The following is a 57,671-nucleotide window of genomic DNA, read 5'->3' as shown; positions in this document are numbered from 1 at the left end:
TTACCTATCGCGTTCTTGGCGTTCTTGGCGGTTTATTAAAAAAAATTAGTCATTCTTCAAGCCAGAAGAGAAAAATACAGTATCTTCTTCTCTTTACATTTATGCTAGGGATGGCAGGGTGTAATTTTTTTGGTATCAACTCAGGTAAAGAACAACTCCCAACAGTATCAGCACTCACCCCGCCTAAACTACCAGACTGGATTGAACAAATTAGTCCCATTGGGGATGCAAAATCTCTTAACCAAATCCGCATCCGTTTTAAAGAAGCTTTAATTCCAGTTGAAAGCCTAGACAGTCCAGAACAGCAGAAAATATTAGAAAAATTTGCACTTTGGCCGCCTTTACCTGGTCAATTTCGCTTTTTGACACCACGCATGGTGGGTTTTCAAGCCGAGAAAGCATTGCCAATAGCGACAAGATTTCAAGTTACCCTCAAAACAGGTTTAGCCGATTTAAAAAATCATCGCTTAGACAAAGATTTACCTTGGACATTCAATACCGAATCTATCAAACTGACTAATTTACCCGGTGTTAATCCCATTGAGAAAGCTGATATTGAACCAATTGATTTACAACAGAAATTACAGTTTACTTCAAATGTTGAATTGGATTTAGCTTCTGTACAAGAACATTTACAGTTAACTCCAGAAGGAAAAAACAAGGGTGTAGGCTTTAAAGTCGAATTAAATAAAGAAGAAAAACCATTAAAAAGTGAAGAACCTTTAGAAAAATTTGACCCTTCAGCACGCAATTGGATTTATAACCTCGTCCCCCAGCAAAATCTCGAAAAAGCAACCCCTTATCGCCTAGTATTTTCTCCCGGAATCCGCCCTGCTTATGGTAATCTACCTACAGAGAAAGAATTTGCCACTAAGCTAGCAACTTATTCGCCTTTAGCATTTCAAAAAATTAACTTTTACGGACAGCCAGATGCAGGTGGAACTTTTGGAAGATTTATTAAAGGCAGTCCACAGCTAGAATTTAATAACATCTTATTGCCAGATTCAGCTAAAGAAAATATTACTATTAATCCAGCGCCAAAAGAAATTTCGAGAATCATCCAAATAAACGATGAAGATAAAGTTGTCGGTATTAATCCTTATGCGCTAGAACCTGCCAAGACTTATACAATTACTATCGGCGGAAACCTCAAAGATAAGTTTGAGCAGACTTTGGGTAAACCTGTCACACTAAAATATGATACTGGAGATTTAGCTGGGGATATTTGGGTACCATCAGATTTGAATATTTTCCCCACAGGTAAAGATTTACAGCTAAATATTAGTACGGGAAATCTGCCAGAATCTAAGTACAAAGCAGCTTATCAAGTAGTTAAACCGACAGATTTAGTTTATTTTAATAATAGTAATGATTTATTACCACAACCTTCTGATTGGCAAAGCTTTAAGGTATCAGGTAAAAAAAATCAATCAGTTGATATTGCTGTTCCTCTGCGGGAAAAAATAAGTGCAGCTACGGGAATGCTAGCTTATGGAGTGCAAGCCCGTACTAATAAATATCAGGAGAATGGTAAGGAACTGTGGCGTGAACCTACGACTTATGGCATGGTTGAATTGACGAATTTGGGCGTATTTACTCAGTGGTTTCCTGAGTCAGGCTTAATTCGCGTCAATCATCTTACAGATGGTTCGCCAGTTCAAGCGGCTGCTGTGGAAATTTATCAATCAAAATTACAGGCTAAATCTCGCCCTGAACCTGTACCTTGTGCAACGGGTAAAACTGATGAAAATGGAACTTTGGCAATTACTCGTAAAGGATTGCAGCAATGTTATTCGGGAAATGAAAGTTATAGTAAATCACCACAATTATTAGTAATTACCCGTGAAAATCAAGATTGGGCATTCGCCAGAGTTGAAGAATATAGCGGCGTTTATGGATATGGTATTGATGCAGGCTGGCAAGTTGGGAAACCTGAATCACGCGGGGTAATTTTTTCGGATAGACAGTTGTATCAACCAGGAGAAAAAGCTTGGTTGACTGGTTTTGCTGACTTCTTGCAAAATGGTGCAATCCAGCAAGATAAAAATGCTGCTTACCAATTAACTTTGGTTAATCCTGATGGGCAAAAGGCTAATTTAGGTACGCAAACTACAAATGAATTTGGTACATTTTCTCTAGAACTCCCCATCAAGGCTACTCAGCGCTTAGGCTACTATACAATCCAGGCTAAGGGTAAGAATGGGCAAGAAATTTCTGGAGAATTTCGGGTAGCTGAGTTTAAGCCACCCAATTTTAAAGTCGAACTCAATTTAGATAAAGAATTTGCTCTCATTGATGAGAAAGTTGATATTAATGCCACAAGCAATTATTTGTTTGGTGCGCCTGTAGAAGGTGGCGAAGCAAAATACTTTATCACTCGCCAACAGGCTAACTTTCTCCCTAAAGGTTGGGAGGAATTTACTTTTGGTAGACAATGGTTGTGGCCAGAGGAAACCCCTACTATATCTAGTGATGTCTTACAAACTAATGCCCAGCTAGATGCTAATGGTAAAAGTAGTCAAACTGTGAATGTGGCTAATGATTTACCATATCCGATGACTTACCGGGTGGATGTGCAAGTTGCAGATGTTTCTAATCTATCTGTAGCGAATTTCAAAACTTTTACAGCCTTACCGAGTAATCGCCTCATCGGGTTAAAAAGTAATTTCGTCGCTGATGCTGGTAAGGCTTTTCCCATTGAAGTGATTGTTACTGACCCTACAGGAAAAGTGATTACAGGGCAACGGGTACGCTTAGAATTACAACAGATTAAATATAGCAGCGTCACGCAATTGGTAGAAGGTAGCCGAACTCCAAAAAATCAAGTTGAATATAAAACAGTCGGACAAGCAGAAATTACATCTGCTAGTAATCCGCAATCGGTGAATTTGACAGCACCGGAATCTGGTTCATACCGGATTAGAGTTAATTTTAGTGATGCCAAAGGCGAATCAAGTGCCACAGATTTACAAATTTGGGCAACTGGGGGAAATCCAGTATTTTGGGGTTCTAAAGAAAAAGATGTCTTAGAAATTCAGCTAGATAAAAAAGAGTTTAAACCTGGTGAAACCGCTACTGTACTAATTCAATCTCCCTATCCAGATGCAGAATTGTACTTTGCTGTGATTAAAGACAAACCCCTTTATCAGCAAATTACCAAAACTCAGGGAAGCGCACCACAAATTCAGTTTAAAGTCACGCCAGAAATGCTACCAAATGCAGCTATTGAAGCTGTCTTAGTCAGACAAGGCAAACCGATAAACCAAGTCGAAGCGGGAAGTTTAGATAATTTGGTGAAGATTGGTTTTACACCTTTTAAAGTTAACTTAGAAGATAAGTATTTAAAACTGCAAGTTAAGCCAGTACAAGCATCATTAGAACCTGGTGCGGAGGAAACGGTACAACTAGAACTGAAGGATAATCAAGGAAATCCCACCAAAGGACAGTTTACAGTCATGGTGGTAAATGAAGCAGTGTTACAACTTTCTGGTTATCGTCCCCCAGACTTAGTAGATACAGTTTATGCAGAACAGCCGATATCTACCCGCTTTACCGATAATCGTCCAGATGTCATATTACAACCACAAGATGTAGCTAAACCCAAAGGTTGGGGTTATGGCGGTGGTTTTTCAACTGGTGCAGCCAATACTCGCACTCGCACAGATTTTCAAGCCTTAGCTTACTACAACGGTTCTGTTCTCACCGATGCTAACGGTAATGCACAGATAGCCTTTAAACTCCCGGATGACTTAACTACATGGCGGGTGATGGCTGTGGCCACTGATGGAAATCTGCGTTTCGGGAATGGAGACGCGACGTTTATCAGCACAAAGCCACTGCTAACTAATGCCATCTTGCCACAATTTGCCCGTCCAGGCGATCGCATCCTTGCTGGTTTATCTGTAACTAACAACACTGGGAATACAGGAAATCTCTCAATTAATGGCGAACTTAGCGGTAATGTAAAGTTTGCTGAGAAAAACCCCACAGCGACTACTTTGCAAACCAAAGCTGAATCCGCGACTCACGCTTATCGTTTTCCAATGGTGGCGGATAGTGTGGGAGTTGGGAAAGTTCGCTTTACCACTCAGCTAAATGGTACAGCCGCAGATGCTTTTGAAGTTCCTTTGGAAATTAAGCCAATTGAAATTACAGAAAAAGTTGTTGAAACTGGTGTAACTGAAAAACAGGTGAAGATTCCCCTGAATGTTGATAAAAATACCTTCCCTGATGCGGGAGGTTTAAATATTCAGTTGGCGAGTACCTTAATTCCAGAGATTCAAGCACCAGCAAAGCAGGTTTTAGAAGATGATGATTTGCCGTTTACAGAACCTGCTGCAAGTCAGTTAATGATTGCGACTAATCTGCAAAATCTTACACAAAAATATGGTCAGACATTTTCAGAATTTAATCCTAGCCAACAGGCAAAACAAGCAATTGAACAATTACAAAAACTCCAAATAGCAGATGGTGGTTTTGCTGCTTTCCCTAAACAAGAAAAATCTGACCCTTGGGTTTCTTCTTATGCAGGTGAATCTTTGGTTAAAGCTAGTCAGGTGTTTCCTAACTTAGTCGATTCTGCAATGCTGTCCCGCCTCAAAGCTTATTTGCAAAAAGTTTTAGCGAATCCTGGAGAATACGAGTTTTGCAAACAGCAACTATGTAAAAGGCAACTGCAACTTAATGCTTTAATTGCTTTATCAGAATTGGGTGAAAAACGCAATACTTTTCTTGCAGATATTTATGAACAGCGTAATAATTTTGATGTAGTAACTCAAATTAAACTGGCGCGATATTTATCTCAATTCCCAGAATGGCAAGATGAATCTCAACAATTAGTAAACAAGCTGCAACAAAGTATATATGAAACTGGTCGCACAGCAGTTGTGAGTTTACCCAGCAGTTGGGGATGGATGAGTTCATCTACCACGACGCAAGCGCAAGCTTTACGCTTGTTTATTGCCAAACAAAGTAAACCCGAAGTTATAGATAAATTATTCCAAAGTCTTCTGGCACTGCGGCGGTATGGCACATGGCAAACTAACTATAATAATGCCCAAGCCTTAACAGCTTTGGTAGAATATAGTCAACTGCAACCCACACCACCTAATTTTGTTGCCACAGTACAATTAGCTGGTAATAAGTTAGGAGAAAATCGGTTTGAAGGTTACACAAATCCTAGCTTACAACTAATTGTGCCGATGAATCTATTACCTCGTGGGCGTAATGATTTAACGCTGCAAAAATCAGGTAATGGCACTTTACACTATCTGGTTGCTTATAATTATCGCTTGCAGGGAAATCAACCAGGCAGATTTAATGGTTTACGCATAACACGAGAAATTGGTCAAGTAAATAAAGATAAAGTTTTACAAAAAACAGGTCTTTACGCTTTCGATAAACCCTTGACTTTAGCCTCAGGACAGGTGTTTGATATTGGTTTAGAAATCATTGCCGATCATCCTGTGGATCATGTGGTGATTAAAGATCCGTTACCATCAGGTTTTGAGGCGGTGGATGCAAGTTTTCAAACTACCACAGCTGCATTACAAGCAAAAGCCGATAGCTGGGAACTTGGTTTTAAGAATGTGTACCGCGATCGCATTATCGCCTACGCCGGCCACCTGGAACCAGGGGTTTATAGTCTGCATTACTTAGTCCGTTCTGTTACTCCTGGTACATTTTCTTGGCCTGGTGCCCAAGTTCATCTGCAATACGCACCAGAAGAATTTGGGCATACTGCTGAGTCTACATTAATACTGGAGGATGGAAAGTAATAATTGTAGTTTATTGCATTTCTGCAACTGGAATAAAGTACAATCAAACTAATCACGGTAAGATTCACTCTGTTTAGCTTGGACAAACCCCAAGAGTTAGTATTAACTAAATTAGGAGAAGGACTACCCGCTATAACTCCATCTTTTGGAGCAGCAAAAGCCAGAAGCTTGTGCGGTGTGTTTGGAGGATCAAGGTCATTTACAGGGTGTAGAACTCACAGTTAATGGAGACTTTCGTACCACCTTCAGACTATATTGGCAACCTGTTACACAGCAAATGCTTCGCTGCTGGAATGATGAAGAGTTCACCACAGAACAAGCAGCCTATGCTATTGCCTTTATGCTCATCAGACAATTGACTCAGTTTACAGTGATTGAGCGATCGCGCAAAGGTACTGGATTTGATTATTGGTTAGGTAGCGAAGATGAAGTAGGTGAACTTCCGTTTCAAAATAAAGTAAGGCTGGAAGTTTCAGGTATACGTAAAGCAGATGATCGCAGGGTTAGAGCTAGAGTCAAACAAAAAATAGAGCAAACTAATCCTTCAGATGGCAAATTTCCCGCTTACATTATTATTGTTGAATTTAGCAAGCCCTTATCTTTTATTGTGGAAAAATGAGTCAGATTCAGGAGTTGCATAAACAGGCGATGGATTTAGCCGAAGCAGCTTTTACTGCTAAACTCAGAGGAGACTCTAAGCAAGTCAAGTCTAGCTATCGACAAGCTTTTGAGAAAGAATCTCAAGCTGCTGCACTGATTGCCAATCAACTTGATGCCGAACCGACTCGCTCAGTATTACATCGCAGTGCTGCAACTCTTGCAATAGACTGTGGTGAATTACGAGCAGCAGAACGTTTGATTGCGATCGCCTTATCAGGAAATCCACCCCAAGAAATTGCCCAAGAGCTAAAAGATTTATTCATTAAAATAAATTTACGCCCATATTTAGAACGTCATGGGCTTAGTTTTGATGAAGAAAAGTTGAGAAATTTAATACTAGATAAACAGGGTACTTGAAACACAGGCGAACGCACTCTTCTAAGAGTAATTATAAATAGCGATCGCATTATCGCGTTTCTTAAACAACTTCAGGATTTTTCTTGTGGTTCCTCACCAATTAACAATGCTTTTTTACTACGTTTCAACTGTTTCCAAAGTGCTTTAATCTGTTTGTAAGCGTCTTCTGGGTCAAGCTTTCCAGATGTTTCTAAACTGGTAATGTAGCCAACTTTTTGAGTAAATTCTTGAAGGTTAGCATTAAATACTAAATTCTCTGGCTTAACTTGACCGTAATAGCGACTACGAGGGTAAAGAAATTTGTTTTTGTCGTTAAGATTATGCTCGTCCATTACTTCATCCCCAATAAGTGACTTTTTGCCGACGATAATTACAACACAAATCGCTCAATAAAGAAATTGCCGCGATTGTTGCAAACTGTGAGCGAGTCTAAAAGGGAACACAAACCTAATTATACAGCAATTAACCGCTTACTAGCTGTAATGGCAGTAAGGTTTTTCAATTGTGAACATTAAGTGTGAACTATACCAGCTTCTGGTAATAGCGTTGCAATCATAAATAATAGAAATTTAAATTTGAAATTAAGTTCCCTTAGCTTATGAATCATCTTGTTATTTGACAACTACCCATTGCGTCACACCCGCCATTCCTCGCCAGCCCAAAAATTTACCAATAGGTTCAGCTCGTTGAATGGCAATACGAGTTAAATCACCACCGACTCGTTCATGCCATTGAAACAAAGTTTGCTCACCCTCTACTGTCACTACATTTGCCACCAAACGTCCACCCGGCCGCAGTGCTTCCCAGCAAACATCAAAAAGTCCCGTTGCTGTCACCCCACCACCAATAAAAATGGCATCTGGTGTAGGCAAGTCTTTCAAGGCTTGGGGCGCTTTACCTTCAATAATTTGCAGATTGGGAGTACCGAGAGTCGCGGCATTATCGGCAATATATAGTAGTCTAGAAGCATTTTGTTCGATCGCGATCGCTCGACACCGAGCATTACTCCGCATCCATTCGATAGAAATTGAGCCACAACCCGCGCCAACATCCCACAATAGTTCTCCCGGTGTCGGTGCTAAACCTGCTAGGGTGATTGCCCGAACTTCACGCTTCGTTAACTGTCCATCGTGGTGATAGGCATTATCTGGTAATCCTGGTAATCTTGATAAAGGGATAACTCCAGCATCAGCAATACAATCAACTGCGATCGCATTCAAAGCAGCAACTTCAGTTTCACTCCAGAATGCAGCCGTACCTTCCACAATTCTTTCATGAGCGCCGCCCATACGCTCCAATAGGGTGATTTTACTGCCACCATAGCCGCGATTTGTCAAAATTTCTGCAACAATGGCGGGTGTGCCCTTCCCCTCACTCAAAATCAACAGCCGCGCTTTTGGGTAAATGTAAGACTGGAGTAGGGAGGATGGACGACCATTCAAACTCAAGGTTTCCACCTCAGTTAAAGACCATCCCACCCTGGCACAGGCGAGGCTGAAGGCTGAAGGTGCGGGGATAATCGTCATTTCAGATATGGGAATTCGCCGCATCAAGGTAACACCAATGCCGTAACACATCGGATCGCCACTTGCAAGTATGCAAATTGACTCACCCCGACGCTTGCTGATTTCCTCAACTGAAGTGCTAATGGGAGATGTCCAGACTAGTTTCTCACGTTGGTCATCTGTAGGGAGCATTGCTAAATGGCGATCGCCTCCTACAATTACTTTAGCTTGATCCACTAGAGAACGAGCGATCGCGCTTAACCCCTGTAATCCATCTTCTCCAATACCGACGATAGAAAGCCATTTCTCTGTCATGCTAATTCATGATTAAATTAATAATTATTACTTCATAACTAAGACTTGACACTAATTCTAATTCTGAATTATTCCGTTAATTTTGGTAGGATATATTTTATAGTGCTGGATTGAGGATAACAGGATGAACTCACTCCCAGAAATAGAAGCCGCTATTATGCAACTGTCTGAAGGTGAAATGCGGGATTTATCAAACTGGCTCCAAGAATATCTTAACGATGCTTGGGACAAGCAAATTGAAGCAGATGCAAAATCGGGTCGATTGGATCAGTTAATCCAGCGTGCAAAAGCAGATATTGAAGCTAATCGGGTGAAACCGTTAGATGAAATCCTTAACAACCCCTGATTTTTGGCGCTCTTATGCTGCACTTTCACCTGAAGTTAAAGAGCAAGCTAGAAAGGCGTATCGTCTTTGGATTAATAATCAATTTCATCCGTCTTTGCATTTCAAAAAAAGTAGGAAATGATTTGTGGTCAGTCAGGATTAGTGGTGGATATCGCGCACTAGCACTAAAGAACGGCGAGGATTATTACTGGATCTGGATTGGTTCACATGATGAGTATGAGGCGCTGATTGGATAAGAATATTGCTGCTTCATTCTTTAACTGATTTTGCAACTTTCTCGGCAATTGCAAATGGAGATGGGGAGACGAGGAGATGGGGAAAATAATAACTTCTCAGTCAACAGTCAGCACTCCCAATACCCAGTCCCCAGTCCCCAGTCCCTTTTAAACCAGCGCTGCTGTTGCTTTCATTGCAAAAATCTTCTCAATCACATCTTCTACTACCTTATCTGGCGTGGAAGCACCAGAAGTAATTCCCACAACAATTTCTCCATCTGGCAACCAATTTTCTGTAGTTATTAACTGCCCATTTAATTGCCGATGTTCTATGGAATCTCCTGATTTGAGGCGTTCAACAGTATCAATATGATAAGAAGGAATTCCCCGCTCAAAAGCAATTTGTTGCAATTGAGTAGTATTCGATGAATTAAACCCACCAATTACTATCATTAAATTTAAATTTTGTTCCACTAACTCCAACATGGCATCTTGGCGTTCTTGAGTTGCATCACAAATAGTATTGAAGCTTTGGAAATGCTGATTTAACTCGGTGGGACCATACTTTTGCAACATAGTCCGCTCAAAAAGCTTGCCGATTTGCTCAGTTTCGTCTTTTAGCATCGTAGTTTGGTTAGCAATACCAACTCTTGCTAAATCTTGATCAGGGTCAAATCCTGCTGAACAAGCTTTAGCAAATTTTGTCATAAATTCTTCACGGTTCCCACCATTCATAATATAGTCAGCAACATATTGCGCTTCTTGCAAATTCAACACAATTAAATACTTGCCAGCAAAGGAACTAGTCGCAACTGTTTCTTCGTGTTTATATTTACCGTGAATTATTGATGTATAATCGATTTTTTTGTGCTTTTCTACTGTATTCCAAACTTTAGATACCCAAGGACAAGTTGTATCAACAATTTTGCAGCCTTTATCGTGAAGTATCTGCATTTCTTGAACGCTAGCCCCAAAGGCGGGTAATATCACTACATCACCAGTTCCAACAACAGAAAAGTCTTTATTCTTTCCTTCAATGGGGATGAATTCTACTTCCATCTCCTGCATTCGCTGATTTACAGAGGGGTTGTGGATAATCTCGTTAGTAATCCAGATGTGTTCTGTAGGGAAGTGCTGGCGAGTTTCGTAAGCCATTGCCACAGCGCGTTCTACACCCCAGCAAAAGCCAAAAGCTTGTGCTAGTCGGATTGTCACATCACCCCGTTGTAGAGTGTAATTGCGATCGCGAATTTCTTGAATCAAATTACTCTGATACTCAGATTGCAACTGGGTGGCAACTTCTGCTTGATGACCAAACCCTTTGCGATTGTAATTTTCGGAATGTTGCAGGCTGCGCTTAAAAGCTTTTGTATCCATTAGATTTGTCTACTTAAACCACTATTTCTTATTTTCTCGCGCCCAGACGCGATTTATACAAAGTTGTATTCAAAGATATTACTTCTTTTTGTCTTTTATCCTTTTTCCAGTGAAAGATGAAAGATGTTAACGCTGGGGTTTTAATTCGATCTCGCTATAAATCTGCAATGCAGAACGCCAAACTATATAGCCTTCAGGACTTAAATGTAAGCCATCAGTAGTAAATTCGCGGCGGAGATTACCTTGTTTGTTGGTAAACAGGGGGTATAAATCGAGATATTTGACACCTTTTTTGTTACAAATACTTTGCAATTGCTCATTTAACTCACGAATGCGACTATTGGCAACAGCCAGAAGTTTCTCTCGTCCTTTCCAGGTTGCTTCTTCTGCCCCATGTGGCAAAATCGATTGGACAACAATTTGCGTTGTGGGATGCGTCTTTCGTAGGTAATTGATAATTTGACGCTGATTATTTAAAATTACCCTGTCGCTCACCCCCTGAATTAGGTCATTAATGCCAATCATCACAAAAATCACCTCTGGCTGGGTGCGGTCAAATATCTCCAATCTTTTCAAAAGCCCATTACTGGTTTCGCCAGAAATTCCTTGATTGAGCCAATTTTTACCTTCTGGTAATAACTCAGGCGGAAACCACAAACTCAAAGAATCTCCCACCAGGATCGTTAAGTGCGAAGGACGTTGGTCTGCGGCTACCTTAGCTTCTTGCATGAGGATGTCTACCCACTGCTGGTAAGAGAGTTGGTGACGACGACCTAAATCAGGTGTAGCAATTTCGGGTGAGTTGTTCAGGCTGATTGGCTCTGGGGATGTTATTGTCCCAAAAAAAGCGGACAATCTCTGCTGTTGCCAAATTAGCAGGATGACCGCCAACATTAGGATGCCGTTGGTTAACAGCGAGAAAAATGCCCAGATAGGAAAGGTTTTTGCAGATGTAGACACGACTAGCGAAATTTACCAATTATTTGAATCAAATTTTAACGCTAGCGATCGCAAATCAGCCCAATTTTGGATTTTGAATTTTGGATTTTCGATTGAAAGAAAAATCTAAAATCTAAAATCCAAAATTGAAGGACTTAGCACTCTTTACTAAGTGGGACGATCGCCAAACTCGGAATTGTAACCTTCTTCGCCGTGTTCGTTGATATCTAAACCTTGCAATTCAGCTTCCTCTTTGACTCGCAGCCCCACTGTAGCATCGATAACCTTGAGAATAACCCACGTACCAACACCTCCGATCACATAAGCAATGGCAATTGCTACTAGTTCAACTCCCAATTCACCAAAATTACCACGTAACACTCCGTCTTTACCTCCGCTGTTGACTTGAGTCGTGGCAAAGATGGCCGTTAAAATTGCCCCCACTGTCCCACCAACGCCATGCACAGGAAAGGTATCTAAAGCATCGTCAATTTCTAGCTTGTGCTTGAAACTGATCGCATAGAAGCAAACAAAGGCGGTGATGAAACCAATTAAAATCGCTGATAGCGGTGTCACAAATCCGGCTGCGGGAGTGATGCCAACTAAACCAGCAACGGCTCCTGTAGCTGCTCCCACGGCAGTTGGTTTACCCCGTAAAACAGCCTCCAAGATTAGCCACATTAAAGCCGCCGCCGCCGCCGCCGTATTAGTGGCAACAAAGGCTGTTGTTGCTAAATTTGTTGTTAAGTTACCAGAAGTTCCACTAGCAACAGATAGGGCACTCCCAGCGTTGAAGCCGAACCAACCAAACCAGAGCAAGCCAGCACCCAGCAAAATGAAAGGAACATTGTGCGGCGGACTAAGACGATCAGGATGGGTTTTCCGAGGCCCAAGGACGATCGCTGCGACCAAAGCAGAAACGCCAGAACTAATGTGAACAACTGTGCCACCTGCAAAGTCGAGGGCACCTAATCCACCAGCCAAACCTAAAAATCCACCTTTCGCCCAGACCATGTGAGCCAGGGGGGCGTAAACAAAGGTTGACCACAGCAGCACAAACAGCGAATAGGCTCGGAAACTCATCCGCTCTGCGATCGCCCCAGAAATTAGGGCTGGGGTGATAATAGCAAACATGGCTTGATAAATCATGAATGCCTGGTGGGGTATCGTTCCTGCGTAGGAGACGAGATCAGCATATTTAGGGTCTGCTGCTTTGAGGGCATCTTCATAAGGCAGATGCGGTAAGTAGCCTTGAGTTTCTAAACCAACACCGTTCAACCCTAACCATTGCAATCCACCGATAAATGGTAAACCTGGTGCAAAGGAAAGACTATAACCCCACAGAATCCAGGTAACTCCCACGATCGCCATCAACACAAAGCTCATCATCAATGTGTTTAGGATATTGCGCGATCGCACAAATCCACCATAGAAGAACGCCAATCCTGGTGTCATTAACAGCACTAGTGCTGCTGAAATCAGCATAAATGCCGTATCTCCAGTATCAGCAGCAGGCACAGCAGCTGGTGTTTGGGCAAAAGCATTGCCCATCAGCGGCCCTCCTAAAAACAGTAGGGTGATAGCCCCAATCATCACAACTTTCTTCAACACTTCTTTTTCTTCCTAAGCACCAATAATTTGTATACTTAACTACATTTGATTACTTTTAGTTACACATTTTTGTGTTCAAAGTTACTTAACCTTAATTTTCTTGAAAGGTTAGCAAAAATATAATCCTGTTTGTAGTTGCCAAGATGGGAAGAATGATGTATGTATTCAATCATTTGATTGTTGATTGCATCTTTTTTTTGAAGAATAGCATTTTATTGAAGCGCTACAAAACTCTAAATTTTTAGTTACCTACTGTTACAAATCAAGATACTTGTGATCCTTGAGAAGTATTGTAAATTATCAAAGAATTTTGCCAAAAGATGTCTCTTCATATCTCCCGTATAAAGGCGTAGATATATATCCAGATGGCTTTTTTTTACAGCTTAGTTACTAAAAAAACTTTGCAATTTTGGATGAGGTTATTATCTGTTTAAAAGAGAATACTATAAAAGTTATTGGTCAAAAATAATATAGAAAATTTACTTAATTTCTGGGTGCAAACATGATAATTAGAACACCCACTAAAGCTAAACATGCTCCGATTAAGTCGTAGCGGTCTGGAGTTACTCCGTCTACCTTCCAACCCCAGAACATTGCCATTGCAATAAACACGCCACCGTAAGCCGCATACACTCTGCCAAAATTTGCCGATTGGAGAGTTGCAATAATCCCATAGAAAGCTAAAGCAATTCCACCTAATATGCCCCACCATAAAGGCTTACCTTCGCGCAACCACAACCAGATTAGGTAGCCGCCACCGATTTCAAAAAAACCAGCCCACAAAAAATACAGTAGGGACTTAATCATTCAACAGATTCTTTAATAAGATCGAACTCAGTGAAATTACGCTAACGCTTTTAACCAAAGTGTTGTCATTAATTAAAGTAAGTTTGTCGACAAATTAGGGATTGGGGATTGGGGCTAGAGACTGGGGACTGGGTACTGGGTACTAAGGAATGGGACAAAACAAGATAAAGACTTCTTTTTTAATAATTCCGCCTAATCCGCAATCCTTAATCCTCAATCTCCAGCCCCCAAGCCCCAATCCCCAGTCCCTAATCCCCAGAATAAGGATGAAAGCACCATTACCTGATAACGAAACACAGAGAATCGAGACACTTTTGCAGTATAAGATTCTCGACACGCCATCTGAAGCCGCTTTTGATGACCTCACCCATTTAGCCTCGTATATTTGTCAGACTCCTATTGCTTTAATTAGCTTAATTGATACAAACCGTCAGTGGTTCAAGTCAAAAGTCGGAATGGAAGCCCTAGAAACACATCGAGATTTCGCATTCTGTGCCCATGCTATTCTACAGCCTGATGTTTTTATTGTGCCTGATGCAACAGATGACGAAAGGTTCGCCACCAACCCACTGGTAACATCTGGCCCAAAGATTCGGTTTTATGCTGGTGTACCTCTGACTAATCCGGAAGGATATGCGCTAGGAACTTTATGTGTAATTGACTATGTACCACGAGAACTTACACCAGAACAAGTGGAGGCATTACGAACTTTAGGCCGTCAAGTCATCAAGCAACTAGAATTACGGCGAAATTTAGCAAGTTTGGTACTTGTAACCAAGAAAAGCAAACAGGCGCAGCAGGTAAGGAAGCAATTTTTCAAAAAGATTGCAGCAGGCTTTGGTTTAGCATCGGCAATTTTAGTTCTGATTGGCGTAGTTTCTTATCAAAATACAAGAGTATCTACTAATAATCGCAGTATAGTAAAAAACACTTATAAAAAAATTGAGAGTCTAGAAAAACTACAGTACCAGGTAAAAGATGCTGAGACTGGACAAAGTGGTTACATCCTCACTGGAAAACAAACTTATCTCAAACCTTATCAAGCAGCACTTACTAACGCCGAGCAAGAAATTGCCAACCTGAGAAGTTTAACAGCAGATCAACCGAATCAACAAAAGCAAATTGCAACGCTTGAATTTCTAATAACGACTAAATTTACTGAACTAAAACAGACTATTGACTTGCGCCAAAACAAGGGATTAGAGGCGGCATTACAAGTACTAGTGAAAAATGATCAGCAAAATCTCACCGATGATATCCGCAAGGCGATCAATGAGATGGAAAACGAGGAAAGGGGACGACTCCAACAGCAGTTACAAGGAAAAAAAGCCACTACTCGCAACACAATTCTGACACTTGCGATCGCCATCTGCCTAAGTTTTATCGTTCTTGCTGTAGTCTACTACTTCATCTATCGTGAGGTCATTGAGCGCAAAAATACAGAAGAAGCCTTAAACCAAGAACGCAACTTTATCTCAGCAGTCCTGGATACAGCCAGCGCCTTAGTAGTAGTTGCCGACTCCCAAGGAAAAATTGTTCGCTTCAATCAAGCTTGTGAGCAAACAACAGGTTACTCCTTCGATGAGGTGAGGGGTAGGTATTTTTGGAACTTGTTCCTACTTCCTGAAGAGGTAGAGTCAGCCAAAGCAGTTTTTGAGCAATTGCTAAGTGGGAGAGGCTTCCTAGAACAGGAAAACTATTGGGTAATGAAAGATGGCAGCCGCCGACTGATTGCCTGGTCGAATACCTTCTTAAAAGACTATGAAGGATCGGTGGAATACATTGTTAGCACTGGCATTGACATCACCACTCGCAAACGCGCCCAACAGCATTTAACTGCACAATATGTTGCAACTCGCATTTTAGCAGAGTCCGCCACGACGGGCGTTGCTACTCGCCAAATCTTGCAAGGCATCTGCGAGAGTTTGGCATGGGATTTGGGTGAAATTTGGATGGTGGATGAGCAAGCAAATGTGCTGCGTTTTCTCGATATGTGGCATAAAGCACCCCTTGATCTGCAAGAGTTTGAAGCCCTGAATCGGCAAACCACCTTTGCACCAGGAATTGGACTACCTGGCCGGGTTTGGGCCAGTTCTGAACCTGTTTGGATCGCTGATATCGTTAAAGAACTCAGTTTCTTCCGCTTCAAAATCAGCGATGAAGTACAATTACACGCAGCTTTTGGTTTTCCGATCCGCAGTGGTCACAAAATCCTTGGTGTGATTACCTGCTTCAACCGTCAAATCCAAGCGCCTGACCAAGATTTGATCAAAACGATGAATTCTATCGGTGAGCAAGTGGGGCAATTTATCCAGCGTAAACAGGCTGAAGAAGAAGTACAACGGCAAAACTTGCGATCGCAATTATTTACCGAAATCACCCTCAAGATTCGCCAGTCTTTGCAAATCGAACAAATTCTCCAAATCACTGTGGAGGAGGTACAAAGAATTCTCCATACTGACCGAGTTTTAATCTATCAAGTTTTGCCTGATGAATCTGCACCCACCGTTATTGAAGCAGTAGTTTCTGGCTTACCAACAATCAAAGAGCAAAACATCAGCGCCCCCTACTTTCGAGCCGAATATTTACAGCAGTACTATCTACAGCAGTACCGTCAAGGACAAATTCTAGGGCTAGCTAGCTTCGATCTGCCAGAAGTCGAACAAAACCATCTGGAATTAATCCAACAGTTTGGGGTCAAAGTCAATTTGGTTGTGCCCATTCTTGTCAAAGAAGAACTATGTGGTTTGCTCATAGTTCATCAGTGTGATGATTCCCACCACTGGTCTAGCTTTGAAACTCATCTTTTGCGACAAATAGCCGACCAACTAGGTATTGCCTTAGCCCAAGCCCAACTATTAGCAGCAGAAACTCGTCAGCGACAAGAACTTGAAATTGCCCGTCGCCAAGCCGAATTAGCTTCTCAAGCTAAAAGTGCCTTTTTGGCAAATATTAGTCATGAAATTCGCACTCCGATGAACGCTGTATTGGGCATGACCAGTTTGGTATTAGATACTCCCTTAGACTCAGAACAGCGAGATTTTATTGAAATAATTCGTAGTAGTGGAGACGCGCTTTTAAGTTTAATCAACGAGATTTTGGATCTTTCTAAACTTGAGGCTGGAGAGATGGCTCTTGAAACTCTAGATTTTGACTTATCCACTTGTCTGGAAGAAGTGGTGGAATTATTGGCTCCCTCAGCCCATAATAAGGGATTAGAAATTGGCGGACTGATTGAGCATAACGTCCCCACCCACCTCAAAGGAGATACTGGTAGGCTACGGCAAATTCTCATGAACTTAATCAGCAACGCGATCAAGTTCACCAGCACTGGCGAAGTATTAGTACAAGCCGAATTGCGTTCTCTTACCTCTACTACAGCCACCATCCATTTTGCCATCACAGATACAGGTCTTGGCATCAGCCCTGAAGATCAACGCAAACTCTTTATGCCATTTACCCAAGTGGACGCTTCTACCACTCGCAAGTATGGTGGTACCGGTTTGGGATTAGCCATCTGTAAACAACTAGTAACTTTGATGGGAGGAGTAATTGGGGTAGAAAGTCAGATCGGGAAAGGATCTAAGTTTTGGTTTGAGGTGCTTTTTACAAAGCTTGTTGAGCCTGCTTTGCCAAAATGCGAACGCGGACTTTTGAACAATCGCCGCTTGTTATTGGTGGATAAAAACGCTATTAATTACAAAATTATCTACGATCAAGCTACTCGTTGGGGAATGCAGGTAGACCAAGCTGACAGTATTGCTGCTGCTCTCAAAGTTATTCAGTCAGCTTATGAGCAGGGTAAGTCTTATGATATTGCCTTGGTTGATATAAAAAATGACATGACAATAGAAGAACAAATTAAAGGGAATTCTGCAATTACTGAAATACCTTTGATTATGCTCACCTCTACTAATCAAAGAGATGAAGTGCAGCAGACGCTCAAAATTGCATTTGCTGCTTATTTAGTCAAACCGATTAAGCCATCACGACTCCTCAATGCCATTATGAATATTTTAGAAACTCAGTCAGAATCAGAACAAGGATCTAAAGGCTCTTGGCTAAAGGCTACTGAAAAAATACAGAGTCCAGATTCAGGCATTCTGACCTCCTCTTTTCCTTACCCCGCTACTAAATCGAAGTTAAGAATTCTCTTAGCTGAAGATAATTTGGTAAATCAGAAATTAGCCTTGAAACAACTTGATAGTTTGGGCTACAAAGCCGATGTCGTTGCTAATGGCAAGGAAGTTTTGCAGTTATTAGAAAAAATTCCTTACGATTTGATTCTAATGGATTGTCAAATGCCAATTCTTGACGGTTTAGAAACCACAAAAGAAATTCATCGTTGGCAAGAAGATACTTTTGCTCTCCGTCGTCGTCCTGTAGTGATTGCGATGACCGCTAATGCAATGAAAGAAGATCAAGAAAGGTGTCTCAATGCCGGAATGGATGACTATCTAACTAAGCCAGTGTTTAAAGAAAAATTGGCTGCAACCCTAGAGCATTGGACAGGTGTGATCCTTTCAAAACAAGAGGCATTTATATATGAGCAGACAGTTACTACTGATTTAGCAATTGATTGGGAACACTTGCATCGGATATCGGGAAATGACACAGAATTTGAGTTAAGTTTATTGCAAGTATGCGTTGAAGATATTAAACCCCGTTTAGAGATAATTAAAGCAGCGATCGCATCTCATGACTTTGGGCAAATTGCGCGAGAAGCTCATCACCTTAAAGGTACTAGTGCCAACATTGGAGCCACAGCTATGTATCTAGCATCGGACAAACTAGAACGATTGGCTTACCATCAAGACCTTAGAAATACTACTAACCTAATTTTAGAGTTAAAAGAATTTCTTAACTGCATTCAAGATTTTTTAATCAGAAACCAGGTAACAAATCGCACCTTGTTACCAACCAAAAACGATGGTGCATAAACCCGCGATTAAGGGACTTCCAACTAAAACAATATCCTATTGTGGTGTAGGCAGGGGGGCAGGGAGCAGGGGGAGATAGAAAAATATTATCTGAGAAATTGGTTAATTTATTTCCTGGAACTTCCTAATGCAAAAACAGCCTTAATGCACCCATGTTAGTAAAAACAAGTATAGAATATTACAAAGTTAGGCTGAACCAAAAGCTGCATCAAATCTTCCTATATCTCCAACAACTTTAGCTGATATAGTAGCTGATACCGTCGGTATTTGGCGATTTATCATTATTCAAGAGGTCTTATGAAACCCTTAATCTACATCATCCCCGTTACTGCAATTGCCTTACTGACATTAGTTGGATGCAATAGCGATCAAAAATCTACTACCCAGACTCCTGCTGCCACTGAAAGTACTGCGGGGACAGTAGTATCCAAAACAACTGTTGCTACACAGGGAGGTTTTAAGACTTTGGTCAGTGTAGTTTCAAATACCAAAACTGCGGTGCAAGGCGGAAACTATGACAAAGCTCAACAAGAATTTAATAAGTTTGAAAACTCTTGGTCTAAGGTTGAGGATGGTATCAAAACTAAATCTTCAAAAACCTATAATGTAATCGAAGATACTGCGACTCAGGTGAAGGGTGCGCTGAAGGCAAAAGATAAAGCGAAAGCTCTTAAAGGGTTACAAACACTTGACACAAATATCGCCAGTGTTTCTAAAAAGTGAGGTAAAGCTAAGATAGAGCAGAAGTTAGCCCCTTCTCTGCGTTCGCACAGCGTGTCGCAGACAGACGCTACGCGAATGGGGAAGTCAAAAGTCAATAATTTTGAATCCCATAAATGAATTTAGTTGCTCTGCATCCAAATTATTTTTTGGTCAAAAGACAAAAGATACTAAGAAAACAGTCTTTATATCTGGCTTTGAACAAATAGCAAAGTGCTATAGTTTCCCTGGAGATTTTGGATAATGCGTTCATTTCGCAAGTACCACCGGACTCTGGCAATTATTTTGGCTTTACCGCTTGCTGTAACATTGTTAACTGGAATTGCAGCTACGCTGGTAGGTGAGTGGTCAGCTAACCTGGGAGTAGGGCGTAGTCTACTGCTTTCGATTCATCGTGGTGAAATATTTGGTTTACAGGGAATCTACCCGATTTTGAACGGACTAGGACTATTGGGATTGTTGGTTACTGGATTAAGTATGACTAGTTTGTTTGGTAGAAAAAGGCCAAAATCCGAGAAGGATTAGAAAAGACATAATTTCACTTTCCGTGCGATCGCATAGCAAAAAGATTAGTACTAGCCCTTTCAAGGTGTGCTTGACCTCAGTTTGATGCTAGCAGTGGATGCATTTCCTTGTGAAGATGGTCAATTCGTCATTAATTACCAGTTCGTTGAGTGCGGGTACATACTCCATTTCAGTGAGTAAATTTCCTTTCTTGCCTGAAGATGGCGGAACTTTGTCTGGTAGCAGCTCTAGACCTGATTTTTCTTATACGCTAGAAGTCAGTGTGGCATAAGAACGTTGTTAAATTAAAGATTGTAATTTCAGGCATTTAGTCTCCACAGTTTTTCCCCTATTTAATGTCATGTCTGAGATAGGTATTCGTATTTTACCATAGTGCCTGGCTCGCTTACATCCCCACCCATTAAGGAATGGGGTTTTACGCTCGATCAATAAAGTCTCTACATAATTCTAAAGATGGCTATTAACATCATCTAAAACCGCAATTCCAGGCAATACCTTGCTTTCAAGTAACTCCAAGCTAGCGCCGCCGGTAGAGATATGGCTCATTTGGTCGGCTAAACCGACCGAATAATTATGTAATGCTTAAGTATTATTAAGTTTTACATAAATTCTAGATTCCTATATGAATTAAATAAATGAAATGCATATTAAAATGCATTTCTTTAATAGAAAATTATTTTTTGGTATAAAAAAAGATTTGCTACCAAAAAATCTGACTCGGATTGCTATAGATTACGCAAATGGCAAGTAATCTACATTGAACTAATGAATAGTTCTTTGACTGAGGCTGAACTTACATATTAGTGAGAAATTCAGGAGAAATAACATGGCATTTCTTTTCGGCAAAGCAAGTGCTGACAATCTTTTTGGGACTTCGAGAAATGACACGATAGTTGGTTGGGCTAGTGGTGGTAATGCCAATAGTACCTCCGGTAACGACACTTTAAATGGTGCAGATGGTAACGATTCCCTCGCAGGTGGGACGGCAAACGACAGTCTAATCGGTGGAAATGGCAATGACACACTTGATGGTGGCACAGGAAACGACACTCTAATAGGTGGTGCAGCCAATGACACCTTCATAGCCAGTCAGGGTAATGACAGCATTAATGGCGGAGATGGCAATGATACCGCAGACTACAGTCAACTAGATCAAGTCATTACCTTGTCAGGTGTTGGAACAATTGAAAAATCTGGGGGATTTGGACAAGACCAACTCTTTAGAGTAGAAAGGGTTATTGCTAATCCTGATGTTGCTAACAACACTATAGATACATCCCAATCTTTGCCTGGGGTATCTATCACTGTTAACCTGCAAACCCAAAGTCTGGCTGCCAACAATGTTCCTGGCTTGGGAAGATTGTCATTTACAGCAGTCAACTTTGATAATGTCATCGGCACAAATGCAAATGACAGCATTGTTGGTGACAGGCAAAATAACCGATTATCCGGTAATAATGGCGATGACACACTTGATGGGGGCTTGGGTACTGACACTTTGAATGGGGGAGCAGGCGACGACACTTACCTCGTTGACACTACTCGTGATACTATTACAGAGGCTGCGAATTCAGGCACAGATACCGTCCGGTCTTCTGTCTCGTATACACTAGGCGCCAATCTGGAAAACCTGACGCTCAGGGAAGGTGGCAACATCACCGGGACAGGTAACAATCTTAGCAACTTCATTTTTGGTAATACTTCTAACAACACTTTAAATGGTGGAGGAGGCGATGATACTCTAGATGGTAGCGATGGCAATGATATCCTCAATGGTGGCAACGGCAATGATAGCCTACAAGGCGGGCCAGGCAATGAGGTACTCAATGGCGGGGCTGGAGACGACATCCTTATTGGTGCTTTCCCTGGTAGTCCGCTTCCACCTGGAATAGGGGAAACTGATCGCTTCACAGGTGGGGCTGGGGCAGATATATTTATCCTGGGTGACGCTGCAAATGTTTTCTACGACGATAACAACATTACGAATCCTGGTTTTGGGGACTTGGCTACTATTACTGACTTCAACCCTAGTGAAGATATAATTGAACTCCAAGGAACTCCACAAGACTACCTCTTGCAATCTGTTGGAAGCAACACACGAATCTTCTTAGACAAACAAGGAGCAGAGCAAGATGAAATCATAGGTATTCTGCAAGGCGTAGTAGGTCTCACACTTGATAGTAACAACTTCACTTTTCTATAAGCGGGAAAATGCTGGAGCAAGCTACTTGTGTACGAGAGGCTACGCGAACGCCAACGCATCTACCCTCGTAATTGTTTATTGATCGAGGTAAAACCCCATCCCTTTATGGGTGGGGTGCGAAGACATGACATTTATTGACCGCAACACTAGTTGTTGAAAAATAAGAAAAAGTGGTTTGTCCGTGACGGTAGAAATAAACTTAAATCGTTATTCACTCTCGTGAAATGGATTCAAATTCTTCTCCCTACAAACAGTTCGGCTGTGCCGGGGAGACAGGGTACAGTCAATTAGCCGTATGTTTCAACCGATTATTTCGGTTAGTTACAAGCCACATCGCATTCTTTGGGTGGGGCGTTTGACAGCGTTCGATGTCAAAAAGACCTTCAGAATAGGTTAGACCATCTTAAGCGATGACTGACGACAACTCACTGCGTGTCTACACTTGTAATGTTTGTGCCTATCCCAGCCATTTAGGTTGGATATCTAATAATTTAGGGGCTTGGGGCTAGGGTATTAGGTATTGAGTATTGGAGTTAGGGGAAAGGTGACAGGTGATAGGGAATAATCTGTACCCTGAAACCTGTACCCTATTCCTTTCTTCAGTCCACAGTCACCAATCCCCAGTCCCTAGTTACGCATCATCTAAAGCCGCAATTCCAGGCAATACCTTGCCTTCAAGCAACTCCAAGCTAGCGCCGCCACCGGTGGAGATGTGGCTCATTTGGTCGGCTAAACCAACCTTTTCCACAGCCGCTACTGAGTCGCCACCGCCAATGATGGTGGTTGTGCCAGTTTTGCTAATTTCGGCGAGGGTATGAGCGATCGCTTCCGTACCTACCGCAAACTTATCAAACTCAAACACACCCATTGGCCCGTTCCAAATTACCGTTTTGGTATCTGCAAGGGCATCTTGGAAAACTTTTACTGAGTCTGGGCCAATATCTAAACCCATCCAACCATCTGGGATATTCTCAATGCTAACGGTTTGAGAATTGGCATCAGGGGCAAAGTTATCTGCCAATACCACATCTGTGGGAAGCAATAAAGCAACGCCCCGTTCTTTAGCCTTAGCTTCCAAAGACTTCGCTAGTTCTAGCTTGTCTTCTTCTACCAACGACTTACCGACATTTAAACCACGAGCTTTGTAGAAGGTGAAAATCATTCCACCGCCGATAATTAGTTTGTCGCACTTCTCCAGCAACGTTTCAATCACGCCAATTTTGCTGGAAACCTTGGAACCGCCAATAATTGCCGCCAAAGGACGCTGGGGATTTTCAATAGCATTTTGCAGATATTGCAATTCCTTCTCAACCAAATATCCAGCCACAGAAGGGCTAAGAAATTTAGTCACACCTTCAGTAGAAGCATGGGCGCGGTGTGCAGTACCAAAAGCATCATTTACATAAAAATCAGCATTAGCTGCCAACTTTTTCGCAAATTCTGGGTCGTTTTTCTCCTCTTCTGGGTAAAAACGGACATTTTCTAGTAACAGCACTTGGCCATTTTGCAATGCGCCAACTTTAGCTGCAACTTCATCACCAATGGAGTCATCAGTTTTAACGACTTCTTGCCCTAGTAACTCAGAGAGACGCTTGGCAACGGGAGTTAGGCGTAATTTGTCATCCACACCCTTGGGACGCCCAAAATGACTTGCGAGAATGACCTTAGCACCCTTCTGCGTCAAATCTTTGATGGTTGGTAGAGCTGCGCGAATGCGAGTATCGTCGGTAATGTTGCCTTGATCGTCCACAGGCACGTTAAAGTCAACCCGCACTAAGGCACGTTTCCCAGATATATCAGCCGAAGATAAACTTGCTAAACTTTTTTTGGACACACCAAACTCTCCTGATTGCCTTTTTGTTATTGTTTTGAAAGTAGAACCATCAAGATTTTACCGGAGTCAGGGGTACCCAAGTGACAGAGATATTTAAGACAGTACTATTTCCTATTGATCAAAGCCGGGAAACGCGGGAAGCTGCTGATGTAGTGACCAATGTAGTCAAAAAGTACGGCAGTCGCTTGGTGCTGCTGTCTGTAGTAGAAGAACCGCCTCCAGATGCGCCACCTCCAGATGCGCCTAGTGCAGATCCGATGGTGTCACCAGAGGTAGTTGCCAAGCTGTTGGAAAATGCCCAATCTTTATTTTCTGGGCAAGGAATTCAATCCGAAATCCTAGAAAGGCGGGGTAAACCAGCTTTTACTATCTGCGATGTTGCTGATGAAATCGGAGCCGATTTAATTATCATGGGCTGTCGGGGGTTAGGCTTGACTGAAGAGGGAGCGGATGATAGTGTTACCACTCGCGTGATTAATCTTTCCCCTTGCCCAGTGCTGATTGTGCCCTAGTAGTCATAAGTGCCCAGGAGCTAGTGTGTTGCTGAATACTAATAATATTTCTAGCGATCGCCAATAGACATCTCCAGAAATAAAATATGCGTTACCCAGAACCCTTGTAGAGACGTAGCACTACTACGTCTTTACATTCTTTTTCCCTTCTATGTCTATTGAACCTCACACGACTTGAAGTCGCGTGATTCCTGCTTCAACGATCTCTGCCTGAAAAAATCCAGGACTGACAAGTTCTCCACAGGCGTTTTTTATAACCTCCGGCGTACCGACGGCGGTTAGCAGCACACAGTACTGCTGTACTGCAAAAGTATATTTTATATACGTGAAAATAGGTGTAACGCAAGTATGTTTTTGCTAACGTGAAGACGGAAGCTCTTGCAGGCTGCGCGAAACACTGAAACGTGAAGGCGGAAGTTCTTACAGGGAAGACGGAAGCTCTTGCAGGCTGCGCGAAACACTGAAACGTGAAGGCGGAAGTTCTTACAGGGAAGACGGAAGCTCTTGCAGGCTGCGCGAAACACTGAAACGTGAAGGCGGAAGCTCTTACAGGGAAGACGGAAGCTCTTGCAGGCTGCGCGAAACACTGAAACGTGAAGGCGGAAGTTCTTACAGGGAAGACGGAAGCTCTTGCAAGTAGAGCGTAATACCAATTTGAAAAAAGAATGCGACAAATAGACCATCTGTAGAGACGCGATGAATCGCGTCTTTACCCAAGGATGTGTTTGAAATCATTAATTGAATTGGTATTACCCCCTCTGGGCGATGCGCTGCTGGAAGATCACGACCATAAGTAGAAAGCCACCGCGAAGCACGAGTTGCCACCACGGAGTAATAGTCCCTTCGAGATTCAGAAGGTTGTACATCATTCCTAAGAGAAGGACACCTATAAGCGTCGGAAACACGCTCCCCTGACCCCCTGCGAGAAACGTCCCTCCCATGACGGTCGCAGCGATCGCATCCGTTTCCCAGCCAAAGGCAGCCACAGGCTGACCCGCCCCTAGACGACCCGCGAGAACAACACCAGCAAGCCCTGAAAGCATACCGCTAAACGTGTAGACGGCAAGTTTCACTTGGTTTGGGTTTACGCCCATCAGCCGGGAGGCTTCCTCGTTGTCGCCGATAGCCAACACATGCAACCCTAATCGGCTTCTGTGCAGCATAAACCAGGCTGCAAAATATAAGAGCGCAACTATAAGCACGGGGACAGGAACGAAACCAATAAACCCTCTACCCAGCCAAACAAGTCCTGATGCTGTCGATGATACAGCAATCGACCTCTCCTCGGTGATGCTCAACGCTAGCCCCCGTGCCGCGCTTGCGGTGAATAATGTAACAACAAACGGCTGGAGCCTCGCGCGAGACACAAGAAGACCGTTTACCACACCAAGCAAGGTGGTGCTGGCAATGCCGCCAACAATTGCTATAAAGCTTCCTTGTCCAGCAAGCAATGCCGCGATGACACCGCCTAGAGCAACGAGGGAACCCACGGAGAGATCGATTCCTCCGCTCAGGATCACGACAGTCATGCCCAGCGCCACGATCGCTAGCATACTGTTCTGTCGCATGATGTTCATGAGATTAAGAGGTGTCAGGAAGGTTTCATAACGAAACGATGCGAAAACAGCCAAACTAAGGAGCATGAGCAGCACGCCCTGCGAAGTGAGGAATCTGGCGAGACGCTTCCCAGCAAGTGCAAGAGACTTTGTAGCAGCCATGATGCGTTAAACCTCCTTAGGACGCTGTAAAAAAATCGCGAAAAGAATGATTACGGATTTTAAAACTAATGACCAGGTGAAGGGAATCAGGAGCATGTTGAAACTTGTCGAGATTACCTGCATAATCAGCGCTCCGACAACAGTGCCGAGTATATTCGCGCGACCACCGGAGAAGGGCGTACCGCCAACAACAACGGCTGCGATCGCCTCGAATTCCGCGTTGACACCGACCTTGCTAGGATCGCCCAAACCAAGCCTCGCCGTCTCCACGAGTCCGGCCAGTCCCGCAAGCAGGGCGCTAATTATATAGACAATGTATTTCACGCGTTCTGCACGGATGCCCGCCAGCCTTGCGGCCTTCTCGTTGCCTCCGACTGCAACAATCTGACGCCCAAAAAGCGTAGAGCGGATACAGAAGAAGGCTCCTGCAATGACGACTGCCGCAATTACAACCTGAATTGGTATAAAACCGAGATAGCCCTTTCCGAGCGCTTCAAATGTGGGATTGGTGAAGGGAACAAGCTGACCGTCCCCGATCACCTGAGCGACCCCACGCCATAAGATCAGAGCCGCCAAGGTAGTGATCAGGGGGTCAAGTTTCAGACGTGAGATGAGAAAGCCATTGATTAGACCAACCAACAGGGCACAGCACAAGGCGAACGAAATGGCAACAGTAATTCCATACTTAATAAGTAATGCCACAACAACTGAAACTAATGCCATAGTAGAGCCGACGGTCAGATCGATGCCACGCGAGGCAATGACAAATGTCATGCCAACGGCAATAAACATTGTGGTGGATACTTGGAGCAACATGTTTAACGTGTTGCTAACTGTAGCGAAACGCGGAGTGAAAACGGCGTTCGCAACATAAAGAATTAGGAGCGCCGCCGGGGCACCGAAGTTTGGGTTCCACAGGTTTTTCCAACTCAGGTCAGGCTTCTTGCTATTCATTATCTGTGCTGCTCTGTTTCACGGCTTCCTGACGATCTGCACCTTCCGCCATTACGTGCAGAATTGCCTTTATGTTCTTCTGCTCGCCACTGAGTTCTGCAATTGACTGCCCGTCACGGAGGACGATAACACGTTGCGAACCTTCAACTAGCTCTTCCACTTCCGATGAAATCATGACAACCCCCAGCCCTTGCTCTGCTAATTCGGCGATAAGGCGCTGGATCTCGCCCTTTGCACCAACGTCAATACCGCGAGTCGGTTCGTCGAGGAGAAGAAGTTTTGTATTCTTGCACAGCCATCGCGCCAGAAGAACCTTCTGCTGATTGCCGCCTGATAGTTCGTGGATCTTCTGTTCGGCGCTAGTCGCCTTAATTCCAAGGCGCTGCATGAAACGATCGACAAGCTCATTCTGTCGTTTTCTGGAGACGATGCCCCATTGGGTAAGGTTCGGTAGTGCAGCGAGGGTGAGGTTTTCTCGCACCGAAAGCTCAGGGATGATGCCGTCCGCCTTGCGATCCTCTGAAAGAAAAGCTATCCCAGCGTCGATCGCATCATGAGGATCACGCAGGGATAGAAGATTACCTTCGAGCTTTACAGTTCCACCCTCAAGTGGTTCCGCGCCAAACAGAGTACGCACTGTTTCACTTCGACCAGAGCCGAGCAAACCCGCAAGCCCAACGATTTCCCCATGTCGCATTTCAATCGAGACACCATTGAGCCGTTTCTTATATTTGAGAGCTTCCGCCTGGAGCAGCACTGGCCGATTTACTGCATTTTGCGATCGCCCTGCAAACGCCGTGACTCCTTTGCTCACCTCTTCTGGCTCACGACCCAGCATAGAACAAACGAGTTCCAGGCGATTGAGCGTTGCTAAGGATTGCGTTATGATGTTGCACCCATCACGCAGAACTGTGACGCGATCGCACACCGCGTAGAGTTCTTCAAAACGGTGGCTGACGTAAACGATGGCTGTCCCTTCCGACTTTAGCCGCCGCATGACGTTAAAAAGAACAGAAACTTCGGTTTCTGTAAGCGAACTCGTGGGTTCATCAAGGATAAGCACCCGCGCACCAAAGGATATGGCGCGTGCGATCGCCACCATTTGGCGATGGGCAATATTGAGCGAATCAACTACTGAGCGTGGGTCGATATCCAACCCCAGGCGCTCCAATATCTCTGATGCTTCGGTATTCATGCGCCGTCTGTCAATAATCCCAAAGCGATGCGGCTCTCTGCCAAGAAAAATATTCTCAGCAACAGTTCGGAAACCCACAAGCTGAATCTCCTGGTAGACAGCTACGATGCCTACCGCCTGCGCTTCGGTCGGGTTCTGGAATGTAACCGGACTCTCGCCATAATCCATAACACCCGAATCTCGTCGATAGGCTCCCGTCATGATTTTAATGAGTGTCGATTTGCCAGCACCGTTCTCTCCGACCAGCGCATGGATCTCGCCTGCCTTTAGCTCAAAATCCACGCCCCGGAGCGCCGACACCCCGGAAAAACTTTTCTTTATGTCCCTCATGCACAAGACAGTTCGATTCGCCTGAATCATCGGCTTTACCTAGTTGTTGTCCTGATACCCCATAGTCATTTGTTTTATTCATCGTCCAGGTTCAACATATTTCCTGGCTATCTTTTCTTTAATTTATATGGCGCAATAGCTTGAAATACAATTATCCGTGACTTTTGACTTCCGCCTTGCGGTACTAGTAGTCTGCCAAGGCAACTTTGCGGGTTTTATGGTATAAAAAAAATCAAGTTCTTTTCTCCCCCTGCTCCCCCTGCTTCCCCTGCTCCCCCTGCCTGGCTTCACCCGTCATTTTTGGGTTGTACTAGTATGCTTCATCCACAAAATCTTTAGCGTTTGTCACGTCGAAGAGTCTGTCTTCAAGAATGATTCTAGGAGGAATCTTTGTGCCGACAAAATACTTTTCCATCGTAGCGAAAACAAGTGGGCCAAAACGCGGGTTTGACTCGACACTCACGCCAAGTTCACCACGGATAATCGCTTCAAGTGCGGCTTTCTGACCATCGATTGAACCGACGATCACATTCTTGCCAGGCTTCATGCCTGCGGACTTGAGAGCCTGGATCGCACCCAATGCCATTTCGTCATTGTGGGCATACACTGCGGTGATATCAGAACCCTTAGCCTGGATGATGTTTTCCATTACACGTACTGCCGCAGCCCGCGAAAAATCCGCCGTCTGGGTAGCGATGATCTTCATGTTGGGATAACTGGCGATCGCATCCCGAAACCCTTTTGCCCGATCAATTGCGACCGATGACCCTGCTGTTCCAGTGAGTTCCACAATAGACGCCTTACCATTAGTAGCCTGAGCCAGCCATTTGCCAACGCGGCGGCCTTGGACAATGAAATCCGAACCGAGAAAGCTGACGAAATGCTCGCCTGGTCTTCCCGCAGCTTCACGGTCGATGAGAAACACCGGGATTTTTGCCGCTCTCGCTGCTTCGAGAGCAGGTGTAAGACCCTCATATTCGCGTGGCGCGAGAAATATGGCATCGACTTGTCGGGCGATTAAATCTTCGATGTCGGAAAATTGCTTCGATGTCTGTCCCTGAGCATCCGTCATCAGGAAATCGTAAGTTTTCTTACGCTTGGCAGCTTCCTCTTTGATGCTGTTCGTTTCAGCGATGCGCCACGGGCCGATGTTCTCTGTTTGCGAAAATCCGACAATTTTTTTCGTTTTCTCGCGCACACAGCCAGATTGCGAGAAAGCCGCAACAATAATCACAGCGTAGGCGCTAAATACCAAAAACTTTGACATATAGACTCGGACAGGTTTCATTTTCCATAACCCCATCAGATATTCTATTTCTCGTGTCTGATCGCTAATTATACTTAGTACAGCATTTCATTAATTCGTAACGAATTAAATTTGACAATGCCAATGCATCGACTGACAATGGCAACGCATCGACTGACAATGGCAACGCATCGACTGACAATGGCAATGCATCGACTGACAATGGCAATGCATCGACTGACAATGGCAATGCATCGACTGACAATGGCAATGCATCGGCTGACAATGGCAATGCGTCCCCTTGCATTAAAAACGCTACAATTTTACGTAAAGCTGTACTTAGATCCATCTTCTGATTCATATTGTCTACCATCTGCTCATGTTAGCGTCGAACAAACAGGAGAGTATCATGGCTCCGTTTAAACCTACACGACGACGGTTTATTCAAGTAGCTGGAAAAACAAGTTTCCTGACTCTCTTGGGCTGCAATCGACGGGAGCAAGCAATGCTGACGCTATATACCTTTGGGGACTCAATTTTAGATTGCGGACGATATAACGAGTATGGGGTTCATCCAGGGCAACTCCTCGTCCAGAATGACGATCGCCTGTTTCCAGAATTTCAAGGTCAAGACCTGAAATCACGCCAACCGGCTCGTCTAGAACATCGTGCCCGTGATGGTGCAACGGTTGATGGTTTGCTAACTCAGGCGCAAGGATTGCGAGTGGAAGGAAAGGCGATCGCACTCATCACTATCGGTGGTAACGATTTATTACGGGGGTTAATTCGAGATTCCGGTGCAGGAATCGCAACTTTTGCTAATACCCTCGACACATTTGTGCAGGAGTTGCCAATCCGTCCTGTTCTGCTAGGTAATGTGTACGATCCCACCTTGGGGGATGACAAACGCAACTTTTTGGGTGTTGAACCAGCGATCGCTCGCCAGAACCTCCAGCGCATGAATACTGTAATTCAAGAAATTGCCAATCGTTATGGACAGTTCGTTGATCTCCATGCTCATTTCCTCAAGGGCGATCCATCATGGTTCACAGCGATGATCGAGCCAAGTCTGCGGGGTGCATCGGAAGTACGACGGGTTTTTCTTCCCTATATTGTTGGAAAATAAGGTTGGAAATAATATCTGGCTTAATGCTATTACTGCGGCGATGGGCAAGGAGCAGACATCGGATTCCTATCTAAATGGAGCGAGAGGACTCCCATTACAGCGAAGCTTAACGGGACGATGAATTGCGACCAATATAACACTAAGCGTAGCGAATCATTGTTTTGGAAGTTCAAAGGTTCTCAACGTAATTCTTTAATTGTGACACCACCACAACTAGTTACAAAATACGCACCAGTCCAGAAATAGGGCAAGTTGATTGAAGTATTTTGTAGCCAAGCAGGGGAAGTCTTTACGTATTAGTCTACTACTGACTGTTTTGATATTTCCAATCAGTGTTGAGAGTGGTTTATCAGGTTTATATAGCAATCCGATTTGATTTCTGAATCACTCGTAGAGGTAAGGGGCTGGGGACTGCAGGGCGAACGCACGGCATTTCTGAAACCCCTGCTGGATAAGGATCTTGACGAAAAAATAGGCTAAATTTAAAAACGTTGAAACCCTTGCTATTAAAGGATTCTTATACTTTAGATGCGTTTGCCCTGCTGGGGACTGGGGACTGGGGACTGGGAAGAAGGAATAAAGGTGTACTGAGTTTTGTTCAAAAATCAAATATGAGTCCTATAGTCAATCAATAAGTGTACGTGGTCTGCTTCGCCGTTGAACTCCAATAACTCACAGTCCCATTTTTTCAGAGTATCTGCAATTATTTCTCTGAGTCTTTTTAAAATTTCTGCATCAATAGCTTTTCTCCGATACTTTACAACCAATACGATGTGAGCATTAAGCTAAACAGACCTAAATCCATACTGGGTGTTTTGAACAGCACGCGAATTGTGATGGGTGTAGACAGGAAAGCGGCGATATTTATTGAAGGTGCAGTAAGTTATTCAAAATCTCATCCGTTAGCCTGGTATCAAAGTAGTGCTTAGAGTTACCCAACTATCACTTGTCAAAACCTCTCGCATCACTGCTTCATCCCTAAAAGTTTCTTGCAAAAGGCGTCCTTCATAGACCAGCTTGATTTCGCTTTGCTCAAATACCCAAGGAGACATGATTACTGTATGATGCTCTTTATCTTCTGTCAAACTTAACTTTAATCTAGTTGTACCATTAGTCGTTGGGACTTGATTAACATAGTGTTCTCCAGTTTTTCCTTCACATAAAATTATCGAAAGTGCATCCCATGTTGCCACTAGCTTTTTGTTGCGCTCTATTACCTCTGACATTACATAAGGTGCATAATATTCATCTTTTCTAAGAAGTTCAATAATCTTGTTTTGAAAAGCATACTCGTTTTTCAAATAATCCTGAACAATTTGAGTAGACTTCTCTGAGTTTTGCCAACTTGTGAATCTTTCATACAATCCTGTACCGTGCAATGAAATCAGTAGCGTTGCATATCTACCTAAAGGAAGTGCTAGCTGTTTAGCACCCGACCAAATGTCTATATGCACCTCAGTTGCCAATTCTGTAAATTTGTAAGGGTAGCCAGTTTTGGGATTAAGCGTAGGCTGCTGCTCCCACCGCAACCAACCAATGTCATGCTGTTCTGCGGCCAGAGAAACTTCTTCCTTGGGGACAAACTGACCAAATTGCTCATTTCCCCAAGCTCGTGCTAACTGTCCTGAAAGCCAGGCATGATGTGGTTGAGTGATACAAATCACTCCATACTTTGATATACGATGTAGCATGAGTTGAAATTTTAGCCTGTTATTGTATCTTTCAATTTATACAAAACAAGGGCTAATTTTCTACAACCTGTAGGTCTAATTTTAGAATTAGCACCGCCTAACTATAAAAGTTACTGTAAATGCCCAAAGTTGAACATTAGCGATGATGCAATCTTTGGAAAGCAATATCGGATTTGGGATTTGGTTGACTCACTATTTAGATTCAATCCCAGCAATAGGAAATCAACCTAAACGATTAACCGCAGACTCGGATGAACGCACTAACTTTTTTGGTACAACTCCAAAAACATAGTCATGCATTCACTTTTACTAAGTCCACATCCGCAAGCCAGATAATTCTACTTTGAGCCGATGCCATTTCTTCCAAAATTGGGGAACGCCATTCTACTGCATAAAGCCAATTGTTTTTCAGGCTAAAAATCCCTTGAATAATCCGACGTGATGGTTCTTCACTAAAATCAACTTCCACCACATCGCCCAATTTAAAAGCTGGTGTAGCAACTGGAGCTTTTTCGACTAAGTTTGTTCCAGAAAATTCTTTTTGAGACAAATAGAGTATTTCACGACAGCAGACAATGGCATAAATCCATTCCTGTCTCTCCCATTGGACACCACAACAGTAGCCTGATATATCAGAGTTTGATAAGAAAACTTTTTCCAGGATTTGAACTGCTAATGGTGGCATGTCTTTTCCCCACGGTACAGAACTATGCCAACAAGATTCTAAAGTGACAATTTGATTAATCATGCAAAGCAATCTCTTTTTTATACATAAACTACCTTGCACTTGTGTAATCCGGATGTAATTTCAAAATCCAGTCACAGCAGCATTTTAGTGAGCTACTCCAGAGAGGCAGGGGGGTAGGGGGCAGAGGGGGCAGGGGAGCAGGGAGCAGGGGGCAGGAGGCAGGCAGATGAGGTGATATCTAACGATAAGCCTTACCCTGCGGGCGGATTCTCCACAAGGGTAAGAGTTCGCCAGTTACTTATGGAGGATATATGACTCGCTTTGCCTAGTGGTCTGTCAAACCCATTTTGACGGTTGGAGAGACGCGATAAATCGCCGTCTCTACAGAAAATTTATTCGTCAATTATTTCTTGACACACTACTAGTTCTGTCGAAAAACCCATCCAACGCAGTGGCTTCCTCAAACTATGGTGGCCTTTAAGTAAAATTATCTGATCGTACTTACAGCTTAAACTTCTTCAGCGATCGCTAGTTTCCAACAAAGGTCATAATTGCTTTTAGCAATTTCTCTGGCTCTACAGGTTTAGATATGTGCTGTTGGAACCCAGCCGCAAGTGCCTGGTGTTGATTAATTTCTCCAGCATAAGCCGAGAGGGCAATTGCCCTGACTTTTCCACCAAGCTCTGTTGGCATTGTTCGGATTTGTTGTATCAGCATATAGCCATCCATGTCAGGCATTCCAATGTCACTGATCAATAAATCAAATTTTGTTTGCTTAAAGACTTGCAGTGCTTCAGTTGCCCTGGTGACTGAAGTAACGATCGCACCGCTTTGCTCTAAGATGAACGCAATCAAATCCCGCGTATCTGCATCGTCATCAACAAGCAAAATCCGCGTATTTTTAAGGGGCGCGGTGTCAAGAGTCGGTGGCGAGGAAATGCTTTCATTTTGATGTTTTGTTTGATCCGCCTTCATCAATGGCAATTTGACTGTAAATGTAGCACCTTGCCCTTCTCCTAGACTATCTGCTTGCACGGTTCCTCCATGTAGTTCAACCAGATGACGGACGATTGCCAAACCTAGCCCTAATCCGCCAAACTTGCGCGTGGTTGTGCTGTCTGCTTGACGGAAATATTCAAACACATGGGGTAGAAAATTTGGATGAATGCCTTTGCCAGTGTCGCTAACTTGGATTTGAGCTTGCGAGCCAACACGCTCTAAAGCAATATTGACTTGTCCACCTTCGGGAGTGAATTTTACTGCATTGGAAAGTAGATTCCATATAACTTGCTGAAGATGGGTAGAATCTCCTAAGATTTGCCCAACTTCTGAATCAAGCATAGTTTGAATTTGAATCGATTTGGCTTCTGCTGCTAACTGCACGGTTTCAAGTGCCGATTGAATTGTCGATGCCAGGTTAACAGGAACCTTGGTAAGGTTGAGCTTACCTTGCAAAATGCGCGAGACATCTAAAAGATCCTCAATCAGTTGGGTTTGCAGTTTAGCGTTGCGCTCAATTGTTTCTAAGGCATAATTTGTTTTTACGGAATCTAATTTTCCACTACGAAGCAATTTAGACCAACCCAAAATTGGATTAAGCGGTGTTCGCAATTCATGGGACAATACCGCCAAGAATTCATCTTTGACGCGGTTAGCAGCTTCTGCTGTACTTCTTGCTGTTTGTTCTGCTTCATAGAGCCGGGTACGGGCGATCGCTTGGGCACATTGCTGTGCCAGCGATAAAATAAACATTTGCTGCTCTCCATCCAATTGTTGCGCCTGGATGAAACCAAAGGACATGCCACCGACTGCTCGACCTTCAATCATCAGGGGAATGGAAATCCAGGCATCGAAATGATGCCGCTTATACTGTTCAGTTAGGTGCGGATAGCGGATTGCTCGTGTTTTTGATGGTTCTGCCCAAATGGGCTTTCCGGTTCGCACAGCTTCTGCTAAGGGCACTGGATCGTTGAGGGAGAACCTCTGCCAACCGTTCATTTGCTCCGGTTCACAGCCCACAACTCGAATGACTTCGAGTTCAGTACCAGTCTCATTTACTAACGCAACAAGGGCAAAGTTAGCACTCAGAGCGGCAATCCCTTGATCTACAATCACATCTGCCACCTGGAGGGGAGTTAGGGATTCGGAAAAAGCAGCCGTCACAGACTGAAGCCGAGTAATGCGCTCGGCAGACTGCTGTGCTTCCCGGTAGAGGCGGGCATTATCAATGGCGATCGCAGCTCGATGGGCAATGTCTTCTGCTAACGCCATATCTGCTTCATCATAACGGCGATCGGATTCAGCCGTGACAAAGGAAATTGCCCCTAAAATTTGTCCACGGGCAATCAATGGCGAGATAATGCCAGACCTTAAACCCAGTTCGCGCAAGATTCGCAGATGTTCAGCGTCTTGAGCCACCGTCACCAATGCCGCATCTGGAATTTCAGCGGCCATTTCGGTTTTCCCAGTTCGCAGCACCTTGGGTACTCCCTCCATTGCGTCGATTTGTCTAGGATATTGCTGATGAATTTTCCAGGCAAATTCCACTTTCTTTGCATCGCGGTGAGCAACAGCAACTCTATGAATGAATTGATTTTCTTGCAGCAGGTCGATCGCGCACCAATCCGCAAAGAACGGCACTACTAAATTGGCAACGTTGTTCAAGGTTTGTTCATAGTCAAGGGAGGCTGCCAGGGCTGTGCTGATTTCTGCCAGAAATGCCGAGCGCTGCTGGTCGGTTTCTGCTTCTAAACGCGCAGTTTGCTCTTGAACTTGCTGCCGCATTAATTGGGCGCGTTCCGCTTCTGCCTGTTTGCGGTCAGTAATGTCTTTGTTGATACCAATCAAAAAGACGGGATTCCCGGCTTTGTCGTACACGGTTTTGGCTGTTGTCTCAATCGGTACTAGCGAACCATCTTTTCGCAAACAAGGAATTTCACCACAAAACTCTCCTGTTGTCTGAATAGACTGAATAATTCCAGCCGTCATCGTCGGTTTAATATCCGGGTGATGAAGAAAGTTAACGGGTCTGCCGATTGCCTCTGCGGCAGTATAGCCAAAAATTTGCTCGGCATTGCCCAGCCAGCGTTGAATCTTACCCTCCAAATCTGTTAACAAAATCGCATCGGGCATTTGCTGCAAGGCAACATCGGAAATCAGTAATTCGGCTTCGGCAAGTTTGCGTAAGCGAAGCTCGTCGTAGACATCGCTGATGTCATGCATGACGACGACTGCCCCCTGTTTTTTGCCCTGGCTATCGGCGATCGCCTGTCCACTAGCAAGCAGCGTCTTTGCCCTTTTCTGTTTGGGCGCAATCACCATTTCAACATTCTTGACCGTCTGCCCCTGTAATGCTTGAAATAGCGGGATCTCGTTTTTGGGCATCCGCGTTTTGCCATCGGGCAAATACAGGTCATAATACTCTGCCCAGCGATCGGGTGGCAGTGGTTGCTCTGGCAAGCCATGAAATTCTCGCGCTGCTCGATTAAATAGGGTTAAAATCCCCTCGGCATTACACGCAACAATTCCTACCTGTACATTATCAAGTAGCACTCTGAGTAACTCCTGTTCTTTTTCCAGGGATGCGCCGACTTGCTGGCGCTCCGCAATTTCCAACTGGAGTAATGCGTTGGCTTGAGATAATTCAGCCGTTCGTTGTTCAACTAAACGCTCCAACTCATACTGGGCTTGTTGCCGTGTTGCTTCTGTTTTCTGTCGCTCCAGTTCGGTGGCGATGCGTAAGGCAAAGATAGTCAGTAGTGATTCTGCAAGCTGAACATTTGTCAAAGCCTTGCCATCCATCACGCCCAGTAATCCAAGGGGTACGCCCGTTGTATCAAAAAATGGAACCGCTACATAGCTTTCCACCTTTAGAGGTTCAAAAAGAGGCGCGTTGGGAAACAAGGCTTGGACTCGATGGGGATAGCAGCACAATTTTCGTTTCTGGAGTACTTCTTGACAAGGGGTATCACGCAGCAGGTATGTAAAGTTGTCGATTATTTGCCCCTTAGCGCAGGTGGCGATCGCCTGAATTGCTTCCTGGTTATCTCCCTTCACTAAACCAATATAAATGTAATCAACCCCCAGCACTTTGCTCAAATGTTGTACCAAAGCCAAGAAAAATGCTTCACCCGTTACAACAGAAACACCCTGAGTCACTTCTACTAAGGCTGCATCGATTTGAGCAATTTTACGCGCCGCCAGTCGCAGTTCTAGTTCATCCATCACCATTGCGGCAAGATCCGCCAGGATGGCTTTTTGCTCATCAGTTAAGGGATCATGGGGTTGTGTATCTAACAAACAAAGAGTGCCTAAGTTAAAGCCATCTTGGGTCAGCAAAGGGGCACCTGCATAGAACCGCAAACCCGGTTCATTTTGTACAAATGGATTACAGACAAGACGATTGTCTTGCCTAGTATCGGGAATAACTAAAACTTCATCGGATAATAACGCCAAGTTACAAATAGTTGCATCTCTCTGCACTTCCCGCAGATCAAAACCATAGGCAGATTTAAACCAGCCTCTCGATTCATCGACTAGAGAAACCAGCGCCATCGGCATATTAAATAAGCGTGCTGCCAAGGAGGTGATGCGATCAAAAGCTGGTTCTGCTGGGGTGTCGAGAATATTGTATTGCCGCAGTGCCTCTAAGCGTTCTACCTCATTTGCAGGTAAAGGAGTAGTTGTTGCAATGGGTTTAGGGGAAGTTTCAGTCATGGACTTTGATCTGAGGGGGCAAATAGAAGGCTGGCAGAACAACGGGAATGATATATATTATCCGCTTCAAGGGTGCTTGACTAGTCCAGTGATGTCTACGACGAGCTTCTCTACGAGACGCTACGCGAACGCTTACGCACCGCTTTACAAAATAAATAAAAGTACTTGTACTTACATTGGTCAGCAAATAATGCGAAGAATATGCTCTCGATTTGTCTTCAAGCAAAGACGTTTAAATTCCGGTAGTATATAGGTAGTATATAGTTAATACAGGATTATGTTGTTGTCCTTTGATAGTTAGATAAGTGCTATCGAAAAGCCTTTTCATAAGGTGAATCTTTGATGAGTATTACTGTTCCTCACTCTTGAGGTATAAAGTATGCCGAAAACGTCAATTTCGGCAAAGTTTTGTGCCCGAAAACAGCACAAATAGCAGGTTGAGAACTTAAGTTAGTGAAAAAATCGATTTATTTAGGTAATAAAAGATTATGGCAAATATCATTGGAACCAAGGGTAATGATACCTTAGTGGGCAGCAACTTAGCGGACACGATTAACGGTCTTGCAGGCAACGATACTATTACAGGGAACGGGGGCGACGACACCCTAACTGGTGGTGGCGGTAACGATCAATTTGTTTACGACTACGACGTCTATATTAATAAAACTGATACTATCACTGATTTCGGTGGCGTCGGTAAAGGAACAAATCCAACAGCAGGAGTCATTGCGGAAGTGGACACCCTAAATTTCCAAAACTATGACTTGTTCACTGCCCGAAATCTGTTGCTAATCCAGAATGGCAGTAATCTGGAAATCACCTTTGAAAACTTTGGTAATGGAGGTGTGCCTCTTACCAAAGTCATCCTGCAAAACTTCAAATTAGAAAACTTGCAGAACTTGAAAGCTTCTGGAGCAAGACCAGCCATCGGCAATATCCTGTTTAATGGGCAAACTAGTATCACCGACAGCTTTCATGTCTTTAATGCCAACTCCACAGATACTAGCTTAAGCATCAAGAATACGGTGACCTTCCTTAATGACCTTGATAACAACATTACTGGTTTAGATAATTCAGATGATGTAATTAATGGTCAGGGGGGTAATGACAAAATCGACGGTAAAAGTGGCAATGATTTGCTGCGGGGTGGTACAGGGAATGATACTCTCATTGGTGGTGTGGGCAATGACACGCTCATTGGTAATGTGGGGAATGACTCCCTTGTTGGTGGTATTGGTGACGATACTTTGAATGTTAAATTTTCAACAGGCGATAACACCCTTAACGGTGGCGCTGGTAAAGATAGCTTGAATGCTGCGGCTTCATTGGGCGATAACCTACTCAATGGTGGCGATGGCAATGATTTTCTTTACGCCTCTTACCTTCCTGATAACTCCGGCGGATTCGGTGGGGTTTTTAGATCCTCAGGCAATAACACTCTTAATGGTGGCGCTGGTAACGATAGCTTGAGTACTAAGGCTTCACTGGGCGATAACCTACTCAATGGTGGCGATGGCAATGATTTTCTTGACGCCTCTGGTGATGATTTCAGATACACATTTTTTGTTTCCTCAGGCAATAACACCCTCATCGGTGGCGCTGGTAACGATAGCTTGAGTGCTGGTATTTCATCCGGCGATAACTTACTCTGTGGTGGCGATGGCAATGATTCTCTTGACGCCTCTGGCACCGACGCATACGGAGCTGTCCCCTCCTTAGGCAATAACACCCTCAACGGTGGCGCTGGCGACGATTACTTGAGTGCTACCCTTTCAATAGCCAATAACTTCCTCTCTGGGGGCAAAGGCAATGATTCCTTTTATATAAGCACCATATCCCCAGATAGTGTCCCCTATTCTTCCGTGACTGATTCAGTAACTCAAACGGTTGATGGGGGGACAGGTGACGATTTATTATCCTGCTATGCCGGCTCCTATTATCTTTATGATCCCATTGAGGGAATCACTTCGACATTCAATGCTACTACTAACATTGGCTCAATTACAGTGGGCACGAATCATGTTAGCTATAAGTCTATCGAACGATTAGACATCTTAGGTACACAATTTGATGACTTGATTGTGGGGAGCAATGGCAATGATACGCTCTCTGGGGGCTATGGTGGTAATGATAGCCTAATTGGAGGAGATGGTACTGACACCTTTGCTTTCAATAGTTTCAATGAAGGCATCGATAGACTGTATGACTTCAACGCGACTAATGAACTGATTCAGATATCGGCTGCTGGTTTTGGTGGCGGGTTATCATCAGGTACACTCTCAGCTAATCAGTTTACCCTCGGAACATCTGCAACCACTAACACTCAACGATTTATCTACAACAGCGCTACAGGTGGACTTTTCTTTGACCTTGATGGCAGTGCATCTGGGTTTACTCAGGTACAATTTGCAGAATTATCTGGTGGAGTAGCACTAACCAAAAATAATTTTGTGGTTGTTTAATCAGAATTAGGGCTTTGCCATCACCAAGCGGTACGGTTTACGAGGTGCTATTCTAAGCACCTCGCAAACGATAGTGCTCAATGCAAGCGATCGCAGAGAAGGTAGGGACTTTCGCAATCCATTAAAAGCGATAGTTGCGATCGCGCACCCACATACTAACTGGCACTGCCTTACCCTGTGGATCAACTTTTGCCTTCACTACAATGGGTGGTACTTGTCCTCTACGGGCACGTTGGGCTTGTAAGTCGTTCCTAATCTGCTGCCGTTGGTTTTCTGGGATGTAATATGTTTCTAAGCCGTAGTTAACAGAGCCATCTTGATAAATACCTTTTAAGGCTACCTGATTGGCTCTTAAAGTTGTGGGGCGATCGCTACTTACTCGCAACGGTCTCCAAGCTTTAGGAACACCGCGACCAGTGGATAGTTGCTCTTGCAAAGTCACGTAGATGTTGGTTCCTTCAGGCAATCTTCTGCCACTTCCACGACCTTTGCTGACTAATGTTTGCCAACCAGGTAATCTGCTCAAATTTGCAGTGCGGGATATATTGTAATCTAAGTCTAAGGTGTTACCTTCTAGCACATTGTTAGGATTTACAGGTACGGTTTGCAAAATCACCGTCTTACCTGTCACGTCTGTATAAAGCGCTTGGGCTGGTACTGCCATAATTAGCCCTGTTTGCAGCGCCAGGGGAGCTAGTAACCGCCAAAAAGGTAAGCGCTTATTCGATTTTTGTTCACTAGCAATTAAGTAATCCCGAAAAGTCACCTTACTAGAAAATTCGGCTTCGGGAGACAAGGTTTTATTTTTAGATTCAGAAGAACTATTAGTCATGAGCGTAGTCCTAAAAAGCAGAGGGATTGAGGAGGTCAAAAGTAACGAGATTAGGACTAACGCAGAGAAACTTTAAAAACTTTGACGCACAGAGATTTTAGAAGAAGTTAGGAGTTAGGAGTTAGGAGTTAGGAGTGCAAAGAAAAATCATCCATTTTGAAACTCCATCACTTTATGATTGCGCTTTTCCTGACTTCTGAATTCTGACTCCTGAATTCTTTCATTTTTTGCACTACTTTTTACTTGCCGAGCTACCACCAGGTAAGCGGCGTTCAAACCAGAGTCCAGCGCTAATTAAAGCAGAACCGCACAAAATAAAAACTAGGGACTTGAAAAGTAAATCGGTATCGTACTCTTGCACGCGACTGATAATTTGCAGTGTTACTAACAACATACCGCCCCAAAAGGAACTTCTGTTGTTTAATTTCAATCCTTCTTGAATTAGTCCCCAGGCTAATGTTGCTAGAAGTAGATTGAAAATAAAAACACCAAGTTCATCAATCCGGCTGATAGTTTGATGCCAAAATGGTACTACGGTAATAAAGGCAAGAAAGGTACTAATGACAGCAGTCGTGAAAATGACTTCACGGCGCGGAGGGTTATTTCTTTGACGCAGTAGAAACAACCATTGCAATACCGCCAAGCCACTGAGAATCCCCAAATCGATAATCGGCAAAGACTCGAATAAGTTTGTCACATTCGTAGGCTGATTATAAGCATAATTTGGAGATTCCCACACCCAACGAAAAGACAAGATATAAAAGACAATGCCGAAGCTTACCAAGGCTAAATTACGGGCCAGAGATTGAAACAACCTGTAATTTATGCTTGGAAACAGCAAGTCATCATAACTCCAGAATAATGCAGGTGGGAGTGCAAAAGCAAAAGATGCCACCCAAGGGGCTATATCAGCATAATTCAGCAGTGGTAGAGGATTAAGATTGGCTTGTAAGGAACTAGCAAAGACAAAGGCTGCTAGACCAAAAATCCAACGCGATCGACAGAAGTAGGCTAAGGGTACAAACACCAGCCATGCCAACAAAGGCATGTGCTGCACCACTAACCGCGACCAATTTAGCTCACCTGAAGCGTACCACAGGTCTTCTAATCCTGTCCAATAGCCGATTTCTACGAGGATAATTGACAGAATTCCTAAAGAATTTAAGCACAAACTAAAGGCCATCACTACAACGCCCAACCCCCAGGCGAGAAACAGTTGGGAAGCTGAACCAGCAATATTGAACATCTGGGCCATCAGCAGTAAATTTGCACCGAAAATGAAGGCGCTTAAAATGAGCAACGCCTCTCCCAGTAAGCGTTTGCTTTTTTGTGGCTTCTTTCCTTCAGGTGTTATCCAATTGTAAAAACCAGTGATTGCGATCGCAAAAAACAAACTTATCAGCAAAATAAATTTGACTTCCCGTGATCCTCCCTGCCAGTTTCCTGCTACAAAGGTAATTATGCCTAAGCATAAAAGGATGCCGCCTATAGCAATTGCGATCGCTTTATTGCGATCGCGTGTAGCAGCTTCCAGGTTCTTAAATTGATAACGTTCTGCTATTTCCTCATATAGCGAAGAACTAATTAATCCTTCATCCCTCCATAATTGTGCTTCTTTGCGTAATTTTTGCGGAAAACTATCTAATAACATGACCTTCTCCGGTGCAGTGGGGTAGCTTGGCCATTGCGTTCCCAATGGCGGTCATTATATTTTGAGTATGAAGCCAAAAGCCTTAATTACATTGTTCTTGTGTAACAGTTTTATTTTGATTTTGATACAACGTACTAATTCCTAATTCGTAATTAATAATCCACATGGAAAAACCTTCTAATTTATTACTTAAAGTCTCGCGGCGTTTGTTCACTAATCTAGATGACCAAGAAAAATTTATTGAGGCTTTAATGAATCCTCAGCCATTTTCACCCAGTATTCTTTGGTGTAAAGAAAAGCCAGAGGTTTCGCCTTTGGCAGTGGAAACACCAACCTATTGGCAACCACAATTTATAGACCGTTTATGTTTGGGAGAAAAACCCGGTCAGCATCCCTTGCATCAACAAGGATATTTCTATTGTTTAGATTTTTCTTCGGTGTTTGCAGCTACTACTTTGTTAGCTATTCCTGTACCAGTAAGTTTAGTTTTTGATATGTGTGCCGCACCAGGAGGTAAAAGTATCTTCGCTTGGAAAGCTTTACAACCTGACTTACTCATTAGTAATGAAGTAATTGGCAAACGCCTGGGAATGCTAATTTCTAATTTGAAGCGTTGCCAGATTAGCCCTAGTGCAGTAGTTAACAGAGATTCGAGTATTTTTGCCGAAATATTTACCGATTCTAGCAATCTAGTAATAGTAGATGCTCCTTGTACTGGACAATCTTTACTGGCTAAAGGTGAAAAAGCTCCCGGATGTTTTCACCCGACCGCTATTAATAAGAGCGCAAATCGGCAAAAACGTATTATAGCTAACTCCGCTAAACTTGTTTCACCACAAGGCTATCTTGCTTATATGACCTGCACATATTCACCCGAAGAAAATGAGCAAGTTTGCGAATGGTTTTTGGAACGCTTTTCCCAGTTTCAGGCAGTAGAAATTGGTGATTTAGCCAAATATCAGTCGCATTTAACTACGATGCCTTGTTATCGGATATTTCCTCAAGATATGTTAGGTGCTGGTGCGTTTACAATACTGTTTAAAAATACTAACGAGCATGAAAACGAGGGTAAAGAAGTAGATTTAAATACAATATCTTCGTTGTATATCTACCAAAATCTGAAAAAGTCAAGTTAGTTAAATTGATGGCAGATATTTTGGCATTAAGGCTTATAGAATATCTAATGTTTTGAATAGTGCTATATTTGTCAATCAGCCATCAGAAGTACACCTTTTACAGCAATTGATTTTATATTTATAAGGTTACAAACCTAGTACAGCACAGCAGAAATAAGCATACCATTTCAAATGGCACAAAAGCTTGGAATACAATTAATTATGCGTGACTTTTGACTTTTGACTTCCGCCTTGCGGTAGGGGTGCATAAATGTGCGGTGCTACTTCAACAATCAATAACTTTCAATAATTAACTTTTATGGTTGAGAAAATACTTTAATCTTTTCATAACCTAAAGTTAACTAAAATTTATCCAGTATCAGCTCTAGACTTTTTGAAATAAACGTTGTACAAAAAAGCTAGACCGTAAAGGATGCAAATTACATGAGTCGAAAAATCAGCAAAGTGTTTAAACAGTCTGGGGTGATTCCTTATAGAGTGAACAATGGCAAAGTCGAAATCTTGCTAATCACAACCCGTAATTTTCAACACTGGGTAATTCCGAAAGGAGATATTCCTAATGGGATGAGTCCGCCCGCTTCAGCAGCCAAAGAGGCGTGGGAAGAAGCAGGGGTAATTGGGCAGGTAGATACTAATGAACTCGGTAGTTACAAATACCGCAAAGGTGGCAAAACTTACCGAGTAAAGATGTATCTGTTACCAGTTGAAATGCTGAGTGAAGATTATCCAGAAGCAAGTAAAAGAAAACGGCAGTGGGTAGAAGCGGCTACAGCTATCAGGTGGGTTAAGTTTAATTCACTCAAACGAATCCTTAAAGGTTTTTTCCAGGTCAAATCTCACTTTTGTGCATTTCGAGATGCTAATTCAGTATAGAAAAATACATTAATTAGGTATCATAATTAAACTTACGATAAAATCTTAGTTGGTAGTGAGCGATTTATCGCTTATAGTAAGGTTTCTCAAGACTAAAGTCTTTACTACAAATTTGAATTGATTTATGGTTAGCTACTTCTTCAAAAAGCCTGGAAGCAACTTGAGAGATTTTCAATAAGTAGCTATAGTTAAAACAACTGCGTAGGCGTAGCCCGCCGTAGGCATCGCTAATTAAAATAAGTAAACATTAAACGTAAAGCATCATCTATGTTTACATTTATTTGATGGTGAGTATGGGTCTATTTATTAAGTGTAAAATCCATTATAAATCCATAGTAAAGCTAACCAAGTTTTTATATCGGCAATTCCATAAGTGGCGTGATTTCAACGACTTAATTGAGAAGTACTATAGGACTCATATTTGATTTTTGAACAAAACTCAGTACACCTTTATTCCTTCTTCCCAGTCCCCAGTCCCCAGTCCCCAGTTCCCAGTCCCCAGTCCCCAGTCCCTTACCTCTACGAGTGATTCAGAAATCAAATAGGATTGCTATATACTATCTGTTGCCTCAATCAAAGCACTACGAATTCCTGGTTCACTCATCGAATGCCCTGCATCAGGAACCACAATAAATTCGGCTTCTGGCCAAGCCCGATGTAATTCCCAAGCTGATACCGTTGGGCAGACTACATCATAGCGTCCCTGAACAATTACAGCCGGAATATGGCGAATGCGGTCTACATTTAAGAGTAATTGATCTTCTGTTTCCAAAAATCCCTTATTCATGAAGTAATGGCATTCAATACGTGCGAAAGCTGAAGCAAATTCACTCTCGCCAAACTTTTGCATGAGTTCTGGGTCAAAGAAAAGTCTACTGGTACTAGCTTCCCAAATTGACCAAGCACGCGCTGCTGTTAATTGAATTTCTAAATCTGGATTGGTCAAGCGTTTGTAATATGCTGCGATTAAATCATCACGTTCATCTACGGGAATTGGTTTGAGATATTCTTCCCAAGCATCAGGAAAAATATAGTTAGCACCCTCTTGGTAAAACCAGCGCAACTCTTTTTGCCTCAGCATGAAGATACCACGCAGAATTAATCCCGCGCAGCGAGAGGGATGGGTTTGACTGTAGGCTAATGATAAAGTGCTACCCCAACTTCCACCGAAGACTACCCACTTTTCTATACCTAAATGTTGGCGCAGTTTTTCGATATCACTAACTAAATCCCAAGTGGTGTTTTCTCGTAATTCTGCATGGGGCGTACTTTGACCACAACCGCGCTGGTCAAACATCACTAACCGCCATTTTTCGGGGTGAAAATATTGCCGATAAAAAGCTGGACATCCACCACCAGGGCCCCCATGCAGCAAAACAATGGGTTGACCTTGGGGGTTCCCTGACTCTTCAAAATGAATGGTATGAAGGTCAGAAACCTGTAAACTACTTTCTAAGTAAGGCTTGATCGCTGGGTAAAGTTCTCGCATTCTCGATATTTTATCAGTAATGTTGTGATGGCGATCGCGCCAGCCCTGAGTTGTTAGATCGTTGGCGCGATTGCATTACACAAGGAAGATTATCTTCTAAAAATTCCTAGTTTTACACGGCTGAATTTAACGACGAAGCCGGGGCAGGATTTTGGTTAGAATAATCCAGAAAACAAGGCTGGCGATCGCACCTGTGCCAATACTGTACCAAAAAGCTTTTGTTTGGTAGAAAAGAATATCTTTAGGTGGAGTTTGTTGAGCGAGAATGACAGAGGATGCAATCTGGCTTGTTGCTAGTCCAATACCTACAATAGCAATATTAGTGTTGAGGTTGCGATCGCGCTGTGCTTGCTCTATCTCCACCATGCCGCGAATTGTAGCGGTCAAGTTTTCTAATATTGCTAATCCTGGATTTAGACCGAGATAGTCTTTTTCTAATTGTACCTGATATTTGTCTTTGACTATCTTGCTAAATTCTTCTAAAAATTTCTCGGTTGTAAAATTGTCTTTACAGTGTTTTTCGTAGTTACGCTCATTAACTTCAACTGTGTGCTGTTGAGTTTGTAGCAGGTTTATATCTTGGATGTAATTAAATATAGTATTAATGTTTTTTTGCAATTCGCTTTTTAGCTCTTGCAATCCTTTGGTTGATAAAGTTTTTAAATTATTCTGGTCTATTAAACTATGCTTATATTTCTCTAACAGCCTTAATTTTAGTTCCCGACCCTGTTCATAAGCCCAAAGGATTTTATGTCTACAGTAAAATAAGTATTTCCATGAATTATAAAATTTACTAGCTTTTTGAAATGTAGGTTCATCAGGATAGAAAACAACTATTACATGACTGTCTTTTTCGATTTTGTCCCAACGCCCTTCACTACGCCACATTTCATAGACTGTAGCGCCTAAAAATTCTCCTAAATTTTGATGTTGGTGTCCTTGTGGAATTATGGCTTTGTAAGCTTGATGAGCGTTTGCTTCAGGAATTGGGTTATTAGCTGGGTCTGTCCAGCCTGATATCATCCAAGTTTGCCCTAAGTAGCCATTTTCTGAAATTCCAGGTGCTAAATTGCCAATTTCTGGTATAAGGTTTAAATCTTTGATTTGAGTTAAGGTATGCTCAATATCAGATAATTCAACTTCTTGATCGATAGAGCAGCTATAACGTAGGCAGTTACTATCATCAAAATTCGCTTGACTGTAAGAACCATCAATAGCAGTTGAAATTTTCTTCCAGAAATCAAGGCGTTGTCGATCTTCATCGTTGGGTTTAGCTGAGAATCCCTTTTGTTTAAGTTGTTCTTTAAGTTGTTCTGCAAGCTTTGACCAATAATCTTGCGTATTGCTCGAAGCATCTGCAAGATTATAAATGAATAGGTCTAGGGTGAGATAGTCTATTTTAGACATTAATAATTTTTGGCGATAATTTCTGATTTGTGCTTCTTAGCTTCAGCGCTGGAATCAGGATCTTTAAAAATTGCGATCGCAATATTGCTAAGATGATCTGTGGGTATTGTAGGTTGATTCTGCTGACTGGGTTTATCGTATTTGTTGAGTTCTTGAGTTGTATATTCCGTCTGAATATTTTTTCGTGCATTATAGTAAGACGCTTTAAGACAGTCGTTTTCTGCCAATTCTAACAAACGGTTAAGGGCATCATCTTTTGATGATGTATTTGCAAACATTTCACCAACTTTATTGATTTCCTGCTGTAAAGCTATTGGTAAAGAAGAATTTGATTCTACCAAAGCTGTTAAAAAGGCGCGGAGGGTGACTGTTTGTAGTGGGTTAAGCATAGGATGAAATAGGGGGTAAAGGAGATAAAGCTAATATCACAAGTAGTTGAGAAATCTTGGTTTTACCCCACCCTAACCCTCCCCTTATAAAAGGGAGGGAACAACATTTTTTCTGTTTCCCCCCTTTATAAGGGGGGATTAAGGGGGGTAATAGGACTTGTGTATACACAGGGGGTTAGGGGTGCGATGACTGTGAGAATCATAACTAATTATGCGGACTAACCATAACACCTAAAATATGTAAAAAGCGTTGGCTTTCCAACGAACTGGCTCATTTTACCCTGTTGTACTTGGTTTACCAGTTAAAATAAAGCCAGCCGAATAATAAGGATGAGCATAGGGAGGTTCGGTAGATTCCTTTTTCTTTGTGTCATCTTCAATAATTTCCGCTTCTGTTTTCAGATACGCTCTCGAATGGGGTTCATTCAATTTCTTGGCTAAGTCTCTATACCACTTAGCTAAATCTTTATAGGTTAACTGACGTAACCAATCTTTTGCTTTTCTCAGTGCTATGGTAGGGGTTTGTCTTTGCTTGAGTAACTGGTAAAATTTAATTATAAGTAAAGTAGTGGGAAGTTCATCGACTCTCCAAAGAGTACTAACAACGTTGTTTGCTCCCTTAGCAAGAAACCCACTTACTAAACCAACATATTCATCGATTATCCTCTCTTTGCTAAATTCCTGGCTAGTGATCCCAGTTTCGCAAGCAGAAAGACAAATGAGTTGATACTTTCGTAAGTCTAATTCTTGACACTCAAAAATGTCACCCAAAGTCAATTTCTCTGTGTCTGCTAACGCCAAAGCTGATTCTCTCGGCCGATCTAAAATGTGATAGCCATGTCCTGTAAAGTGAAAGTAACCTTCATACTCTCCTAAAGCTTTGATTAAGTTAGTTTTTGTTAAAGGCGGGTCTGGCAATTTACCATAACTTGGATATAGGTGGTAAAGAGCAGCAGATTGAATTATTGTATAAGAAAGTTTATTTAAGTGCATTTCTATATTCAGAAGTTTTTGGCTATCGGTATTTTCGCTGTTTGATGGCAATTCCAACAACTGCAAGCCAATCTGAAAACTTGGTAGGTAAGTAATGATAAAATCTTTATCTTTAAACAGATAATCTAGGGGTAATAGGTGTAATTCCCGGTGGGGAATGAGAATCAAGTTATCAACATCTTGGAGATTGTCTTGAACAATGCGCTTAATTTCTAGAATTTCACCAAGAGTTTCCAAGATAGATTTCATATTTTTCCGCCAAGGAGTCGTTTTTTTATCTGTGTTAGAAACATTACAGTAATCCTGATAAGACTTTTTCCATTGCTGCATCCAGCTTTCAAAACGCTGAAGCTGATAAAAATAAGGGCTATAGCCTCCCTGTTGTAATTTGCTTGGTAATTGTAGTTGCAGGATTTTTAGGGGTTCATTATGTTTGATAATGAAAGTAGTGATAGCAATAGGGCTGAGATGCCAGTAAATTGCCGCAGTTTTGGGATTAAGTAGTTTTTCTGTCTGTTTAAACTCAAACCCGGTAGGCGGTTGATAAATTGAACCTTCCCTCAGCCAAGCAAGGCAAGTATTCTTGCGTACCTCTGCTGTTTCTAAAGCTTCTATGTGTTTCTCTGGATCTGTTGACTGTGCAAGGATATCTACCCGCATTTGATTAAAAGCCGCTAATTTTCTGTCTAGCTTGATTCTCGCTTGCTCTGATTTGGGTTCTCTATTCAATTCTTCTAACTGCTGAGTCCCTTTCTCCAAATTTTTTTGGAATTCTTCAGGGTTATCCGATGAATATACTTTCAGCAATTCTTGTAAGAATTGCAAGTGTTGCTCTGGAAAATTATCAAACGTCAGGAACTCAAGGGCTTCTTCATAGCTTTTTTTTGCTTCAGATAAATCTGAGAAAAGACTTGGTTGTTGCATCATGTAATATTGCAACTGTTTCGATTTTTCAAGACGCAATTCGATAGTAGTTTGTTGATCGTTAGGTGTTGGTATCTGTACCGAAATTTTTACAGCAGCTTCCTCATTTAGAGCAGATATGTTTGCTAAACCCTGATTCTTATTCCAAGCTTCCCACCACTGAGGATCTATACAGTTAAGAGCGCGATTATAAAATTCAATGGCTTCTGTATCTCGCTTTAACTTAACGAGTACATTTCCTTTGTTAACCAAAGCTTCATGCTTATCTGGTTTTAATTCGATGGCTTTGTCGTAGGATGCAACAGCTTCTTCGTAGCGTTCCAAATATACCAGCGCAATCCCCCGGTAGAACCAAGCCCAATCGAAGTCTAGTTTAAATTCGATGGCTTGGTCGAAAGATGCAACAGCTTCTTCGTAGCGTCCCAAATACACCAGCGCAATCCCCCGGTAGAACCAAGCCCAATCGAAGTCTGGTTTAATTTTCAGTACTTGGTCGAAAGATGCAACAGCTTCTTCGTGGCGTCCCAAATTCAAGAGCGCATTCCCCCGCATGTACCAAGCCGAATCGTTATCTGGTTTAATTTTCAGTACTTGGTCGAAAGATGCAACAGCTTCTTCGTAGCGTCCCAAATTCAAGAGCGCAATCCCCCGGTTGTTCCAAGCCTCATCATTATCTGGTTTAATTTTCAGTACTTGGTCGTAAGATGCAACAGCTTCTTCGTAGCGTTTCAAATTCAAGAGCGCAAACCCTCGGTTGTACCAAGCCGAATCGTCGTCTGGTTTAATTTTCAGTACTTGGTCGAAAGATGCAACAGCTTCTTCGTAGCGTCCCAAATTCGAGAGCGCATTCCCCCGGTTGTACCAAGCCGAATCGAAGTCTGGTTTAAATTCAATGGCTTGGTCGAAAGATGCAACAGCTTCTTCGTAGCGTTCCAAATGCGAGAGCACAATCCCCCGCATGTACCAAGCCTCATCATTATCTGGTTTAATTTTCAGTACTTGGTCGTAAGATGCAACAGCTTCTTCGTAGCGTTCCAAATTCCACAGCACAATCCCCCGAATGTACCAAGCCGAATCGTTATCTGGTTTAATTTTCAGTACTTGGTCGTAAGATGCAACAGCTTCTTCGTAGCGTTCCAAATTCCACAGCACAATCCCCCGAATGTACCAAGCCTCATCATTATCTGGTTTAATTTTCAGTACTTGGTCATAAGATGCAACAGCTTCTTCGTAGCGTTTCAAATCCGAGAGGGTAATCCCCCGGATGTACCAAGCTTTATCGTTATTTGGATTAATTTTCAGTGTTTGGTCGAAAGATGCAACAGCTTCTTCGTGGCGTTCCAAATCCGAGAGGGTAATCCCCCGGATGTACCAAGCTTTATCGTTATTTGGTTTAATTTTCAGTGTTTGGTCGAAAGATGCAACAGCTTCTTCGTGGCGTTCCAAATCCGAGAGGGTAATCCCCCGGATGTACCAAGCTTTATCGTTGTCTGGTTTAATTTTCAGTGTTTGGTCAAAAGATGCAACAGCTTCTTCGTGGCGTTTCAAATCCCAGAGGGTAATCCCCCGGATGTACCAAGCCTCATCGTTGTCTGGTTTAATTTTCAGTGTTTGGTCGAAAGATGCAACAGCTTCTTCGTGGCGTTCCAAAACCCTCAGTACAATCCCCCGGATGTACCAAGCCTCATCGTTATTTGGTTTAATTTTCAGTGCTTGGTCGAAAGATGCAATAGCTTCTTCGTAGCGTTTCAAATCCGAGAGGGTAATCCCCCGGATGTACCAAGCTTTATCGTTATTTGGATTAATTTTCAGTGCTTGGTCATAAGATGCAATAGCTTCTTCGTAGCGTTTCAAATCCGAGAGGGTAATTCCCCGGATGTACCAAGCTTTATCGTTATTTGGATTAATTTTCAGTGCTTGGTCGTAAGATGCAACAGCTTCTTCGTAGCGTTTCAAATCCGAGAGGGTAATCCCCCGGATGTACCAAGCTTGATCGTTATCTGGTTTAATTTTCAGTGCTTGGTCGTAAGATGCAACAGCTTTTTCGTAGCGTTTCAAATCCGAGAGGGTAATCCCCCGGATGTACCAAGCTTTATCGTTATTTGGATTAATTTTCAGTGCTTGGTCGTAAGATGCAATAGCTTCTTCGTGGCCTTGTAATTCATTTAATACAATTCCTCTACCTTGCCAGTCTTCTGAATCTTGGGGGATAAGTGCGATCGCTCGATCAAAATCTGCTTGTGCTTGCTGCGGGTCAATTTTTTGGCAAGCCAATCCTCGCCATACTAGCGCCAAAATGTAGTTTGGCTTAATTCTCAAAGCTTTGTTCAGGTATTCAATAGACTCGTGGTATTGTTCCAGACGATAACAAGTTAGACCCAACCCATAACTTACTTTGGGGTTTTCCGGTTCTAGTACAGCAGCTTGCTGAAAAATCTGTAAAGCTGCTTGGTACTCTCCCCGATCCAGTTGGTTGTGTCCTTGCTCTAGTAAACTTGCTACGTTAGGATTTGGCATTATTACCCAAAGTCCAATAAATTAATTGATATCATAACTTATTGGCTAAATAAGAGGCTGTTTATACCAGGACTTACGCAGTATCACCGCATAAGTCCTGTTTATCAAACAACAGCCCCTTGTTTAGGTTGACGCACCGGACGCTTGCGATCGCTTCGACGAACGCCCCCCGCCATTTTGTACTCATCGCTATTCTTGCCATACTTTGCAGCTACACTGAGTAACATGTGTTCTGTTAGTTCCATCAGCGACTTTTCGGTAACTTCTAAGACTTCCTGAGTCATATCCACGGTGGAAAGGCTTGAGTTATAAATTTCTAGCTTGTCTTGGGTTGTTTTGATCAGGGCTGCAAAAGAGTCAATTGTTACCCCATTCCCTAGGTCTAAGGTGGGACTGATCGATTTCAAAGCTGCAATCCGACGCTGCGCTCTATCAAGTACTTTAGATCCGCGTTTTGGACGTGACATAAATCACTTTCCTGTTTTTAATAATGCGTCAGGACAAAAACTGAGTTCTACCCTGAACTGTACAGCACTAGGATAGACATAATTAGGGTTAATTGACACCCGCATTATTCAGTATAAATAATTTATTTATTACAAAAATCTTGAATATCTTTATGTAAATTCTTGTAGATTGCCCGAATTCAATAAACGACTGCACAAATTCAATAAACGACTACCCGAATTCAATAAACGACTGCCCGAATTCAATAAACAACTGCCCGAATTCAATAAACGACTGCCCGAATTCAATAAACAACTGCCCGAATTCAATAAACGACTGCCCGAATTCAATAAACGACTGCCCGAATTCAAAATTAGCCCACCCTGCGGGAAGCGAGCTACATCCCCCAACCCCTTCTCCCAAGCTTGGGAGAAGGATTTAGGGTGAAAGCTCATTGATTCATGCAAGAAGTCTAATATAGGAACTTAGCAAATTTGCTTTCATTAAACACAAAAGCGATCGCTTTGCCAACGCCTGCCGTAGGATGCCCAAAGGGCTGTAGGGCGATCGCAAGAGTTGAACTGATACAAAGCGTAGACGCAAAACAGCTTATCGTTAGACATTGCACAAAAACTTACACCAATTCCTCATGCCTAAATCTATGTAAAAACACTTAAATAACTATTGATAAGTATAAAAATATACTATAAATTCAAATAAGAAAGGCGATCGCGGACTCTTGGCCGAGGGCGATCGCCTTTCATTTAACCCCTACAATTGGAGTCAAGTATGATCATTGCACAATCAAAAAAGTTTGCCAAATCACAACAAAAGCAGTATTTACCTACCCAAGGCAACAATGCACCCCCTCTGAATCTATCTGAGCAAAAGCAATCGCCAAAAAGAGAACCGATTAAACATTTATTCATTGGTTCACCAAAAGCCGTTACCAGCACAATTCGCTTGTTGCAAGTTCTCGGCTATGCCAGCGTTGGTGACTGGAGTGCGCTACTACCAACAGGTAATCCAGATGAAGTCATGAGTATTTTAAGCCGTCAGATTTTGATGCAATAACTCAGTCAAAAATTAAAAACTAAAAATTGAAGAAGAATGCAGAATTCTAAATTCAGAATTCTGCATTCTCGACACTTTTGCTGTAAACCTTTAGAAGGTGAAAGTTGTTCTCAGCGTACCGATAATCGCATCGTCGTTACCGCTATTTTGACCAGGCGAGGTCAACCAGATAACACCAGGGGTGATTGAAATGTTATCTGATACGCGATACTTGTAAAAGCCTTCAAAGTGATATGGTATATCATTACCAGCAAAACCTGGTCGGTTAAAGGAATAGGGTTCTGCACCAGCAAAAATACCTAAAACGTTACCCGGCTTACCGAAGTCAGGTAAGGCTATCCCAACACCGTAGCCCCAAGCTTCATAATCATCATTTGCACCAAAGCCTGTGACATCGTGGTAAGAAACAAAGCCACTTATTGACAGTTTATCGCTGGGTCTGAAGGCTGCCGATATCCCGTATGAATTACTGGAAGATGCGTTTAAGGCACTTAGGGTGTTAGCTTGACCAGTACCTACGATGCGGCTAGTGCCAGGCAAACCACTACCTGCATCAAATAAACCGATACTTCCAGCACCATGATAACCGTGAACGTAGGTAGCAGCGATCGCCAAGCGATCGCCAACACTAAAGTTCAACTGTCCAAGAGCTGCATAGTTACCCTGTAACAAACCTTGAGTTGCGCCAGGATTATTAGCATTTGACGCCAAGTAGCCTATAGTCAGTGAACTTGGTTTGAAAACACTGCCACCGCTACCAAAAGGTAAAGTCAGTGCTGCACCTGCACCACCACCAATGCGATAGATGGGACTTTCAGAAGCAAAGGTAGATAAAGCCCCATTACCACCATCGTAGTCCTCAAAGTAAGGGTTGTTAGTGGCAGCATAATCGCTATGAATACCTCCGGTGGCCGCTACGTAAACTTGGGCTGGCCCTATAGGTACGTAATACGCTAGCCAGTCTATAATCACACTATTGTTATTAGTAGTGCCGACTTGAAACGTTTGTGTGCCTTCAGTAGTATCGATAGGAAGACCAGCATTATCTCTTATTGAAAAGGCTGCTGCGTTACCAGCTGCAAGACGGGTGTGTAAAACGTCTTTACCCGTGAAGCTGCTTTGCAAGTCTAAACGTACCCTATCTTGGAACACAGTATTGTTCGCATCGCCAGTATTACCGCCAAACACATCAGTAACGGCAAAAATAGCTTCACCCACCAATTTTGTGGTAGTAGAAAACTGATTTGCTTCCAGTTCAGCCGTCCGTGCTTCTACAGCATCTACTCGACCACGCAGAGTTGCTAGTTCTGCCGAGAATTCCTCTTGTAAACGTTGGAGGGTTGCTAAATCCTGTTTTGTCACTAAATCAGCCGTTGCTGTCGCAATCAGTTCATTAACCCGATCTAAACAAGCATTCAAACCTGCGGCAAATTCATAACGCGTTAGTGCCCGGTTGCCACGGTAAGTGCTATTGGGGTATCCAGCAATACAACCGTATCGTTCAACCAGGGATTGTAAAGCTTGGAATGCCCAGTCAGTCGGCTGTACATCAGAAAACTGAGAAACTGATGTGACTTGAGACAGTGAATTCTGGTTCTTGCCTTCACTGGTGTAGCGGTTAACTTCTTCTAAAACCTTGTTTTCATCAGTCTTTTGAGCAACCAACTGCCGATTAAGTTTTAGTGGCTCTGTTTGGATGAATCTTGGAGCACTAGAAGCTATTGGTGCTTCTGCCTGAGCAACTTTTGCCTTTAAACCTTCAGAAGAGGCTGGTACTTTAGTAGCCATAGCCCTAGCGGAAACCAACACCGTCACTCCCAAAACTACTGGGCTTAGTACCAGAGTTTTCCACAATAGATTAGACATTTTTTATTTTCCTTTCCCAAAAAAGGCCTGAAATGACTGGCTTCAAGAAAAAGAGATCAAGCAGTTATTGTACTTGTTGGAAATCTTATCAGATTGCAGTAACTTTAAGATATGCCTCACAAAATTGTTACGGATAAAGAATCGTAAAGTCTTGTAGATGCCTTGTTTGCTAAATTAAGAGTTTATAATTTTTTAGGCAAAACCTACGCAGTATTTTCACGATTCCTATTGACGTTAGTGGATTAAACCCTTAATTTACAAGCTTATCAAGCTCATGCGTATATTTCATTTGTCAGAGAAACACTATATATTGCACCCAACTGATAACCGTTATATTCTCCTTAATCCTCCTTTTTAAAGAGGGAATAAAGAATGATATAAGCTGTAATTCTGGAATAAAGGATAGAAAATAGGAAATAGCTTTGTTCACCACTTCCCATCTTTGATCGGCATAGCTTATCGGAGGCGCGTTTGTTCTTAAGAGTTCGCTTACCCTTGAAAGTCCTCAAGGATTGACCGATAGTATTGCACAATTTTCTCAAATGTGATTGCCTATACAAGCGTAGTTATCGTAAAGAGCGGGAAGCTAGCGCAACGGATGGGGTCGAATCCCCATTATTTTCCATCCCCTCCTGAAAATTTTGTATAGTTGCCTTTGATTATAATAATCATTTTCATAACAAAACGTTATTCAAAATAATTCGGAAGACACACACTTAACCCGCAGACTTAAGGTACATTTAATCTATTATTAACCTTTAAGTTGATGTAGCTATTGGCTAATTGGGTAAATGACTAAAAATATCAGTAATCGTGAAAAATTAAATATTTTAGCGAAAATATCTTCTAATTTAATCTTTACACCACAAAGCAACGAAGTTAATCAGAGTCCAAGTAAAGCGATCGCACAGCCCTCAGGTGCCTTGCAAATAGTTCATGTAACTACCGGGCGCGTGCGACTGCGTACTACTGACAGTAGTCTTAACTCGATCTTAGACAACATAGCTCAAGATTTACGCTCCATAGAAGGAGTGAGGGAAGTTAGCGTCAATGAACAAACGGGTAGTTTGGTAGTTAATTTTGATGAAGATAAGCTCTCATTACCGCAAATTTTGGCCCTAAAATCCGATCTTGATATCCAACTGCCGCAGGCTTCGTCTGATTCACCTAGCAAGACCGATCCCTTTGCAGCTTGGAAATCGCCTTCATTTTGGAAGGAGCAGGGTATTTCCCTAATTCCGATGATGACAGGCTTGGCGGTAACAGGAGGGTTGGGAATTCATGGCTGGGTATCGATTCCAGTT

At 42.8% G+C, this 57,671-nt stretch carries 40 protein-coding genes and 1 pseudogene; 17 read left to right on the top strand and 24 right to left on the bottom strand.

Annotated elements, in window-relative coordinates:
* The first annotated feature begins 110 nt into the window (after window positions 1–110).
* The 3 genes from LC608_RS24825 (at window position 111) to LC608_RS24815 (ending at window position 6,794) form a co-directional block, all read left to right on the top strand.
* On the top strand, window positions 111–5,777 hold the full coding sequence (locus LC608_RS24825) for an alpha-2-macroglobulin (protein ID WP_229556111.1): 5,667 nt from the start codon (window positions 111–113) through the stop codon (window positions 5,775–5,777).
* Between the two features lie 145 nt (window positions 5,778–5,922).
* Window positions 5,923–6,396 carry a hypothetical protein gene (locus LC608_RS24820; RefSeq protein ID WP_229556110.1) on the top strand — a complete coding sequence of 158 codons (474 nt, stop codon included), beginning with the start codon at window positions 5,923–5,925 and terminating at the stop codon, window positions 6,394–6,396.
* Window positions 6,393–6,794, top strand: a complete 402-nt coding sequence (locus LC608_RS24815) for a hypothetical protein (protein WP_229556109.1) — start codon at window positions 6,393–6,395, stop codon at window positions 6,792–6,794. The genes LC608_RS24820 and LC608_RS24815 overlap by 4 nt, the downstream gene beginning before the upstream one ends.
* Window positions 6,795–6,865: 71 nt before the next feature.
* Here the strand turns inward: LC608_RS24815 and LC608_RS24810 are convergent, their stop codons facing one another.
* On the bottom strand, window positions 6,866–7,126 hold the full coding sequence (locus LC608_RS24810) for a hypothetical protein (protein WP_229556108.1): 261 nt from the start codon (window positions 7,124–7,126) through the stop codon (window positions 6,866–6,868).
* A 279-nt stretch (window positions 7,127–7,405) separates the two neighbouring features.
* Window positions 7,406–8,614, bottom strand: a complete 1,209-nt coding sequence (cbiE, locus tag LC608_RS24805) for a precorrin-6y C5,15-methyltransferase (decarboxylating) subunit CbiE (protein WP_229556107.1) — start codon at window positions 8,612–8,614, stop codon at window positions 7,406–7,408.
* 124 nt (window positions 8,615–8,738) lie between these two features.
* Here cbiE and LC608_RS24800 point away from each other — a divergent pair, with 124 nt between their 5' ends.
* Entirely contained in the window at window positions 8,739–8,960 is a 222-nt protein-coding gene (locus LC608_RS24800) for a hypothetical protein (protein ID WP_229556106.1), read from the top strand.
* A 383-nt stretch (window positions 8,961–9,343) separates the two neighbouring features.
* Here the strand turns inward: LC608_RS24800 and LC608_RS24790 are convergent, their stop codons facing one another.
* The 4 genes from LC608_RS24790 to LC608_RS24775 form a co-directional block, all read right to left on the bottom strand.
* Window positions 9,344–10,552, bottom strand: coding sequence for a 4-hydroxy-3-methylbut-2-enyl diphosphate reductase (locus LC608_RS24790; RefSeq protein ID WP_229556105.1), 1,209 nt, complete (start codon window positions 10,550–10,552; stop codon window positions 9,344–9,346).
* A gap of 126 nt (window positions 10,553–10,678) precedes the next feature.
* Window positions 10,679–11,512, bottom strand: a complete 834-nt coding sequence (locus LC608_RS24785; RefSeq protein ID WP_229556104.1) for an SGNH/GDSL hydrolase family protein — start codon at window positions 11,510–11,512, stop codon at window positions 10,679–10,681.
* Window positions 11,513–11,659: 147 nt separating this feature from the next.
* Window positions 11,660–13,102, bottom strand: coding sequence for an ammonium transporter (locus tag LC608_RS24780; protein WP_308189916.1), 1,443 nt, complete (start codon window positions 13,100–13,102; stop codon window positions 11,660–11,662).
* A 483-nt stretch (window positions 13,103–13,585) separates the two neighbouring features.
* Window positions 13,586–13,909 carry a YnfA family protein gene (locus tag LC608_RS24775; protein ID WP_229556103.1) on the bottom strand — a complete coding sequence of 108 codons (324 nt, stop codon included), beginning with the start codon at window positions 13,907–13,909 and terminating at the stop codon, window positions 13,586–13,588.
* Window positions 13,910–14,175: 266 nt separating this feature from the next.
* Between LC608_RS24775 and LC608_RS24770 the strand changes: the two genes are divergently transcribed.
* The 4 genes from LC608_RS24770 (at window position 14,176) to LC608_RS24755 (ending at window position 22,297) form a co-directional block, all read left to right on the top strand.
* Window positions 14,176–18,849, top strand: a complete 4,674-nt coding sequence (locus LC608_RS24770) for a GAF domain-containing protein (protein WP_229556102.1) — start codon at window positions 14,176–14,178, stop codon at window positions 18,847–18,849.
* Between the two features lie 297 nt (window positions 18,850–19,146).
* Window positions 19,147–19,572, top strand: a complete 426-nt coding sequence (locus LC608_RS24765) for a DUF4363 family protein (protein ID WP_229556101.1) — start codon at window positions 19,147–19,149, stop codon at window positions 19,570–19,572.
* Window positions 19,573–19,812: 240 nt separating this feature from the next.
* On the top strand, window positions 19,813–20,094 hold the full coding sequence (locus LC608_RS24760; protein WP_196525661.1) for a peptidase: 282 nt from the start codon (window positions 19,813–19,815) through the stop codon (window positions 20,092–20,094).
* 826 nt (window positions 20,095–20,920) lie between these two features.
* Complete coding sequence (locus tag LC608_RS24755; protein ID WP_229556100.1) at window positions 20,921–22,297, top strand: calcium-binding protein; 1,377 nt, start codon at window positions 20,921–20,923, stop codon at window positions 22,295–22,297.
* Window positions 22,298–22,928: 631 nt separating this feature from the next.
* Here the strand turns inward: LC608_RS24755 and pgk are convergent.
* Complete coding sequence (pgk, locus tag LC608_RS24750; RefSeq protein WP_229556099.1) at window positions 22,929–24,131, bottom strand: phosphoglycerate kinase; 1,203 nt, start codon at window positions 24,129–24,131, stop codon at window positions 22,929–22,931.
* Between the two features lie 89 nt (window positions 24,132–24,220).
* Between pgk and LC608_RS24745 the strand changes: the two genes are divergently transcribed.
* Complete coding sequence (locus tag LC608_RS24745) at window positions 24,221–24,643, top strand: universal stress protein (protein WP_229556154.1); 423 nt, start codon at window positions 24,221–24,223, stop codon at window positions 24,641–24,643.
* A gap of 749 nt (window positions 24,644–25,392) precedes the next feature.
* On the opposite strand, the gene LC608_RS24740 is transcribed toward LC608_RS24745, so the two are convergent.
* The 5 genes from LC608_RS24740 to LC608_RS24720 all read right to left on the bottom strand — a co-directional run bounded on the left by LC608_RS24740 (window position 25,393) and on the right by LC608_RS24720 (window position 30,128).
* Window positions 25,393–26,361 (bottom strand): ABC transporter permease, encoded by a 969-nt coding sequence (locus LC608_RS24740; RefSeq protein WP_229556098.1) that lies wholly within the window; start codon window positions 26,359–26,361, stop codon window positions 25,393–25,395.
* Between the two features lie 6 nt (window positions 26,362–26,367).
* Window positions 26,368–27,315, bottom strand: a complete 948-nt coding sequence (locus tag LC608_RS24735) for an ABC transporter permease (protein ID WP_229556097.1) — start codon at window positions 27,313–27,315, stop codon at window positions 26,368–26,370.
* The gene (locus tag LC608_RS24730) at window positions 27,308–28,792 is read right to left on the bottom strand and encodes a sugar ABC transporter ATP-binding protein (protein WP_229556096.1); all 1,485 of its coding nucleotides are present in this window, start codon (window positions 28,790–28,792) and stop codon (window positions 27,308–27,310) included. The genes LC608_RS24735 and LC608_RS24730 overlap by 8 nt, the downstream gene beginning before the upstream one ends.
* Window positions 28,782–28,922, bottom strand: a complete 141-nt coding sequence (locus tag LC608_RS24725) for a hypothetical protein (RefSeq protein WP_229556095.1) — start codon at window positions 28,920–28,922, stop codon at window positions 28,782–28,784. Before LC608_RS24725 ends, LC608_RS24730 begins: the two co-directional genes overlap by 11 nt.
* A gap of 228 nt (window positions 28,923–29,150) precedes the next feature.
* Window positions 29,151–30,128 (bottom strand): ABC transporter substrate-binding protein, encoded by a 978-nt coding sequence (locus LC608_RS24720; protein WP_229556094.1) that lies wholly within the window; start codon window positions 30,126–30,128, stop codon window positions 29,151–29,153.
* 102 nt (window positions 30,129–30,230) lie between these two features.
* Between LC608_RS24720 and LC608_RS24715 the strand changes: the two genes are divergently transcribed.
* Both LC608_RS24715 and LC608_RS24710 read left to right on the top strand, forming a co-directional pair.
* Window positions 30,231–30,509: a hypothetical protein gene (locus LC608_RS24715; protein WP_229556093.1), complete on the top strand. Its 279-nt coding sequence runs from the start codon at window positions 30,231–30,233 to the stop codon at window positions 30,507–30,509.
* Window positions 30,496–31,212, top strand: coding sequence for an SGNH/GDSL hydrolase family protein (locus LC608_RS24710; protein WP_229556092.1), 717 nt, complete (start codon window positions 30,496–30,498; stop codon window positions 31,210–31,212). Before LC608_RS24715 ends, LC608_RS24710 begins: the two co-directional genes overlap by 14 nt.
* Window positions 31,213–31,832: 620 nt before the next feature.
* Here the strand turns inward: LC608_RS24710 and LC608_RS24705 are convergent.
* Window positions 31,833–31,985, bottom strand: a pseudogene (locus LC608_RS24705) (transposase); the annotation flags it as partial.
* A gap of 129 nt (window positions 31,986–32,114) precedes the next feature.
* On the bottom strand, window positions 32,115–32,903 hold the full coding sequence (locus tag LC608_RS24700; protein WP_229556091.1) for a DUF3891 family protein: 789 nt from the start codon (window positions 32,901–32,903) through the stop codon (window positions 32,115–32,117).
* Window positions 32,904–33,045: 142 nt separating this feature from the next.
* On the opposite strand from LC608_RS24700, the gene LC608_RS24695 reads away from it, so the two are divergent.
* On the top strand, window positions 33,046–33,195 hold the full coding sequence (locus tag LC608_RS24695) for a hypothetical protein (protein WP_229556090.1): 150 nt from the start codon (window positions 33,046–33,048) through the stop codon (window positions 33,193–33,195).
* Here LC608_RS24695 and LC608_RS24690 read toward each other — a convergent pair whose 3' ends face one another.
* Window positions 33,196–33,651, bottom strand: a complete 456-nt coding sequence (locus tag LC608_RS24690) for a DUF1392 domain-containing protein (RefSeq protein ID WP_229556089.1) — start codon at window positions 33,649–33,651, stop codon at window positions 33,196–33,198.
* A gap of 468 nt (window positions 33,652–34,119) precedes the next feature.
* Window positions 34,120–38,307, bottom strand: a complete 4,188-nt coding sequence (locus LC608_RS24685) for a GAF domain-containing protein (RefSeq protein WP_229556088.1) — start codon at window positions 38,305–38,307, stop codon at window positions 34,120–34,122.
* 488 nt (window positions 38,308–38,795) lie between these two features.
* Between LC608_RS24685 and LC608_RS24680 the strand changes: the two genes are divergently transcribed.
* A complete protein-coding gene (locus tag LC608_RS24680) occupies window positions 38,796–40,769 on the top strand; it encodes a calcium-binding protein (RefSeq protein ID WP_229556087.1) in 1,974 nt (657 codons plus the stop codon).
* A gap of 121 nt (window positions 40,770–40,890) precedes the next feature.
* On the opposite strand, the gene LC608_RS24675 is transcribed toward LC608_RS24680, so the two are convergent.
* A complete protein-coding gene (locus LC608_RS24675; protein ID WP_229556086.1) occupies window positions 40,891–41,601 on the bottom strand; it encodes a GDYXXLXY domain-containing protein in 711 nt (236 codons plus the stop codon).
* A gap of 232 nt (window positions 41,602–41,833) precedes the next feature.
* Entirely contained in the window at window positions 41,834–43,252 is a 1,419-nt protein-coding gene (locus tag LC608_RS24670) for a DUF2157 domain-containing protein (protein ID WP_229556085.1), read from the bottom strand.
* Between the two features lie 164 nt (window positions 43,253–43,416).
* Between LC608_RS24670 and LC608_RS24665 the strand changes: the two genes are divergently transcribed.
* Together LC608_RS24665 and LC608_RS24660 are read left to right on the top strand one after the other, a co-directional pair.
* A complete protein-coding gene (locus tag LC608_RS24665) occupies window positions 43,417–44,388 on the top strand; it encodes an RsmB/NOP family class I SAM-dependent RNA methyltransferase (RefSeq protein ID WP_229556084.1) in 972 nt (323 codons plus the stop codon).
* A gap of 423 nt (window positions 44,389–44,811) precedes the next feature.
* On the top strand, window positions 44,812–45,261 hold the full coding sequence (locus LC608_RS24660; RefSeq protein WP_229556083.1) for an NUDIX hydrolase: 450 nt from the start codon (window positions 44,812–44,814) through the stop codon (window positions 45,259–45,261).
* A gap of 550 nt (window positions 45,262–45,811) precedes the next feature.
* Here LC608_RS24660 and pip read toward each other — a convergent pair.
* The 5 genes from pip to LC608_RS24635 all read right to left on the bottom strand — a co-directional run bounded on the left by pip (window position 45,812) and on the right by LC608_RS24635 (window position 53,447).
* Complete coding sequence (gene pip / locus LC608_RS24655) at window positions 45,812–46,750, bottom strand: prolyl aminopeptidase (protein ID WP_229556082.1); 939 nt, start codon at window positions 46,748–46,750, stop codon at window positions 45,812–45,814.
* A 126-nt stretch (window positions 46,751–46,876) separates the two neighbouring features.
* Window positions 46,877–48,157: a hypothetical protein gene (locus tag LC608_RS24650; protein WP_229556081.1), complete on the bottom strand. Its 1,281-nt coding sequence runs from the start codon at window positions 48,155–48,157 to the stop codon at window positions 46,877–46,879.
* Window positions 48,157–48,546, bottom strand: coding sequence for a hypothetical protein (locus LC608_RS24645; protein WP_229556080.1), 390 nt, complete (start codon window positions 48,544–48,546; stop codon window positions 48,157–48,159). The genes LC608_RS24650 and LC608_RS24645 overlap by 1 nt, the downstream gene beginning before the upstream one ends.
* A gap of 276 nt (window positions 48,547–48,822) precedes the next feature.
* The gene (locus LC608_RS24640) at window positions 48,823–52,980 is read right to left on the bottom strand and encodes a tetratricopeptide repeat protein (protein ID WP_229556079.1); all 4,158 of its coding nucleotides are present in this window, start codon (window positions 52,978–52,980) and stop codon (window positions 48,823–48,825) included.
* Window positions 52,981–53,084: 104 nt separating this feature from the next.
* On the bottom strand, window positions 53,085–53,447 hold the full coding sequence (locus tag LC608_RS24635) for a hypothetical protein (protein WP_229556078.1): 363 nt from the start codon (window positions 53,445–53,447) through the stop codon (window positions 53,085–53,087).
* Window positions 53,448–54,222: 775 nt separating this feature from the next.
* Here LC608_RS24635 and LC608_RS24630 point away from each other — a divergent pair.
* On the top strand, window positions 54,223–54,501 hold the full coding sequence (locus LC608_RS24630; protein WP_374108441.1) for a hypothetical protein: 279 nt from the start codon (window positions 54,223–54,225) through the stop codon (window positions 54,499–54,501).
* A gap of 90 nt (window positions 54,502–54,591) precedes the next feature.
* Here the strand turns inward: LC608_RS24630 and LC608_RS24625 are convergent, their stop codons facing one another.
* Complete coding sequence (locus tag LC608_RS24625) at window positions 54,592–56,367, bottom strand: iron uptake porin (RefSeq protein ID WP_229556076.1); 1,776 nt, start codon at window positions 56,365–56,367, stop codon at window positions 54,592–54,594.
* A gap of 791 nt (window positions 56,368–57,158) precedes the next feature.
* On the opposite strand from LC608_RS24625, the gene LC608_RS24620 reads away from it, so the two are divergent.
* On the top strand, window positions 57,159–57,671 hold a 513-nt coding region (locus LC608_RS24620), incomplete at its 3' end, for an HMA2 domain-containing protein (protein WP_374108439.1).

Source organism: Nostoc sp. XA010 (assembly GCF_020829625.1).
Classification (GTDB): Bacteria; Cyanobacteriota; Cyanobacteriia; order Cyanobacteriales; family Nostocaceae; genus Nostoc.
Note: the sequence above shows the minus strand (reverse complement) of the source record. Positions and strands in the feature narration are given on the sequence as shown.

Bases quoted from the DNA above. Each gene is read 5' to 3' on its own strand.
- LC608_RS24800 (WP_229556106.1), top strand. From the start codon at position 8,739: ATGAACTCACTCCCAGAAATAGAAGCCGCTATTATGCAACTGTCTGAA.
- LC608_RS24660 (WP_229556083.1), top strand. From the start codon at position 44,812: ATGAGTCGAAAAATCAGCAAAGTGTTTAAACAGTCTGGGGTGATTCCT.
- LC608_RS24680 (WP_229556087.1), top strand. From the start codon at position 38,796: ATGGCAAATATCATTGGAACCAAGGGTAATGATACCTTAGTGGGCAGC.
- LC608_RS24635 (WP_229556078.1), bottom strand. From the start codon at position 53,447: ATGTCACGTCCAAAACGCGGATCTAAAGTACTTGATAGAGCGCAGCGT.
- LC608_RS24765 (WP_229556101.1), top strand. From the start codon at position 19,147: ATGAAACCCTTAATCTACATCATCCCCGTTACTGCAATTGCCTTACTG.
- LC608_RS24685 (WP_229556088.1), bottom strand. From the start codon at position 38,307: ATGACTGAAACTTCCCCTAAACCCATTGCAACAACTACTCCTTTACCT.
- LC608_RS24725 (WP_229556095.1), bottom strand. From the start codon at position 28,922: ATGAATAAAACAAATGACTATGGGGTATCAGGACAACAACTAGGTAAA.
- LC608_RS24695 (WP_229556090.1), top strand. From the start codon at position 33,046: ATGATGCAATCTTTGGAAAGCAATATCGGATTTGGGATTTGGTTGACT.
- LC608_RS24625 (WP_229556076.1), bottom strand. From the start codon at position 56,367: ATGTCTAATCTATTGTGGAAAACTCTGGTACTAAGCCCAGTAGTTTTG.
- LC608_RS24700 (WP_229556091.1), bottom strand. From the start codon at position 32,903: ATGCTACATCGTATATCAAAGTATGGAGTGATTTGTATCACTCAACCA.
- LC608_RS24770 (WP_229556102.1), top strand. From the start codon at position 14,176: ATGAAAGCACCATTACCTGATAACGAAACACAGAGAATCGAGACACTT.
- LC608_RS24740 (WP_229556098.1), bottom strand. From the start codon at position 26,361: ATGGCTGCTACAAAGTCTCTTGCACTTGCTGGGAAGCGTCTCGCCAGA.
- LC608_RS24670 (WP_229556085.1), bottom strand. From the start codon at position 43,252: ATGTTATTAGATAGTTTTCCGCAAAAATTACGCAAAGAAGCACAATTA.
- LC608_RS24815 (WP_229556109.1), top strand. From the start codon at position 6,393: ATGAGTCAGATTCAGGAGTTGCATAAACAGGCGATGGATTTAGCCGAA.
- LC608_RS24790 (WP_229556105.1), bottom strand. From the start codon at position 10,552: ATGGATACAAAAGCTTTTAAGCGCAGCCTGCAACATTCCGAAAATTAC.
- LC608_RS24775 (WP_229556103.1), bottom strand. From the start codon at position 13,909: ATGATTAAGTCCCTACTGTATTTTTTGTGGGCTGGTTTTTTTGAAATC.
- LC608_RS24640 (WP_229556079.1), bottom strand. From the start codon at position 52,980: ATGCCAAATCCTAACGTAGCAAGTTTACTAGAGCAAGGACACAACCAA.
- LC608_RS24665 (WP_229556084.1), top strand. From the start codon at position 43,417: ATGGAAAAACCTTCTAATTTATTACTTAAAGTCTCGCGGCGTTTGTTC.
- LC608_RS24735 (WP_229556097.1), bottom strand. From the start codon at position 27,315: ATGAATAGCAAGAAGCCTGACCTGAGTTGGAAAAACCTGTGGAACCCA.
- LC608_RS24650 (WP_229556081.1), bottom strand. From the start codon at position 48,157: ATGTCTAAAATAGACTATCTCACCCTAGACCTATTCATTTATAATCTT.
- LC608_RS24760 (WP_196525661.1), top strand. From the start codon at position 19,813: ATGCGTTCATTTCGCAAGTACCACCGGACTCTGGCAATTATTTTGGCT.
- LC608_RS24645 (WP_229556080.1), bottom strand. From the start codon at position 48,546: ATGCTTAACCCACTACAAACAGTCACCCTCCGCGCCTTTTTAACAGCT.
- LC608_RS24675 (WP_229556086.1), bottom strand. From the start codon at position 41,601: ATGACTAATAGTTCTTCTGAATCTAAAAATAAAACCTTGTCTCCCGAA.
- LC608_RS24715 (WP_229556093.1), top strand. From the start codon at position 30,231: ATGCATCGACTGACAATGGCAACGCATCGACTGACAATGGCAACGCAT.
- LC608_RS24690 (WP_229556089.1), bottom strand. From the start codon at position 33,651: ATGATTAATCAAATTGTCACTTTAGAATCTTGTTGGCATAGTTCTGTA.
- LC608_RS24755 (WP_229556100.1), top strand. From the start codon at position 20,921: ATGGCATTTCTTTTCGGCAAAGCAAGTGCTGACAATCTTTTTGGGACT.
- cbiE (WP_229556107.1), bottom strand. From the start codon at position 8,614: ATGACAGAGAAATGGCTTTCTATCGTCGGTATTGGAGAAGATGGATTA.
- LC608_RS24710 (WP_229556092.1), top strand. From the start codon at position 30,496: ATGGCTCCGTTTAAACCTACACGACGACGGTTTATTCAAGTAGCTGGA.
- pip (WP_229556082.1), bottom strand. From the start codon at position 46,750: ATGCGAGAACTTTACCCAGCGATCAAGCCTTACTTAGAAAGTAGTTTA.
- LC608_RS24720 (WP_229556094.1), bottom strand. From the start codon at position 30,128: ATGAAACCTGTCCGAGTCTATATGTCAAAGTTTTTGGTATTTAGCGCC.
- LC608_RS24810 (WP_229556108.1), bottom strand. From the start codon at position 7,126: ATGGACGAGCATAATCTTAACGACAAAAACAAATTTCTTTACCCTCGT.
- LC608_RS24825 (WP_229556111.1), top strand. From the start codon at position 111: ATGGCAGGGTGTAATTTTTTTGGTATCAACTCAGGTAAAGAACAACTC.